Annotated in this window: 50 protein-coding genes (2 of these 50 only partly in view); 28 read left to right on the top strand and 22 right to left on the bottom strand. The window is 71.4% G+C overall.

The window, feature by feature from the left end; translation table 11 throughout:
* Both MWU75_RS01550 and MWU75_RS01555 read right to left on the bottom strand, forming a co-directional pair.
* Positions 1-26 carry the 5' end (the start) of a carbon starvation protein A gene (locus MWU75_RS01550; protein ID WP_247087767.1) on the bottom strand. The gene continues 1,693 nt to the left of window position 1, outside the view, so the window shows 26 of its 1,719 coding nt (coding positions 1-26); the start codon lies at positions 24-26; the stop codon falls past the left edge of the window.
* Between the two features lie 65 nt (positions 27-91).
* Positions 92-769 (bottom strand): uracil-DNA glycosylase, encoded by a 678-nt coding sequence (locus MWU75_RS01555; protein WP_247088114.1) that lies wholly within the window; start codon positions 767-769, stop codon positions 92-94.
* A 163-nt stretch (positions 770-932) separates the two neighbouring features.
* On the opposite strand from MWU75_RS01555, the gene MWU75_RS01560 reads away from it, so the two are divergent.
* Entirely contained in the window at positions 933-1,220 is a 288-nt protein-coding gene (locus MWU75_RS01560) for a DUF3263 domain-containing protein (RefSeq protein WP_247087769.1), read from the top strand.
* A gap of 380 nt (positions 1,221-1,600) precedes the next feature.
* Here the strand turns inward: MWU75_RS01560 and MWU75_RS19750 are convergent, their stop codons facing one another.
* The 3 genes from MWU75_RS19750 to MWU75_RS01570 are packed head-to-tail and all read right to left on the bottom strand — an operon-like array spanning position 1,601 to position 3,245.
* Positions 1,601-1,729, bottom strand: a complete 129-nt coding sequence (locus MWU75_RS19750; protein ID WP_281496638.1) for a hypothetical protein — start codon at positions 1,727-1,729, stop codon at positions 1,601-1,603.
* 27 nt (positions 1,730-1,756) lie between these two features.
* Positions 1,757-2,647, bottom strand: coding sequence for a DUF4097 family beta strand repeat-containing protein (locus MWU75_RS01565; RefSeq protein ID WP_247087771.1), 891 nt, complete (start codon positions 2,645-2,647; stop codon positions 1,757-1,759).
* Positions 2,648-2,699: 52 nt separating this feature from the next.
* On the bottom strand, positions 2,700-3,245 hold the full coding sequence (locus MWU75_RS01570) for a histidine kinase (protein WP_247087773.1): 546 nt from the start codon (positions 3,243-3,245) through the stop codon (positions 2,700-2,702).
* A 190-nt stretch (positions 3,246-3,435) separates the two neighbouring features.
* On the opposite strand from MWU75_RS01570, the gene MWU75_RS01575 reads away from it, so the two are divergent.
* The 5 genes from MWU75_RS01575 (at position 3,436) to MWU75_RS01595 (ending at position 10,403) form a co-directional block, all read left to right on the top strand.
* A complete protein-coding gene (locus MWU75_RS01575) occupies positions 3,436-4,302 on the top strand; it encodes an MBL fold metallo-hydrolase (protein WP_247087774.1) in 867 nt (288 codons plus the stop codon).
* Positions 4,303-4,306: 4 nt separating this feature from the next.
* Positions 4,307-6,241, top strand: coding sequence for a propionyl-CoA synthetase (locus MWU75_RS01580; RefSeq protein ID WP_247087776.1), 1,935 nt, complete (start codon positions 4,307-4,309; stop codon positions 6,239-6,241).
* 333 nt (positions 6,242-6,574) lie between these two features.
* Positions 6,575-8,200, top strand: coding sequence for a chaperonin GroEL (groL, locus tag MWU75_RS01585; RefSeq protein ID WP_247087778.1), 1,626 nt, complete (start codon positions 6,575-6,577; stop codon positions 8,198-8,200).
* Between the two features lie 131 nt (positions 8,201-8,331).
* Complete coding sequence (locus MWU75_RS01590; protein WP_247087780.1) at positions 8,332-8,985, top strand: winged helix-turn-helix domain-containing protein; 654 nt, start codon at positions 8,332-8,334, stop codon at positions 8,983-8,985.
* Positions 8,982-10,403 carry an MFS transporter gene (locus MWU75_RS01595; RefSeq protein ID WP_247087782.1) on the top strand — a complete coding sequence of 474 codons (1,422 nt, stop codon included), beginning with the start codon at positions 8,982-8,984 and terminating at the stop codon, positions 10,401-10,403. Before MWU75_RS01590 ends, MWU75_RS01595 begins: the two co-directional genes overlap by 4 nt.
* 95 nt (positions 10,404-10,498) lie before the next feature.
* Here the strand turns inward: MWU75_RS01595 and MWU75_RS01600 are convergent, their stop codons facing one another.
* The gene (locus tag MWU75_RS01600; protein ID WP_247087784.1) at positions 10,499-10,795 is read right to left on the bottom strand and encodes a WXG100 family type VII secretion target; all 297 of its coding nucleotides are present in this window, start codon (positions 10,793-10,795) and stop codon (positions 10,499-10,501) included.
* A 114-nt stretch (positions 10,796-10,909) separates the two neighbouring features.
* On the opposite strand from MWU75_RS01600, the gene MWU75_RS01605 reads away from it, so the two are divergent.
* On the top strand, positions 10,910-11,248 hold the full coding sequence (locus MWU75_RS01605; RefSeq protein WP_247087786.1) for a YnfA family protein: 339 nt from the start codon (positions 10,910-10,912) through the stop codon (positions 11,246-11,248).
* Positions 11,249-12,019: a DUF4031 domain-containing protein gene (locus MWU75_RS20165; RefSeq protein ID WP_247087788.1), complete on the top strand. Its 771-nt coding sequence runs from the start codon at positions 11,249-11,251 to the stop codon at positions 12,017-12,019. It begins immediately after the preceding gene.
* Here MWU75_RS20165 and MWU75_RS01615 read toward each other — a convergent pair.
* Positions 12,016-12,729, bottom strand: a complete 714-nt coding sequence (locus MWU75_RS01615; RefSeq protein WP_247087790.1) for a DUF4031 domain-containing protein — start codon at positions 12,727-12,729, stop codon at positions 12,016-12,018. The two genes, MWU75_RS20165 and MWU75_RS01615, sit on opposite strands and share 4 nt — an antisense overlap.
* A 238-nt stretch (positions 12,730-12,967) precedes the next feature.
* Here MWU75_RS01615 and MWU75_RS01620 point away from each other — a divergent pair, with 238 nt between their 5' ends.
* Entirely contained in the window at positions 12,968-18,661 is a 5,694-nt protein-coding gene (locus MWU75_RS01620) for a peroxidase family protein (RefSeq protein WP_247087792.1), read from the top strand.
* Between the two features lie 102 nt (positions 18,662-18,763).
* On the opposite strand, the gene MWU75_RS01625 is transcribed toward MWU75_RS01620, so the two are convergent.
* Together MWU75_RS01625 and MWU75_RS01630 are read right to left on the bottom strand one after the other, a co-directional pair.
* Positions 18,764-20,782 carry an AAA family ATPase gene (locus tag MWU75_RS01625; RefSeq protein WP_247088115.1) on the bottom strand — a complete coding sequence of 673 codons (2,019 nt, stop codon included), beginning with the start codon at positions 20,780-20,782 and terminating at the stop codon, positions 18,764-18,766.
* Positions 20,783-20,987: 205 nt separating this feature from the next.
* Positions 20,988-22,127: a trypsin-like peptidase domain-containing protein gene (locus MWU75_RS01630; protein WP_247087794.1), complete on the bottom strand. Its 1,140-nt coding sequence runs from the start codon at positions 22,125-22,127 to the stop codon at positions 20,988-20,990.
* Positions 22,128-22,374: 247 nt separating this feature from the next.
* Here MWU75_RS01630 and MWU75_RS01635 point away from each other — a divergent pair, with 247 nt between their 5' ends.
* Genes MWU75_RS01635 through MWU75_RS01650 form a run of 4 tightly spaced genes read left to right on the top strand, consistent with a single transcriptional unit; the run spans position 22,375 to position 24,737 of the window.
* Positions 22,375-22,758, top strand: a complete 384-nt coding sequence (locus MWU75_RS01635) for a YciI family protein (RefSeq protein WP_247087796.1) — start codon at positions 22,375-22,377, stop codon at positions 22,756-22,758.
* A complete protein-coding gene (locus MWU75_RS01640) occupies positions 22,755-23,111 on the top strand; it encodes a YciI family protein (RefSeq protein ID WP_247087798.1) in 357 nt (118 codons plus the stop codon). The genes MWU75_RS01635 and MWU75_RS01640 overlap by 4 nt, the downstream gene beginning before the upstream one ends.
* Positions 23,108-23,455, top strand: coding sequence for a YciI family protein (locus MWU75_RS01645; protein WP_247087800.1), 348 nt, complete (start codon positions 23,108-23,110; stop codon positions 23,453-23,455). Before MWU75_RS01640 ends, MWU75_RS01645 begins: the two co-directional genes overlap by 4 nt.
* 25 nt (positions 23,456-23,480) lie before the next feature.
* A complete protein-coding gene (locus tag MWU75_RS01650) occupies positions 23,481-24,737 on the top strand; it encodes a DUF6596 domain-containing protein (RefSeq protein WP_247087802.1) in 1,257 nt (418 codons plus the stop codon).
* A gap of 26 nt (positions 24,738-24,763) precedes the next feature.
* Here the strand turns inward: MWU75_RS01650 and MWU75_RS01655 are convergent, their stop codons facing one another.
* The 5 genes from MWU75_RS01655 to MWU75_RS01675 are packed head-to-tail and all read right to left on the bottom strand — an operon-like array spanning position 24,764 to position 30,279.
* Positions 24,764-26,275 carry a HAMP domain-containing sensor histidine kinase gene (locus tag MWU75_RS01655; RefSeq protein ID WP_247087804.1) on the bottom strand — a complete coding sequence of 504 codons (1,512 nt, stop codon included), beginning with the start codon at positions 26,273-26,275 and terminating at the stop codon, positions 24,764-24,766.
* A 5-nt stretch (positions 26,276-26,280) separates the two neighbouring features.
* A complete protein-coding gene (locus MWU75_RS01660) occupies positions 26,281-26,994 on the bottom strand; it encodes a response regulator transcription factor (RefSeq protein WP_247087806.1) in 714 nt (237 codons plus the stop codon).
* A gap of 50 nt (positions 26,995-27,044) precedes the next feature.
* The gene (gene glsA, locus MWU75_RS01665; protein ID WP_247087808.1) at positions 27,045-28,058 is read right to left on the bottom strand and encodes a glutaminase A; all 1,014 of its coding nucleotides are present in this window, start codon (positions 28,056-28,058) and stop codon (positions 27,045-27,047) included.
* 15 nt (positions 28,059-28,073) lie between these two features.
* Positions 28,074-28,673 carry a hypothetical protein gene (locus MWU75_RS01670; protein WP_281496639.1) on the bottom strand — a complete coding sequence of 200 codons (600 nt, stop codon included), beginning with the start codon at positions 28,671-28,673 and terminating at the stop codon, positions 28,074-28,076.
* A complete protein-coding gene (locus MWU75_RS01675; RefSeq protein WP_247087812.1) occupies positions 28,621-30,279 on the bottom strand; it encodes a DNA repair helicase XPB in 1,659 nt (552 codons plus the stop codon). Before MWU75_RS01675 ends, MWU75_RS01670 begins: the two co-directional genes overlap by 53 nt.
* An 81-nt stretch (positions 30,280-30,360) precedes the next feature.
* Between MWU75_RS01675 and MWU75_RS01680 the strand changes: the two genes are divergently transcribed.
* Positions 30,361-32,079 (top strand): hypothetical protein, encoded by a 1,719-nt coding sequence (locus tag MWU75_RS01680; RefSeq protein ID WP_247087814.1) that lies wholly within the window; start codon positions 30,361-30,363, stop codon positions 32,077-32,079.
* Here the strand turns inward: MWU75_RS01680 and MWU75_RS01685 are convergent.
* Entirely contained in the window at positions 32,076-34,208 is a 2,133-nt protein-coding gene (locus MWU75_RS01685; RefSeq protein WP_247087816.1) for an acyltransferase family protein, read from the bottom strand. The genes MWU75_RS01680 and MWU75_RS01685 overlap by 4 nt on opposite strands.
* Before the next feature lie 90 nt (positions 34,209-34,298).
* Here MWU75_RS01685 and MWU75_RS01690 point away from each other — a divergent pair, with 90 nt between their 5' ends.
* Both MWU75_RS01690 and MWU75_RS01695 read left to right on the top strand, forming a co-directional pair.
* Positions 34,299-34,916: a hypothetical protein gene (locus MWU75_RS01690; protein WP_247087818.1), complete on the top strand. Its 618-nt coding sequence runs from the start codon at positions 34,299-34,301 to the stop codon at positions 34,914-34,916.
* 12 nt (positions 34,917-34,928) lie between these two features.
* Positions 34,929-35,870 carry a hydroxymethylglutaryl-CoA lyase gene (locus MWU75_RS01695; RefSeq protein ID WP_247087820.1) on the top strand — a complete coding sequence of 314 codons (942 nt, stop codon included), beginning with the start codon at positions 34,929-34,931 and terminating at the stop codon, positions 35,868-35,870.
* Between the two features lie 33 nt (positions 35,871-35,903).
* On the opposite strand, the gene MWU75_RS01700 is transcribed toward MWU75_RS01695, so the two are convergent.
* Positions 35,904-36,218 (bottom strand): hypothetical protein, encoded by a 315-nt coding sequence (locus tag MWU75_RS01700; protein WP_247087822.1) that lies wholly within the window; start codon positions 36,216-36,218, stop codon positions 35,904-35,906.
* A gap of 202 nt (positions 36,219-36,420) precedes the next feature.
* Here MWU75_RS01700 and MWU75_RS01705 point away from each other — a divergent pair, with 202 nt between their 5' ends.
* Positions 36,421-38,397 (top strand): M13-type metalloendopeptidase, encoded by a 1,977-nt coding sequence (locus MWU75_RS01705; RefSeq protein WP_247087823.1) that lies wholly within the window; start codon positions 36,421-36,423, stop codon positions 38,395-38,397.
* A gap of 7 nt (positions 38,398-38,404) precedes the next feature.
* A complete protein-coding gene (gene menD, locus MWU75_RS01710; RefSeq protein WP_247087825.1) occupies positions 38,405-40,168 on the top strand; it encodes a 2-succinyl-5-enolpyruvyl-6-hydroxy-3-cyclohexene-1-carboxylic-acid synthase in 1,764 nt (587 codons plus the stop codon).
* 13 nt (positions 40,169-40,181) lie between these two features.
* Here the strand turns inward: menD and MWU75_RS01715 are convergent, their stop codons facing one another.
* The 4 genes from MWU75_RS01715 to MWU75_RS01730 all read right to left on the bottom strand — a co-directional run bounded on the left by MWU75_RS01715 (position 40,182) and on the right by MWU75_RS01730 (position 45,865).
* The gene (locus MWU75_RS01715; RefSeq protein ID WP_247087827.1) at positions 40,182-40,616 is read right to left on the bottom strand and encodes a hypothetical protein; all 435 of its coding nucleotides are present in this window, start codon (positions 40,614-40,616) and stop codon (positions 40,182-40,184) included.
* Between the two features lie 42 nt (positions 40,617-40,658).
* A complete protein-coding gene (locus MWU75_RS01720) occupies positions 40,659-42,881 on the bottom strand; it encodes a helicase-associated domain-containing protein (protein ID WP_247087829.1) in 2,223 nt (740 codons plus the stop codon).
* A 27-nt stretch (positions 42,882-42,908) separates the two neighbouring features.
* A complete protein-coding gene (locus MWU75_RS01725) occupies positions 42,909-44,375 on the bottom strand; it encodes a DUF5129 domain-containing protein (protein WP_247087831.1) in 1,467 nt (488 codons plus the stop codon).
* Between the two features lie 155 nt (positions 44,376-44,530).
* Complete coding sequence (locus tag MWU75_RS01730) at positions 44,531-45,865, bottom strand: GNAT family N-acetyltransferase (protein ID WP_247087833.1); 1,335 nt, start codon at positions 45,863-45,865, stop codon at positions 44,531-44,533.
* An 86-nt stretch (positions 45,866-45,951) separates the two neighbouring features.
* On the opposite strand from MWU75_RS01730, the gene MWU75_RS01735 reads away from it, so the two are divergent.
* Positions 45,952-47,238 (top strand): MFS transporter, encoded by a 1,287-nt coding sequence (locus MWU75_RS01735; RefSeq protein WP_247087835.1) that lies wholly within the window; start codon positions 45,952-45,954, stop codon positions 47,236-47,238.
* Positions 47,239-47,292: 54 nt separating this feature from the next.
* Here MWU75_RS01735 and MWU75_RS01740 read toward each other — a convergent pair whose 3' ends face one another.
* Entirely contained in the window at positions 47,293-47,838 is a 546-nt protein-coding gene (locus MWU75_RS01740) for a GNAT family N-acetyltransferase (protein WP_247087837.1), read from the bottom strand.
* 7 nt (positions 47,839-47,845) lie between these two features.
* On the bottom strand, positions 47,846-49,180 hold the full coding sequence (locus MWU75_RS01745; protein ID WP_247087839.1) for an isochorismate synthase: 1,335 nt from the start codon (positions 49,178-49,180) through the stop codon (positions 47,846-47,848).
* A 43-nt stretch (positions 49,181-49,223) separates the two neighbouring features.
* Between MWU75_RS01745 and MWU75_RS01750 the strand changes: the two genes are divergently transcribed.
* The 9 genes from MWU75_RS01750 to nuoE form a co-directional block, all read left to right on the top strand.
* On the top strand, positions 49,224-49,913 hold the full coding sequence (locus MWU75_RS01750) for a demethylmenaquinone methyltransferase (RefSeq protein WP_247087840.1): 690 nt from the start codon (positions 49,224-49,226) through the stop codon (positions 49,911-49,913).
* A gap of 13 nt (positions 49,914-49,926) precedes the next feature.
* Complete coding sequence (locus MWU75_RS01755; RefSeq protein ID WP_247087841.1) at positions 49,927-51,792, top strand: DUF294 nucleotidyltransferase-like domain-containing protein; 1,866 nt, start codon at positions 49,927-49,929, stop codon at positions 51,790-51,792.
* A gap of 5 nt (positions 51,793-51,797) precedes the next feature.
* The gene (locus tag MWU75_RS01760) at positions 51,798-52,421 is read left to right on the top strand and encodes an exonuclease domain-containing protein (protein WP_247087842.1); all 624 of its coding nucleotides are present in this window, start codon (positions 51,798-51,800) and stop codon (positions 52,419-52,421) included.
* Positions 52,422-52,590: 169 nt separating this feature from the next.
* Positions 52,591-53,718 carry a hypothetical protein gene (locus MWU75_RS01765; RefSeq protein ID WP_247087843.1) on the top strand — a complete coding sequence of 376 codons (1,128 nt, stop codon included), beginning with the start codon at positions 52,591-52,593 and terminating at the stop codon, positions 53,716-53,718.
* 316 nt (positions 53,719-54,034) lie between these two features.
* Positions 54,035-54,400: an NADH-quinone oxidoreductase subunit A gene (locus tag MWU75_RS01770; protein ID WP_247087844.1), complete on the top strand. Its 366-nt coding sequence runs from the start codon at positions 54,035-54,037 to the stop codon at positions 54,398-54,400.
* Between the two features lie 74 nt (positions 54,401-54,474).
* Entirely contained in the window at positions 54,475-55,029 is a 555-nt protein-coding gene (locus MWU75_RS01775) for an NADH-quinone oxidoreductase subunit B family protein (protein ID WP_348647718.1), read from the top strand.
* Positions 55,029-55,775 carry an NADH-quinone oxidoreductase subunit C gene (locus tag MWU75_RS01780; protein ID WP_247087845.1) on the top strand — a complete coding sequence of 249 codons (747 nt, stop codon included), beginning with the start codon at positions 55,029-55,031 and terminating at the stop codon, positions 55,773-55,775. Before MWU75_RS01775 ends, MWU75_RS01780 begins: the two co-directional genes overlap by 1 nt.
* Positions 55,775-57,109, top strand: coding sequence for an NADH-quinone oxidoreductase subunit D (locus MWU75_RS01785; protein ID WP_247087846.1), 1,335 nt, complete (start codon positions 55,775-55,777; stop codon positions 57,107-57,109). The genes MWU75_RS01780 and MWU75_RS01785 overlap by 1 nt, the downstream gene beginning before the upstream one ends.
* On the top strand, positions 57,106-57,671 hold the 5' portion of the coding sequence (nuoE, locus tag MWU75_RS01790; RefSeq protein ID WP_247087847.1) for an NADH-quinone oxidoreductase subunit NuoE. 259 nt of this gene lie beyond the right edge of the window; only the first 566 of its 825 coding nucleotides appear in the window; the start codon lies at positions 57,106-57,108; the stop codon falls past the right edge of the window. Before MWU75_RS01785 ends, nuoE begins: the two co-directional genes overlap by 4 nt.

Below are 57,671 nucleotides of genomic sequence, written 5' to 3' on the forward strand. Positions count from 1 at the left end.
ATGAGGGCAAGAGTCAAGGAGTTCATGGCGCCTCTGCTGGTTCGGGGGTCGGTATGTGCTCACCCTAGTCGCGGCTGTCGGCGCCACCGGATCAGGGCAGGGACCAGTCCACCAGCTGGCCTCCCTGGGCGACGAGCAGTTTGTTGGCCCGGCTGAACGGTCGCGAACCGAAGAATCCTCCGCGCGCGGACAGTGGCGAGGGGTGGGCGCTCTGGATCGTGGGCACGTCGCCCAGGGCCGGGGCCAGGAACCGTGCGTCACGCCCCCAGAGGATCGCCACGAGCGGCCCGCCACGTCCGGCGAGCGCCGCGATGGCCAGGTCGGTGAGCTGCTCCCAGCCCTTGCCCCGGTGACTCGCGGGTGCTCCGGGTCGCACGGTGAGCACCCTGTTGAGCAGGAGCACGCCGTGCTCGGCCCACGGCGACAGGTCGCCGGTGGAAGGGGTCGGCAGGCCGAGGTCGGTGCCCAGCTCGGTGTAGATGTTCTGCAGGCTCCGCGGGATCGGGCGCACGTCCGGTGCCACCGAGAAGGACAGCCCGACCGCGTGGCCCGGGGTGGGATAAGGGTCCTGGCCGACGATCAGCACGCGCACCTGGTCCAGCGGTTGCTGGAAGGCGCGCAGGATGTGCTCGCCCGCGGGGAGGTAGCCGCGCCCCGCCGCCACCTCCTCCCGCAGGAAACGGCCCAGGTCGCGCACCACTTCGGTGGCCGGGGCCAGGGCACGGGCCCACGAGGGGTGCACGAGGTCGACCAGGGATGCGGTGGGCAGGGTGCTCACGACGACAGAGTATGCCGTGAGCCGCCTGAGGTGGCCAGGTGACCGCCCGTGCGGCACGTCGGAATGACAAGCATGTCATTCGCGTCGTACAGTAGGCGCCAAGCCGTCGGGTGGGCTGCCCGACGGGATCTCGAGGGAACGTAGAGGATCGACCATGGGAGCCGCACCGAGGATCGGCGGGGAAGCGCCGGCCGGCCTGACCGAGCGCGACCGCCAGATCATCGACTTCGAGCGCCAGTGGTGGAAGTATCCCGGCGCCAAGGAACAGGCCATCAAGGACCTGTTCGACATGAGTGCGACCCGCTACTACCAGCTCCTCAACCAGCTCATCGACTCACAGGCAGCCCTGGAGCACGACCCGATGCTGGTCAAGCGACTGCGCCGGATGCGTGCGCAGCGCCAGAAGTCGCGCTCCGCACGTCGGCTCGGCGTCCAGCTCTGAGCCCGGAGCACCGCCTCAGGTGAGCCCGAAGCACCGCTCGCCTGAGCCCGAAGCACCGCTCGCCCGAGCGGACCCTGCGCCCACGTCGTGCCGGGCAGGCACTGTGGGATTCGGGCACCCTGATGGCCCAAACCACACAGCACCAGGGGCTTGACGGTCGGGAGATGCGCCCCGCCCGCACGCGCGCTGAGGAGGAGGGCGGCGACGGAGTTCAGGGCAGCGTGCGGGCCCGCGCCGACATCGTCCGGCAGCACGGTCTGCCGCCGCCTGGCTCAGCTGTGCGGACACCAGGGTCGCCACGAGGTCCGGCCCGGGAGTCGGGTGACTCCCGGGCCGGACGCTGGATGCGGCGGAGCCCCGAGGCTGCGCCGGACAACGGATCAGTAGTCGGCGGTCTTGCGGTCGCGGCTGGTCGCGGTGCGGAGGGCGAGGCGGTTCTCGACCTCCAGGTTGCGACTGCGCTCAGCGTGCATGTCGCGGGCCACATCGATGTCCATCGGGTAGCACATGGCGCGTCTCCTCTCAGGGTGCTTGTCTCAGGGTGCTTGGTGCGTGTGGGTGGTGGCGTGGGACTGGTCGGTGGGGGAGTTGCTCTCGGCCGGGAGGTGGCCGACCGTGATGTCGCCCGAGACCGAGCGCAACCTCAGCTCCACGAAGGGCGCGCCTTCCGCCGGCTGGCCCAGCGACATCAGGGTGGAGGTCACGTCGCCGCTCAGCGTGTGGATGTCGGTCCAGGCCGGCAGCCCCGCGCTCACCCCGACGGCGAGGTCGCCGCTGGCGGTGCGGGCCTCCAGGCTTCCTCCGGAGAGGCGGTCGACGGAGATGTCGCCGCTGGCGGTGGTGACCCGGGCGCCGTGGTCGCACTGCTCCAACCGGACGTTGCCCGAGCCGCTCTTGGCATTGGCCCGCCCGCCGAGCCGACCGACGACGATGTCGCCGCTGCCGGTGATCGCCTCGACGTCCCCCGAGACGGCCCCGATGCGGACGTCACCCGACCCGTTGCGAGTCGAGGCGTTGCCGGTCACGGCGCCCACCTGCAGGTCGCCGGAGCCGGAGGTGAGCTCCAGGTCACCGATGTCCTCGAGCTGGTTGTCGCCCGAGCCGGACCGGAGGGAGCAGGCGCCCAGCGTGCCGCTGGCGACCAGGTCGGCCGAGCCCAGCTTGGTGCTCAGCGCGCTGCCGCGGGGGGTGCTGATGCGGACGGTGAGCTGGTTGCTGCCGAAGGCGAAGCTGAAGCCGTGCCTGGAGCGGGGGCCGATGACGGCGATGGTGTTGCCCCGCTGCTCGATGGTCGTCTCGTCGGAGCCCTTGCCGGTGACGGTGACCAGGGTGCGGCCATTCGTCTCGCCGGCGAGGACCTCGACGCTGCCGCTGCCGATCTCGACGGACAGGTCGGGCGGGGTGGGGGTCTCGAAGGTGCGGTCCATGCTGATGTCCTCGGTCTCTCGTGTGTGTCGCTCGGTCGGGTGCATCTCGGGCTCAGGACCAGCCGGTCATCCGGCGGCCGGGTCCGCTCGGCGGGCGGGGCGCACCGGGCGGGGTGGGGTAGTCGAAGCGGACACCGTGGCTGCGCAGGTTGATGCGCAGGCCGGAGGTGGTCGCGTCGCGCACGGCGTCGACCAGCCAGCTGTTCAGGGACTGGCCCACCTCGGCCGCCAGCTCCTCGGCCCGGAGCTTGAGACCCTCGGGGAGGCGCAGCGTGATCCGGATCTGGTCGCCGCTCTCGTCGACCGGCTCCCGCTCGGAGTCCTGCGGATAGGCCTCCTCCGGCCCCTCCGGGCCGCCGACGCCGTCCAGGACGAACTCGACCGCGCGACCGCGCAGCCGGGTCTCGACGCTTCCGGACGGGAGCTCGGTCGTGATCTCCGCGGCGGCGTCGGTGAGTGCCTCCAGGAGGACCAGGCGGATGGCCGGGTCGACCGCGGACAGCACGCGCTGGGCGGCCGCGGTGATCTCTGTGCCTCCGAGCTCGGTGGCCGCAGCCACCTCGGCCCGGAGCCGCTCGACGTAGGTAGTAAGTTCCATGACGCCAACTATGACACCATTGTGACGTCATGTCAACGCCACAATGGTGTCGAAGTGCCGCGGATCTGGTGTCGGCGCGGCGTCACGCATCATCGATGCAGGTCATAGGCCCGTCGAGACCCGTCGCCGCGGTGTGCCGTGCCGCACAAGCGCTTGGGCGGCGCCGCCCGTCTCGCCTACGGTGGAGGACATGTCTGCGCCGCACTTCCGGGAGATCGCACCGGGAACCTCTGTGCGCAGGCACTCCGAGCTGGAGCTCAACATCGGCCTGGTCGTCGGGTCCGAGCGTGCCCTGGTCATCGACACCCGCAGCACGACGGCCCGGGGGGAGGACCTCGCGGCGGCGGTCCGTCAGGTCACCCCGCTGGAACAGGTCGTGGTCAACACCCACGCCCACTATGACCACTGCTTCGGCAACGCCGCCTTCCGCGACTCGCAGATCTACGCCCACGTCCTCGCGGCAGAGAGCCTGCAGCGCACCGCGGAACACCAGCGCAGCCAGGTGGTGGAGCACCTGCGGCGCACCGACCGGCCCGAGCTCGCCCAGACCTACCTGGACACCGAGGTGGTCCTGCCGTTCTACCTGGTCGAGGACACGGTGACCCCGATCGACCTGGGTGACCGCACGGCATACCTGCTGTTCGGTGGACGGGCGCACACCGACCACGACCTGGTCGTGGCGGTCCCCGATGTCGGCGTGGTGTTCTTCGGCGATCTCATCGAGCAGGGTGCCGACCCGGCCATGGACGACTCGTTCCCGCTCGAGTGGGGGGCGACCCTGACGACCCTGCTGGAGCACCCGCACGTCAGCGGCGCGACGTCCTTCGTCCCCGGCCACGGGGAGGTCGTCGACCTGGCCTTCGTGCAGGCTCAGCAGGGAGTGCTCTCGGCGCTGGCCGCCGAGCTCGAGGGGGCGCTCGCGGCCGGGGTGTCGGACGTCGACGGGCTGGTCGCCAAGACGCGCGGCCTGGGCCTGCAGGACGCCACGCTGCGGGATGCCGCGGTGCGCACCCTGGAGACCCGCGCTCGCGATGCCGGGGTCGACGCAGCACGATAGGGGCATGAGCGCAGACGCCCGAGCAGCCAGTGACACGTCGAGCCACACCGGCTACCGGGAGCTGGTAGCGGCCAGCCTGGACGATCCCACGACGTTCTGGGGTGCCGCCGCCGAGGACCTCACCTGGATCCGTCGCCCGCGCACGGTGCTCGACGACTCGCGGGCGCCGTTCTACGACTGGTTCCCCGACGGCGTGCTCAACGTCTGCTTCAACGCGCTCGACCGGCACGTGGTGGAGGGGCGCGCCGACCAGACGGCCCTGATCTACGACAGCCCGGTGACCGGCGGCGGGCGCTCCTACACCTACGCCCAGCTGCTCGACGAGGTCGCTCGGTTCGGGGGCGTGCTGCGCCACCTCGGGGTCGGCAAGGGGGACCGGGTCGTCATCTACCTGCCGATGATCCCCGAGGCGGTCATCGCGATGCTCGCCTGCGCGCGGATCGGCGCCGTCCACTCGGTGGTCTTCGGAGGGTTCGCCCCGGCCGAGCTGGCGGCCCGCATCGAGGACGCCGAGCCGACGGTGGTCGTCTCCGCCTCGTGCGGGGTCGAGCCGACCCGGGTCGTGGAGTACAAGCCGATGCTCGACGAGGCGATCCGCCGCTCCAGCCACAAGCCGGCCCACACGGTGATCGTGCAGCGAGAGCAGGCGCGGGCCGAGATGGGCGAGGGTGACCTGGACTGGAGCGTGCTGATGACCCCGGACGCCGTGCAGCCGGCCGAGTGCGTCGCGGTGGCCGCCACGGACCCGCTCTACGTGCTCTACACCTCCGGCACCACCGGCAAGCCCAAGGGGATCGTGCGAGACAGCGGTGGCTATGCCGTCGCCCTGCGCTGGTCGATGAGCAACCTGTATGGCGTGCAGCCGGGGGAGACCTGGTTCTGCGGCTCCGACGTCGGCTGGGTCGTCGGACACTCCTACATCGTCTACGGCCCACTGCTGACCGGCGCCACGACGATCCTCTACGAGGGCAAGCCCGTCGGCACCCCTGACGCCGGTGCCTACTGGCGGCTGGTCCAGGAGCACGGCGTGGTGTCCGCCTTCTCCGCGCCGACGGCGATCCGGGCGATCAAGAAGATGGACCCGGACGCGGCGCTCCTGGCGGACTACGACGTCTCCACCCTGCGATCGCTCTTCCTGGCGGGGGAGCGGCTGGACCCGGACACCTGGCAGTGGGCCACCGACGCCCTCGGCATCCCGGTGATCGACAACTGGTGGCAGACCGAGACCGGCTGGCCCATCACGATCAATCCCCTGGGCATCGGCCAGCTGCCGATCAGGGCGGGGTCCTCCGGCCCGGCCACCGTCGGCTACGACGTGCAGGTGCTCGACCCGGCCGGTGACCGCGTCGAACCAGGTGTGGAGGGGGCGATCTGCATCAGGCAGCCGCTCCCACCCGGCACGCTGCCCACCCTGTGGCACGACGACCAGCGCTACGTGGACTCCTACCTGTCGGCCTTCCCGGGCTACTACCTGACCGGCGACGGTGGATACGTCGACGAGGACGGCTACGTGTTCATCATGGGACGCACCGACGACGTGCTCAACGTCGCCGGCCACCGGCTGTCCACCGGCTCGATCGAGGAGGCCCTCTCTGGCCACCCGTCCGTGGCCGAGTGCGCCGTCATCGGGGTCCGGGACGCGCTGAAGGGGCAGGTCCCGCGGGCGCTGGTGGTGCTCAAGGCCGGTGCCGACGTGGAGGGTGAGGGCGCCGAGTCGCTCCGGGCCGAGCTGGTCCAGCGGGTGCGTGAGGAGGTCGGCGCGGTCGCGGCGCTGCACCGGGTGGACATCGTCGACGCCCTGCCCAAGACCCGCTCCGGCAAGATCCTGCGCAAGACGATGCGACAGATCGCCGACGGTGACGACGCGCTGGTCCCCTCCACGATCGAGGACGTGTCCGTGCTCGACGGGCTCCGCGAGGTCCTCGAGGCCGACGCCTGACCACCTGCGGTGCCGGCGACGCCTGACCACCTGGGCCCCCGGCGACGCCTGACCACCTGGGCCCCCGGCGACCCGGTGCTCACGCAGGGTGGTCGCGGAGGTGAGCGATCGGCATACTGGGGTGTCGATCTCGTGCTCAGCGAGGGCCGAATATTTGCACTCGGACCCTGAGAGTGCTAATCATGGACTTAGCACTCGACCCATGAGAGTGACAACTGACCGACCGAGCGAGGGTTGGCCGTGCCAGTGCGACGTGAGCCTGGTGCGGTCGGTCCGTCCGTCGCGGGCGTGAGGCCGGTCTCCACCGCGTAACGTGTGGGAGGAACCACCCGAATGGCCAAGACCATTGCTTTCGATGAGGAGGCCCGTCGCGGGCTCGAGAAGGGTATGAACACCCTTGCCGATGCCGTGAAGGTCACCCTCGGCCCCAAGGGCCGCAACGTCGTCCTGGAGAAGAAGTGGGGCGCGCCCACCATCACCAACGATGGTGTGAGCATCGCCAAGGAGATCGAGCTCGAGGACCCCTACGAGAAGATCGGCGCCGAGCTGGTCAAGGAGGTCGCCAAGAAGACCGACGACGTCGCCGGTGACGGCACGACGACGGCGACCGTCCTGGCCCAGGCCATGGTGCGTGAGGGCCTGCGCAACGTCGCCGCCGGCGCCAACCCGATGGCGCTCAAGCGCGGCATCGAGCAGGCCGTCGCCGCCGTCAGCGAGGAGCTGCTCGGCATGGCCAAGGACGTCGAGACCAAGGAGCAGATCGCGCAGTCCGCGTCGATCTCCGCGGCCGACAACGAGATCGGCGAGATGATCGCCGAGGCCATGGACAAGGTCGGCAACGAGGGCGTCATCACCGTCGAGGAGTCCAACACCTTCGGCCTGGAGCTTGAGCTCACCGAGGGGATGCGCTTCGACAAGGGCTACATCTCGCCCTACTTCGTCACCGACACCGAGCGCATGGAGGCGGTCCTGGAGGACCCCTACATCCTGGTGCTCAACTCCAAGATCAGCGCCATCAAGGACCTGCTGCCCGTCCTGGAGAAGGTCATGCAGTCCGGCAAGCCGCTGGCGATCATCGCCGAGGACGTCGAGGCCGAGGCCCTGGCGACCCTGGTGGTCAACAAGATCAAGGGCAACTTCAAGTCCGTGGCCGTCAAGGCCCCGGGCTTCGGTGACCGTCGCAAGGCCATGCTGGCCGACATCGCCATCCTGACCGGTGGCCAGGTCATCTCCGAGGAGGTCGGCCTGAAGCTGGAGACCGCCGAGCTCGACCTGCTCGGTCACGCCCGCAAGGTCGTCGTCACCAAGGACGAGACGACCATCGTCGAGGGTGCCGGAGACGCCGACGCCATCGCCGGCCGGGTCAACCAGATCCGTGCGGAGATCGAGAACTCTGACAGCGACTACGACCGCGAGAAGCTGCAGGAGCGCCTGGCCAAGCTGGCCGGCGGCGTGGCCGTCATCAAGGCCGGTGCCGCGACCGAGGTCGAGCTCAAGGAGCGCAAGCACCGCATCGAGGACGCCGTCCGCAACGCCAAGGCTGCGGTCGAGGAGGGCATCGTCGCCGGTGGTGGCGTCGCGCTCATCCAGGCGGCCACCGCCTTCGACAAGCTGGACCTGCAGGGCGATGAGGCCACGGGTGCCAACATCGTCAAGGTGGCCATCGAGGCCCCGCTCAAGCAGATCGCCATCAACGGCGGTCTCGAGGGTGGCGTCGTCGCGGAGAAGGTCCGCAACCTCACCCCGGGCCACGGCCTCAACGCCGCGACCGGTGAGTATGGCGACATGCTGGGCTTCGGCGTCGCCGACCCGGTGAAGGTCACCCGTTCCGCGCTGCAGAACGCCGGCTCCATCGCGGCGCTCTTCCTCACCACCGAGGCGGTCATCGCCGACAAGCCGGAGCCCGCTCCGGCGATGCCGGCCGGTGCCGACGGCGGCATGGGCGGCATGGACTTCTGATCCACGCCACATGAGTTCCCGCGTTTCTCGCGGACAACCCAGCAGCGGGGCGGTCTCCTCACGGAGGCCGCTCCGTTGTGCTGTCGCCGGGGGGCTTGACAGAACAGGCGGGATAAGCCGACCATACTGCTATGACCGACCAATCGGCAGAAGCCGACGACAGTGGTTCCGAGGCGTCGACGGGGCCCCAGCGCCCCGACTACGACCTGCCCGACGCGCTGGTGCTGGAGGACCCGGCACAGTACCGCGCGCTCTTCGAGGAGACCCGGCACAAGATCATCGCGCTGCTGAGCGAGCGTGCGGCCACCGTGAGCGAGCTGGCCCTGACCCTGGACAAGCCGAAGGGCACGATCGGACACCACGTCCAGGTGCTGGCGGATGCCGGACTGGTGCACGTGGTGCGCACCGAGAAGGTGCGTGCCCTGGAGGCGAAGTACTGGGGTCGCACCGCCCGGATCTTCTTCTACGAGCGGGTGGGCGCGGCCGTCGGTGACGGGCAGCGACTCCTGGACGGTGCGGCTGCGGAGGTGGGACGGCTCGAGGCGGCGGCCCGCGAGGCCGGGACCGACGTGGAAGGCGTCCTTGACGTCAACCGGCGCGACGTGCGGGTGCCCGTGGAGCGGGTGCGGGAGTTCCGCGAGCGTCTGGGGGACCTGCTCGTCGAGTTCGCCGAGGAGCCCCGGGGTGGCGACACGACGTATGCCCTGATCTTCGGGGTCTTCCCCAGCGAGCTGCCGCAGCTGCCGGCTCGTGACACCGACCCGGACACCGGAGCGGACGCATGAGCGCCCGCCAGCGGCCGACGCCTCTCGGGGCCAACTACTGGAAGTTGTTCACCGCTTCCACGATGACCAACCTGGGGGACGGACTCATGTCGGTGGCCGTGGTCTGGTTGGCCTCCGCGCTGACCCGCGACCCGACCATGATCGCCCTGGTGGGGCTGGCCTCCCGGGTGCCGTGGCTGGTGTTCTCCCTGCCCGCCGGGGTGATCACCGACCGTTTCGACCGACGGTTGCTGGTGGCCTGGATGGACGTCCTCCGCGTCGTCATCATCGCCGGCTTCGCCGTGGTCGTGCTGCTCCATCAGCAGTCCCTCCCGACCCCGGAGGAACTGGCCGCCGGTGCGCCGGCACCCGACCGGGCCGGCTTCCTGCTGGCGATGCTCGCCCTGGCCGCCCTGCTCCTCGGGTTCGCCGAGGTCGTGCGTGACAACTCCGCGCAGACCCTGATGGCCTCGGTCGTCGACAAGTCCCAGCTGGAGCGCGCCAACGGGCGGCTGTGGGGCGCGGAGACGGCGATGAACAACTTCGTCGGCCCGCCGCTGGGCGGCGTGATCATCGCCGTCGGCCTGGCCCTGCCCTTCTTCCTCAACGCCGGGCTGCTGGCGGTGGGCGTCGCGCTGATCTTCGGTCTCACCGGGTCGTTCGTGCCCAAGGGCACCCGCACGGCGGGCAGGATCCGCTGGCGGGAGGAGATGGGCGAGGGCTTCGGCTGGCTGTGGCGCCACCAGCTGCTGCGCACACTGGCCCTAATGCTGGGCGTGATGAACATGCTGTCGGCGCTGGCCTTCATCGTGATGGTGCTCTTCGTCCAGGAGGTCCTCGGCCTCTACGAGGGCTGGCAGTTCGGGGTGGTCATCACCGGTTCCGCGGTGGGCGCGGTCCTGGGGTCGATGGTGGTCGAGCGCATCACCGCGCGGCTGAGCTCGGGCACCAGCCTCATGGTGGCCATCGTCGGCATGGGAGTGACCAACATCGCCATCGGGCTCACCTCGTCGGCCGTCGTGGTCTGGGGCTCGCTGCTGGTCGGTGGGCTCTTCATCGTGCTGTGGAATGTCATCACCGTCTCGCTCCGGCAGCGCATCATCCCCGACCACCTGCTGGGGCGGGTGAACTCGGTCTACCGGTTCTTCGGCTGGGGCACCATCTCGCTGGGCACGCTCTTCGGCGGTCTGCTGGTCTCGGCCGTCGAGCCGTTCCTCGGGCGCGAGTGGGCGCTGCGCACACCGTTCCTGCTCGCGGGAGTGATCGGCGTCTTCCTGGTCCTCATCGCGCTGCCCCGGCTCAACACCGCCAGGATCGAGGCGGCCCAGGCGGCCGCGGAGGCGGAGCAGGCCGAGTCCGAGCGGACAGCGTCCGAGCTGGCTGCGTCCGAGCGGACCGCGTCCGAGCAGGCTGGCGCGGAGGCACCCGACCCGCGGTGATCGGGAACGGCGGGGCGGCCCTCCCGGACCGCCCCGCCGTTGTCCCCCCCGATGTCCCCCCGGGTCGGTGGAGCCGTGGGGTCGGCCACCGGGGCTCACGCAGCGGTGAACCGCTGCCGGTTGGCCTGCTCCACCAGGTCGTAGTCGTCGCCCGCGGTCTTGAGGGCCACCGAGATCTCCTGCAGGGACGCCCGCACCTGCTCCTGCGTGGCGCTCCACTGCTGGGTGATGTTCGCGAAGTTGCCGGCTGCCGCGCCGCGCCAGCAGTCCTGCAGGCCATTCAAGCGGGCCATCATGGCGCGGACGTCGCCCTCGATCTGCGCCGAGATGCGCTGGATGTCGCCGGACGCCGCGGCGATCCGGGCCGTGTCGACGGCAAAGGTTGTGCTCATGGTCCTCCCCTTTCTCGGGTGGCCCGACCCCTGCGGCCGAACCGGTGCCCGAGACGCTATGCCGACCGGGCACCGGCCCGCAGAAGTTGTCCACAAGCGGCTACGCTCGGCCCGATGACCGTCACGCGCTCCCTCCTCCTCTTCGGCCTGGCCGCCCTCCTCGAGATCGGGGGTGCCTGGCTCGTCTGGCAGGGCATCCGCGAGCACCGCGGCCTGCTGTGGATTGGCCTGGGAGTGGTCAGCCTGGGCCTCTACGGGGTGGTGGCCACGCTGCAACCGGACGCCAACTTCGGACGCATCCTCGCGGCATACGGCGGCGTGTTCGTCGCCGGCTCGCTGGCCTGGGGCATGGTGGTGGACGGGTTCCGTCCCGACCGGTTTGACGTCATCGGTGCCCTCATCTGCCTGCTCGGCGTCGCGGTCATCATGTACGCACCCCGCGCGGTGGCCTGAGTGGCCATCCTCATCGACCCACCCACCTGGCCCGCCCACGGCCACCTGTGGTCCCACGTGATCAGCGACACCTCGCTGGAGGAGCTGCACGCCTTCGCCCAAGCGACCGGCGTCCCCCCGCGTTCCTTCGAGGGGGATCACTACGACGTCCCTGGCGAGCGGCACGCGGAGCTGGTGGCCGCGGGGGCCGTCCCGGTGGGTAACCGGGAGCTGGCCAGGGTGCTCCGGGCCAGCGGGCTGCGCTTCCGCAAGCGCCGGGGGGAGCGCCCGCTGGGCAGGGTCGTCGACGGGCTGACCGCGGTGGGTGCGCCGCACGTCCTGGATATCGTCGCCTCACCGCACGAGCCGCTCGCGAGCGCGGGCGCCTCCGTGGTGCTGGTCACCGACCCGAGCGCGGCGATGGTGCTCGTGCAGAGCGTGGGCCGGTCCGGCTGGGCACCGCCGGGCGGCAAGCGGGACCCGGGCGAGACGCCCCGGTCCTCGGCGGTGCGTGAGGTGGCCGAGGAGACCGGCCTGCACCTGGACCCGGGGCTCCTGGTCCCGGTCGGCTATGAACGGATCACCCTTGCCGGCGGGCACGCCGTCGCGCCGTGGGTCGCGGGGGACAACCACATCGCGGTGTTCGGGACGCGGGTCGAGCGACGCCTGCCGGTCGGCCCGCGTGCGGCGGACGTCGTGGCCGCTGAGTGGGTCGGACGACCGGAGCTGCTGGCCCGGTGCGCCGCCGAGCCGTGGTGGCCGTTGGTCGAGCGCTATCTCTCGGGACCCTAGGCCTCCAGCCGCGCGAGTTCCGCGGTGACGTTGGCGCGGGCCCGCGGCTCCCAGTGCGTGCGGGCGTGCGCGGTGCGGTAGAGCTCCGGGCGCTGCGCGAAGCCGGACAGGACCGCGGCACGCCCCCTCACGAACAGGTCGTCGGGGACGTGGGCGTACTCGTCCCGGACCTGCCCGGCATACTCCCGGTAGCGGGGGTCCGGTGCCGAGAGGATCCACAGGTCGGCGTCGTGCAGCACGGCGGCAGTATGCCGGCGGCTGGCCATGGCGGGGTGCTCGCCATCCGGGTCGTGGTCGACGGTCATCAGGATCAGTGCCTCGACGACGTCCACGGTGCCCTGGGCCACGCCGAGCGCGTTCAGGTGGTCCCGGGCCAGCGTTGCGCTGCGGTGCTCGTTGCTGCCGGCAGCTGCCTGAGGGTCGTAGGCCAGGTCGTGGTACCACCCGGCGACACGCGCCAGGCGGGCACCGACCGCGTCCGTCTCCCCGGCAGCCGCCAGCTCTTCCACCGCCCCCAGCACCTCCCTCAGGTGCCGGGCGTCGTGGTAGCGCCGGTGTGGCTCGGACCACCCGGCCAGCAGGCGCTCCACCTCGGCCTCCCGCAGCGCGGGTGGCGCCTCGGGCGCGAGGAGCACGGTGTCGGTGTGCCAGGACTCGGTGAGTTGCCGGAACGCCTGGGCGGGCACTCGGCGAGGCGGGTCGGTGGGCACGCCCCCACTGTGCCAGACGCCCGTGGCGGATCAACGTGTGAACCTCACAAGGGGGTTGAATGAAGATTTCATGAACAAATCTTTAAGAAACCCTTGTGTTCCTGGTCACATCTGGACCAAACTCTGGTTCACCCCCTACTTGCCAGGGGGCCCACCTTGAGGGGAGAACACAGTGGTACCCATTCCGGCGATGGTCGGACTACTCGTTGTTGCGGGAGTCCTCGTCGCGATCTACAGCATGAGCTCAGTGCCCGTGCGCCGTCGTCGCACGGCACTGGGCGTCATCGTCGCGGGGGCCATGGTCGCCACCCCCGTGGCTGCGGCAGTGCCGCAATCGTCGGTGCCCGCGGGCACCGTGAACCAGGTGCCGACCGCGGACGGGCCGGACTTCGCGCCGCTCGTGACGGACGAGGACCCAGCCTTCGAGCTGATCGACAGCGACCTGGAGTTCATCCTGGACCAGATCGAGATCTCCGAGGCGCACGCCTACGCGCAGATCACGAATGACAACGGGTACTCCCTGCTCTGCCCGACCAACGACGACACGAGCGGCAAGTGCGTGCGGGACCCCATGCTTCCCCACGGACTCCGGACGGTCGACGGCTCCTTCAACAACCTCGAGTTCGACACCACGATCGGCAAGTCGAACGAGCTCATGCCCCGCCTCGTCCCGATCAACTGGCGGCAGGCCGGGGAGGCTCTGCCTCCCGCCACGCCCCCGGCGCAGGGTCCGCCACAGAACCCACCGGGTGCCACAGACATGTGCGAGGGCAGCAACACCTGTTACGAGCAGACCAACGGGTTCGTCTACGACGCCGAGGCCCGCGTGATCAGCAACCTCATCGTGGACAACTCGGACAACAACCCCACGGTCCTGGACGCTGCCGCGAACAACGACGGTGCGGTCATCGACCCGGACACCGGGGAGCTCTACCTGCCGAACACCACCGCGGACGAGGGACTGTCCGCGCCCGTGAACATGTGGTTCGTCTTCTTCGGCCAGTTCTTCGACCACGGCCTGGACCAGGTCAACAAAGGCGGCAACGGCACGATCATCGTGCCGCTGGCCGAGGATGACCCGCTCTACGCGACCACCCCGCCCGAGCTGCGCTTCATGGCGCTGACCCGCGCGACGAACGTAGCGGGCGATGACGGGGTCATCGGCACCGCGGACGACGTGCGTGAGCACGCGAACCGGACCACCCCGTGGGTCGACCAGAACCAGACCTACACCTCACACCCGGCGCACCAGGTGTTCATCCGGGAGTATGCCGGCGGCGAGAGTGGCAACCTGCACGCGACCGGCCGTCTCCTCAACGGCGCGGACCAGGACGGTGACGGCGAGCGCGACGGCCTGCCCACCTGGAACGACATCAAGGCACAGGCCCGCGACCAGCTCGGCATCGACCTGGTCGACCGGGACGTGCTCGCGGTGCCGCAGATGGTCGTCGACTACTACGGCAACTTCGTGCCGGGCCCGAACGGCTACCCGCAGATGATGACGAGTGCCGGCGTCGTCGAGGGCGACCCCGCCGCGCCGCGGTCGACCGCCAACGCCGTCCGCCTCGACCAGGCCTTCCTGGACGACATCGCCAACGGTGCGGTCCCGGATCCCAACGCGGACCCGAACGCGCCCCCCGGCTACGACAACGTCCTGCTCGGTGAGCACTTCGTCACCGGTGACGGCCGTGGTAACGAGAACATCGGCCTGACCGCCGTGCACCACGTCTTCCACGCCGAGCACAACCGGCTCCTGGGCGACATCATGGAGACCCTGGACGCCAACCCGGACCTCAAGGCTGCCTACGAGAGCAGCGGCGAGCTCGACGACTGGAGCTATGAAGAGCGCCTCTTCCAGGCCGCCCGGTTCGGCACCGAGATGCAGTACCAGCACCTGGTGTTCGAGGAGTTCGCGCGCACCGTGCAGCCTCAGATCGACGCCGTGGTGTTCAACGAGAACGCCTACGACAGCACGATCGACGCCTCGATCAAGGCCGAGTTCGCCCACGTGGTCTACCGGTTCGGTCACTCGATGCTGACCGAGGACATCCACCGCGAGGGCTTCGGCGCCGAGCCGGCAGCACTGCTCGACGGCTTCCTCAACCCGGTGGCCTTCCACTGCAGGGTCCAACCCGACATCAACAACGAGTGCCCCAACCCGGCGGTCAACCTGATGACCACCGAGGAAGCGGCTGGAGCCATCGTCAACGGCACCACCAACCAGGCTGCCAACCAGATCGATGAGCTCGTCACGAGCACGCTGCGCAACAGCCTCCTGGGCCTGCCCCTGGACCTGGCCACGATCAACATCATCCGTGGTCGGGACACCGGTATGCCCTCGCTGCAGCAGGCACGTCGCACGTTCTACGCCGAGACCGGCAACCCCAACCTGGAGCCCTACTCATCCTGGGAGGACTTCGGCCTGGCGCTGCGGAACGGCAACAACTTCGGTCGGGGCGAGAGCACCAGCTCGCTGGTCAACTTCGTCGCGGCCTACGGCACCCACCCGACGATCGAGGCACAGACCACGGTCGTCGGACGCCGGCAGGCGGCCGAGGTGCTGGTCAACGGTGTCGCGACCACGGACATCGTGGAGCGGATCGCCGGCGCCAACCGGTATGAGACCGCGGCGCAGATCAGTCGGAACAACTACCAGACGGCATCCGTCGTCTACGTCTCCAACTCCACCAGCCCGATCGACTCGCTGACCTCCGGTCCGGCCGCGGCGGCCCGTAACGCTCCGCTGCTGTTCGTGGGTCAGAACTCGATCCCGCAGGCCACGGCACTCGAGCTGTTCCGGCTCAAGCCTGAGCGGATCGTGGTGCTGGGCGGCACCGGGGTGATATCGACCCAGGTGGCGAACTCGCTGGAGACCTACACCACCACCAACACGGTGACGCGGCTCTCCGGTCCCAGCCGTTACGACACGGCTGCGGCGATCAGCCTGGACGCCTTCCCCACCGCGGACGCGGTCTACATCGCCAACGGGTTCTCGTTCGTCGACGCCCTGCCTGGCGGTGCGGCTGCTGCCGCCGAGGACGCGCCGATGCTGCTGGTGAACGGCAGCACCGTGCCCAACGCGACGCAGGCGGAGCTGGAGCGACTGACCCCGAGCAAGATCGTCCTGCTCGGTGGATCGTCGATCATCACCCCAGCGGTGGAGAGCATGTTGGCCACCTACCTTGCTGATGGTGGCCAGATCGTCCGGCTCTCCGGGGCCAACCGCTACGAGACGGCCGTGAGCATCAGCGACTCGTTCGCGACCGTCGGCGGTGGCACTGTCTACCTGGCCACCGGGCAGGACTTCCCGGACGCACTGGCCGCGGCTCCGGTCGCCGGTCTGCAGGGTGCACCGATCCTGCTGATGCCGCGCTCGGACGCTCTCCCGAACTCGACCCGCGACGAGCTCCTGCGGCTCGACCCGGGCCGAGTCGTCATCCTGGGTGGCGAGGGTGTGATCACCCTGGTCCAGGAGGCCTTGATCGAGGCGCTGTTCCCGGACCCAGAGGCCCCCGGAGACCGCCAGGCCTTCATGAGGAGCACGGGCACGTGGGCCAGTGAGGCCGGTATCACGACGACGGGTCTGGAGGAGGTCGACTTCTGGACCGGTGGTCTGGCCGAGGCGCTCGATCCCTTCGGCGGCATGCTCGGCAGCACGTTCAACCACGTGTTCGAGCAGCAGCTGGAGGACCTGCAGTTCGGTGACCGGTTCTACTACCTGTTCCGCAACCAGGGCGAGCAGTTGTTCGGCGCCCTGGAGGCCAACTCGTTCTCGTCGCTCATCCAGCGCAACACGGACGCGTCCCTGCTGCCTGGTGACATCTTCCTGACGCACGACCCGTACATCGATCTCGAGAACCTGCCGGACCCGTGGCCCGAGGGCCTCATCCAGCTGGCGAGCGGGCTGTGGCGCTGGGACGGCGACGAGCACATCGAGATTCACGGCTTCCGCACCGACCCTGACCTGATTCAGGGCGGCCAGGGCGACGACTCGATCTGGGGCTACGGTGGCAACGACCGGATCCACGGCGGGTCGGGCAACGACACGATCGTCGGCGGACCAGGCGACGACATCATCCAGGACTCCTTCGGTGACGACAACATCAAGGGAACCCAGGGTCACGACGCCATTGACGGCGGCACCGGAGCGGATCTGCTGCTCGGCGGCGCTGGCAACGACTACGTGTCCAAGAGCGGCGACAACGCCGCAGGTGCGACCGGCTTCCTCGGGACCGGCAGCGACATCTTCGTTGGTGGATCCGGGCGGGACAACCCGTTCGGGAACGAGGATGACGACTGGCTCGAGGGTGGCGCGCACGCCGACCTGCTGATGGGCGACAACGGTCAGCAGTTCCAGAACGACGTCGACGGCGGCAACGACATCCTCATCGGCGGCCCCGGGTCGGACGACATGGATGCCGAGGGCGGTGACGACATCATGGTCGGCGGCATCGGTGGCACCGATCGCTACCACGGCATGTTCGGGTTCGACTACGTCACCTACTACGGCGCCAACACCGGCGTCGACGCGGACCTGAACTTCAACCTCCTGCAGCCCCCGGACGTCACCGCGGTGCGCGACCGGTTCCTGCAGGTGGAGGCACTGTCCGGCGGTGACCACAACGACGTCATCCGAGGTCTGGGAGTCTCACCGGACGACCTGGCCGACGACGCCGTCAACAAGATGGACGACGAGGGTCTGGCGATGATCGACGGACTGGAGGAGATCCTGCGACCGCCCGCGGCCGTGCAGGACTACGCCCTGCGGTTCCACATCGACGACCCGTTGCTGCAGGACAACGACGGTGTCAGCACCCTGCTGTTCGGCGGTAGCGGCAACGACGTCCTGGAGGGTCGCTTCGGCGACGACTTCATCGACGGAGATGCCGCGATCCGGGTCCAGCTGGAGGCCAACGGCGTCCGCTACGACAACGCCGGCCAGCTCAAGACCCTGGTGTTCAACGGGACGGTCAACCCCGGCGACATCACCTTCCACCGCGAGATCGTGGTGGCCGACGATGCCGGTTCCGACACCGACACGGCGGTATACCAGGACCCGTTCCTCAACGAGGAGGGTGTGCCTAACTACACGATCAAGCACCTCCACGACACCTACTACGAGGTGGTTCACGTGGGCGGTCCGGAGTTCGAGGAGAGCGAGGGACAGGACATCCTGCGCAACATCGAGGTCATCCAGTTCGGCGACGGAGGATGCTTCCTCCTGAGCGAGGACACGGAGAACCTCGAGCCCTGCCCGTCGCTCGGGTTCGTCGAGTTCGAGGGTCAGACCAACCCGCCGACCGAGAACCAGGCCATCATCGCGACGGTGCACTTCGAGGACGAGGCGGGCGAACCCAGCGTCGCCAACCCCACGTCCATCCGGTTCAACTGGCAGGCCGGTGAGGTCGGCGAGGCGTGGGACCCGGCATCGTCGGGCGACTCCCTCCCGGACGCACCGAACGGCCGGGTGGACACGTTCACACCGGGCGACGGTGAGGCCGGCGCGATCCTGCGGGTCGTGGTCACCTTCCACGACGACAACGGCGTCCTGCGGCAGATCGCCTCGGAGGTTGTCGGCGGGCCGGCGAACCTGGCCGTGGTGAACGTCAACGACGAGCCGTACGGTCTGACGATCAACAACACGGCACCGGTGGTCGGTTCGGCGCTCGTGCCCAGCGGCTTCTACGACGACGACGGCCTCGAGGAGTCCGTCGAAGGCGGGATGACGTATGAGTGGCAGACCATGGAGAGTGGCGGCGCCTGGAACACCGTGGCAACACGGGTGACGCCTGACACCTTCCTGCTGGGCTACACCGTTCAGCCTGCCGATCTCGGCAAGCCGATCCGCGTGCAGGTCAGCTACACCGACGACCAGGGAACGGATGAGGTGATCATCTCCCCACCCACCGACCCGGTCGCTGCAGGGTTGTAGGTCCCACAACCCGCACAGAGGGGCCCGTCGCGCGTTGCGCGGCGGGCCCCTCGCCCTGTCCGGCTCACCATGGCCGACCCTGGCCGGGCCCGGCGCGTCCTCTCAGCGCATGGCCCCGGACCGCAGCTCCACGGGCAGCGGCTGGTCGTGCACCACGGTCAGCCCGGAGACGGCTCGGGTCAGCACGACATACAGCCGGCGCAGACCGGTGCGCTCGTCCGGCTCGGCGGCCACGATGGCGGCGGGCTCGACGACGACGACCTGGTCGAACTCCAGGCCCTTGGCCAGCGTCGCCGGGACGAGCTGCACGCGTGGCGGCGGCTGATCCTGCGCAGCCTGCTCCGGTGCCGGATCCTCGGTGGCACGCACGCCACCCAGCACGGTGTGTTCCAGCCCGCCGGAGTCCAGGGCTCGTGCGGTGGCGCGCACCTCGCCGTCGGCGACGATGATCCCGACGGTCCCCGGCGCACCGGCCAGCGCGCCACGGGCCGCCGCGACGACCGCGGAGAGCAGCTGGCCACCGGCCGGGACCAGCTCCAGGCGCCCCCGGTTGGACCGGACGGACTCCGGCAGGGCCAGGTCGGGCGCGATGCGCGGCAGGAGACGCGCCGCATACTCCAGGACCGCGGCGGGGACGCGGAAACCGCGGGTCAGCTCCTCCAGGTGCGCTCCACTCTTGCCCAGGTGCTCCAGCGACTCGGTCCAGGAACGGGTGGCCCACGGGGTCGTGCCCTGCGCGAGGTCCCCCAGCACGGTGAGCGACCCGGTCGAGGCGCGCCGGCCGACGGCGCGCAGCTGCATGGGGGAGAGGTCCTGCGCCTCGTCCAGGATGATGTGGCCCAGGCTCGGGGTGCGCTCCAGGAAGTTGGCGATCTCATCGAGCAGGACCGTGTCGGCCGGGCTCCAGCGGGCCGCTCCCTTGCTCCGGGGAGGCCTGTCCCACAGGAGAAGTCCCTGCTCGTCCGCGGACAGGATGTCCTCCGCGGCCGTGGCGAGGGCGTCGGCGTCCGAGAACAGGGTGTAGAGCACCGCGGCCGGGTCGAGCGCGGGCCAGATGCGGGCCGCGTAGTCCCGGACCGGCTTGCTGCGCGCCACGGTGTCCTGGACGCGGTCGTCGGGGGTGTCTCCCGCCCGCTCCATCCGGACCAGCACGGCGTGCGCGAGGCGCTGGGGGAGCATCGCCCGGGCGGACTGGTAGGGGACCCCGCGAGCGGTGAGCTCGTCCACGATCTCCTGCACGTCATACTCCGGCACCCGCCAGCGGCGGGCCCCCCGCGGCACGACCAGCGCCTCACCGGCCCTCCCCACCCCGGACCACACCGCCCTGCGCAGCACCTGGGCCAGGCGTGCGTCGCCCTTGAGCGTGGCGACCTCGGGGGAGTCGGTGCCGCGGCTGGTGCCGGTGAGTTCCTCGACGGTCGTGTGGCCCACCTCGATCTCGCCGAGGGTGGGCAGCACCGCGCCGACGTGCTCGAGGAAGGCCCGGTTCGGCCCCACGACCAGGACGCCGGAGCGGGACAGCCGGTCGCGGAAGGAGTAGAGCAGCCACGCCGCCCGGTGCAGTCCGACCGCGGTCTTGCCGGTGCCCGGGGCGCCCTGCACGCAGATGGTCGTGGTGACGTCGGCGCGCACGATCTCGTCCTGCTCGGGCTGGATGGTGGCGACGATGTCGCGCATCGGTCCGGAGCGTGGGCGCTCGATCTCGCGCGCCAGGATCGAGCTGTGGCCGGCGTCGGGCAGGTCGCCGTCCTGCGGGGCCGCGAGGTGCTCGTCCTCGTATGCCGTGAGCTGGCCGCGGTCCACGCCGAACCGGCGGCGCAGGGTCACCCCCATCGGTTCCCGGGGGGAGGCGCGGTAGAACGGGGTGGAGACCCCGGCCCGCCAGTCCACGACGACCGGCTCGCCGTCGGCGTCGGAGATGTGCCGGCGACCGATGTAGTGGCGCTCGACCGGTGATGACAGCCCGGCCCCGGTGTCGATCCGGCCGAAGAAGAGGGTGCTGGACGGGTCGTCGCGCAGGGACTGGGCCCGGCGCCAGAGGGTGTAGGCGAGGTACTCACCGGCCATCTTGTCGCCGGCCTGGGCCTGGAGGCCGAGGGTGTGCTCACGCATCCGGGCCATCTCGGCCCGGGCGCTGCGCAGGTAGTCCTGCTCCCGGGCGAGCTCCGGGTCCGGTGCCGGGTGTCTGGGTGGGTCGGGTGCCGGGTCTGTGGGGCCGACGGGATCAGGAGGGTGGGCGGGCGAGGACATGAGAGGGCCACCTCGGATCGGAGAGGGGACGGGGAGAAGGCGACCCTAGCCGATCCGAGGTGGCCAGAACAGGGGTTTAGGAGTCGGCGCGCACATCCAGGGTGACGGTGACGTGCTGCGTCTCGCCGTCGCGGATGTAGGTCAGCTCGACCTCCGAGCCCGCGGTGCGCTGCCGCACCTGGGCGACCAGCGCCAGGGAGCCGTTGACACGCTCGCCGTCGATGTGGGTGACCACGTCCCCCTCCTTCAGGCCCGCGCCGTCGGCCGGCGAGCCGGGCTCGACCATCGTGACGCCCGCGGCGTACAGCGTGGCGCCGTCCTGGTCCGCGGTGGCGTCGCTCAGCCCGATGCCGAGGAAGGCGTGCTCGGCGGTGCCGTCCTCGATCAGCTGCCCGGCGATGGAGGACACCTCGTTGACCGGGATCGCGAAGCCGATGCCGATGTTGCCCGCCTGGCCGCCCATGGCGCTGGACAGGCTGGCGATCGAGGAGTTGATGCCGATCAGGGCCCCGCTTCCGTCCACGAGCGCGCCACCGGAGTTGCCGGGGTTGATCGCGGCGCTGGTCTGGATGGCGTTGGTGACCACCGGCTCCGCCTGTGCCATGGCGCCGGGCTGCATACCCTCAGCGCCGGCCTGCTCGGTCGTCACCGGCCGGTCCAGGGCGCTGATGATGCCGGTGGTGACCGTGCCACTCAGGCCCAGCGGGTTGCCGATCGCCATGACGGGGTCGCCCACGGCGAGCGTCTCGTCGTCACCGACGGTGATGGGGTGCAGGTCCTCGGGCGGGGAGGTGAGCGTCAGCACCGCCAGGTCGGTCGACGGGTCGGCCCCGGCGATCTCGGCGCTGTAGGACCGGCCGTCTGCGAGGGTCACCTGCACCTGCTGCGCCCCGGCCACCACGTGGGCGTTGGTGACGATGTGCCCGTCCTGGTCCCACACGACACCCGAACCGGCGCCACCCCCGGCGTTCGACTCGACGCTGATGGCCACCACGCTCGGGGAGACGTTGGCGGCGACGCCGCCCCAGTCGGTGGAGGGGGAGTATGCCGCCGGGCTGGCGTTGGCGCTCGTGGTGGCCGCCGCGGCGTCCAGGACCACAGGCTGCTCGTCCTGACTCGCCTGCACCACGGCATACGTCCCGCCGGAGGCCAGGATCGCGGACAGGAGACCCACCGCGGTGACCTGTGTCCACATGGTCGGGTTCGTCCTGCTCATCGTTCGTCTCCTTCGTCCTCGGCTGGGCTCGCGGTCGGTTCGCTGCTGCGGCCCACGTGTCTAGAGAACACCGGCGACCTTCCAGAACCCTGGGTCACGTCTGGCTGTTTCCTGTGAATCACTCACCGCGCACCAGATCAGGGCGCCGGAGTGTCGATGTGCGGGGTGCCCGTCCGTCATGGGGGTGAGGTCGCGACCGCGGCCTGGCCGACGCGCGAGGTCGGCCGCGACCAGAGAGGATCGACACATGACGGAATACATGGTGGTGATCGTGGGCGACGCCGACCGGTGGTGGTCGACGATGAGCCGGCAGGAGCGGGCCGACGGCTATGCGGAGTACACCCGCTTCGGTGAGGAACTGACCGGGCGGGGCCACCGCATCACCGGCGGCGCCGAGCTGCACGCGACGACGGAGGCGCGCACCGTCCAGCCGGGTGGCCAGCAGGTCACCGACGGACCCTTCGCGGAGAGCGCGGAGCACGTGGGTGGCTTCTACCTGGTGGAGACCGAGGACGTCGACGACCTCACCGAGTGCTGCAGGATCATCGCGGCCCTGGGTGACGCCGTCGAGATCAGGCGCACGGTGTCGCCGGAGGACCGGGCGGACTCCACACGGGAGGAGGCGTCATGAAGTTTGTGGTCCTCCTGATGTCCGAGGGTGAGATGCCCGCGTGGGACCGGCAGACGCCGGAGCAGCAGGCTGCCGCGATGCAGCGCCACGACGACTTCGGCGCCGCGTGCCGGGACCGCGATGGCGTGAGCATCCTGGCTGGAGAGGCCCTGGACGGGCTCCCGACCGTGGTGCGCGTGCGTGGTGGTGAGCGGAGCGTGACCGAGGGTCCCTACGCGGAGGCGGTTGAACAGCTCGGCGGCTTCTACCTCATCGAGTCGCCCGACCTCCAGACCCTGCTGGAGCTCACCGAGGCCCTGCCACCGTACGACCTCCAGATCAGCCCCGTCGGTGAGGTCGACGCAGCGCCATGAAGCGCTATCTGATCCTGATCGCCTACGAGCCGTGGGACTGGGGCTCGGCGACGGAGGAGACGCGGGCGGCCTTCTTTGCGCAGCACAGTGCGTTCTCGGCCTTCGTCACCACCCACGGCAGGGAGGTGGCCAGTGCTGCCCTGGACGACACGGACACGGCCACCACCGTGCGGCACGTCGACGATGAAGTGGTGGTCTCGGACGGCCCCTTCGCCGAGACGGTGGAGATGATCGGCGGCTACTACGAGGTGGAGCTGCCCGACCTGGACACCGCGATCCAGGCGGTGTCGCTGCTGCCACCGTCCTACTCCCTGGAGATCCGCCCGATCGTCACGATCACGTGATCCCGCACCACGTGGGGCACGACACGTGAGTGGCGCGAGCAAGGACGCACTCGAGCAGGTGGTGCGCGAGGAGTGGGGACGCCTGACCGCCCTGCTCCTCGCGCGCTACCGGCGGCTCGACCTGGTCGAGGACGCGCTGGGCGACGCTGTCGAGGCCGCGGCGCGCACCTGGCCCGCGGACGGGGTGCCCGACAATCCCGCCGCCTGGCTCAACACCGCGGCGAGCCGTCGTGTCCTGGACAGGCTGCGGGCAGAGGCGATGCGGCAGCGGCGTGGCCCGCTGCTGCTGACGGAGGCCGAGCGAGGGCAGGAGCGGACCGTGGTGATGGCCGACACCGGTGACCTCGTGGAGGACGACGTCCTGCGGCTGGTGCTCATGTGCACCCACCCGGCACTGGCGCCGGAGGCGGCCAGTGCGCTCGCGCTGCGGCTGGTCCTGGGCGTCAGCACCCATGACGTGGCGCGGCTCTTCCTGGTCCCGGAACCGACGATGGCTGCGCGCATCACCCGGGCCAAGAAGAAGATCGTCGCAGCCGGCATCCCGTTCTCCGTGCCACGGGCCGATGTGCTCCCCGATCGGCTCGACACGGTCGCGCAGACCGCCTATCTCGCGTTCACGGCCGGCTATGCCCCAGGAAGCGGGGCGGATCTGCTCCGCGCCGACCTGGCGGGTGAGGCCGTGCGGCTGGTGCGTGTGGTGCTGAGCCTGCGACCCACCGAGCCGGTGCTGGTGGCGCTCCTGGCACTCATGCTGTTCCAGCACTCCCGCCGGGACGCGCGGGTCGGTGCCGACGGAGGTCTGGTGCTGCTCGCGGACCAGGACCGCTCCCGGTGGCACACCGAGGAGGTCGAGGAGGCCGTGAGGCTGCTGCGGACGCTCGGTCCGGCCCGGGTCGTGACGCAGCAGTGTGCTGCCTACGTCGTGCAGGCCCGGATCGCGGCCGAGCACGCGACCGCCGAGACCGCCGCCAACACCCGGTGGGACCGGATCGTCGGCCACTACGACGTCCTCCTGCAGATCATGCCGTCACCTGCGGCCCGGCTGGGCCGTGCCGTCGCCCTGGCCGAGGCCGAGGGGCCGCGGGCCGGCCTCACCGCCCTGGACGACGTCCACCTGCCCGGCAGCCACCGGCCGGCTGCCGTCCGCGCCGAGCTGCTCGTCAGGGCAGGCTCGGCCAGCGAGGCGCGCGAGGCCTTCCGCGAGGCGATCGCACTGTGTCGCAACGAGGCCGAGCTGCACTACCTACGCGAACGCCTGGCCGCGCTGGCCACCTCGGACTGATCCGGACCCAGCCCGTTGCCGTCGGGTCAGGCGTGCTGCGAGGCTGGACCGGATGCGGGTGCCGCGAGCTGGACCGTGCGCGGGAGCTCGACGCGGAAGGTCGCGCCGCCGCCGGGCGTCGGCCGGTGCCGGACGGTGCCGCCGTGCCGCCCGACGATCGAGGCGACGATGGACAGGCCGAGGCCGGTGCCGCCACCCCGGCCAGCGCCCCGGGAGCGCGAGGGGTCGGCGCGGTAGAACCGCTCGAAGACGCGACTGGCTGCCTCGGGCGGAATGCCCGGACCGTGGTCCTGCACCTCGATGACGGCGGCCGTGGGAGTCTGCCCGACCAGCACCTCGACCGACGTGTCGTCCGGAGTGTGCGACACCGCGTTGGCGACCAGGTTGGTCAGCACCTGGCGCAGCGCGAAGTCATCCCCGGGCACGACGACCGGTCCGTTGGCGGCACCGTAGCGGCGCAGCGAGATGACCCGGTCGGGAGCCCTCACCAGCGCGTCCTGCACCACATCGTTGGCCACGACCACCAGGTCCACGTCGCCGTGCGGCCGGTGGGGCGTGGTGTCCAGCCGGGTGAGCAGCAGCAGGTCCTCCACGAGCCTGGCCATCCGGGAGGACTCGTCCTCGATGCGGCGCATCGCACCGGCCACGTCCTCCGGGTCGGTGACGCCACCGACGCGGTACAGCTCGGCATACCCCTTGACGGTGGCCAGCGGGGTCCGCAGCTCGTGCGAGGCGTCGGCGACGAACTGACGCATCCGCGCCTCGGACGCCTCCCGGACGGCGAACGACTGCTCGATCTGGGCGAGCATGGCGTTGAGGGACTGCGAGAGGGAGGCCACCTCGTCGTTGGCGTTGCGCTCCGGGATGCGGCGGGTGAGGTCCCCGGCCGCGATCGCGGCGGCGGTGTCCTCGATGCGAGTCAGCGGGCGGAAGGCGCGGCGCACCGCGAACCAGCTGATCAGGGCGACGGCCAGGAGGGTCGCCAGGCCGACCACGGCGGTCAGGATCAACAACCGGCTCACCGTGTTGGTGACCGTCCAGAGCGGCAGGGCCACCGCGACGGTGCCCTGCTCGCCGGTGATGCTGTTCTGGTAGGTCTGCACCAGCACGCGCCACTGCGACGTCCCGTCCACGGAGTCCACCGTGAACGGCCCCGCGCCGACGCTCTGGTCACGGATCGAGGTCCAGCCGATGTCTGGCTCCTGGCCCTGCGTGCTGCTCACCGAGGTGCTCTCGATGAGCTGGCCCCGCATGGGGCCGCTGATCAGCAGGTAGTACGGGATGGGGTCGCGCGGCGTGCGCGGCTGCTGCCCGCTCACCCGGAGCCAGGCGTCCTGGGCCAGCGGCTGGCTGTAGGCCTCCAGGTCCCGGTCGGTCTTGTCGGCCAGGTAGTCACGCATCAGGGTGGCGGTCAGCACGGTGGTGATGACGTATGCCGTGAGCACCAGTGCCACGACGACCGTCACCAGACGCGCCGTCAGCGACAGGTCGTGCAGCCGCGAGACGGCGGACCGGCGCGAGTTGCCGAGCCAGCCCATGAACGTCAGTGTCCTTCGGTGTCGCGCGGTTCGCGCAGCACGTAGCCGACGCCTCGCTTGGTGTGGATCAGCGGCTCGCCCTCGGTGTCGATCTTGCGGCGGAGGTAGGAGATGTAGGACTCGACGATGCCCATCTCGCCACGGAAGTCGTAGTCCCAGACATGATCCAGGATCTGCGCCTTGGACAGCACCCGGTTGGCGTTGAGCATCAGGTAGCGCAGGAGCTTGAACTCGGTGGGGGAGACGTCGATGACGCGGCCCGCCCGGGTGACCTCGTGACGGTCCTCGTCGAGCTCGAGGTCGGCGACCCGTAGCACGGTCTCGTCGTCGTCGGGCACCATCGACTGGGTCCGGCGCAGCACGGCGCGGATCCGGGCCACGACCTCCTCGAGGCTGAACGGCTTGGTGACGTAGTCGTCCCCGCCCACGGTCAGGCCCTTGAGCTTGTCGTCCAGGCTGTCGCGCGCCGTGAGGAACAGCACGGGCAGGTCGCGGCCCTGGTCACGCAGCCGGCGGGTGACCGTGAAGCCGTCCATGTCGGGCAGCATCACGTCCATCACGGCCAGGTCGATCTCGTGCTCCTCGGCGAGCCGCATCGCGGTGTTGCCGTCCGGGGCCGCGTGCACGGCGAAACCGGCGAACTTCAGGCTCGTGGTGAGCAGCTCACGGATGTTCGTCTCGTCCTCAACGACGAGCAGGGTTGCCTCGGGTGCACTCATGACACCAGTGTGTGACCGTTCACTGAGAGCTTCCTGAGAATGTGCTGGGGCTAGGGGGATACCTGCGGCACGACCGGCTCCGACGCGAGGAGGTCCAGCCCGAGCTCATAGGACATCGCGCGGGCCGCCAACTGCCCACGCACGCTGTTGCCCTCGCGGTCCAGGGGCGGGGAGAACGAGCCGAGGGCGCCCTTGCCCGGGGAGACGGCCACGATCCCGCCACCGATGCCACTCTTGCCGGGGATCCCGACCCGCATCAGCCAGTCGCCGGAGGTCTCGTAGAGCCCGGCGACCGTCATCACGACCAACGTCGCCCGGGCCACCTCCGCGTCGACCACGCGGACACCGGTGAGCGGGTTGACCCCGCCGTCGGCCAGCGTCGCTCCCATCACGGCCAGGTCCACGGCCGTCACTTGCAGGCAGCTCTGGCGCGTGTAGAGCTCAACGGCTGTCAGCGGGTCCTCGTCGAGCGCGCTGAGCTCGCGCAGCAGCATCGCCAGCGCCCGGTTGCGGAAGTTGGTCTCCCGCGCGCAGGCCAGCACGTCCTGGTCGAGGTCCAGCTCGTGCCCGGCGAACCGGGAGAGACCCTCCGCCAGCCCCTCCCAGCGCTCGTCCAGGCTCGTGCCGGTGAACAGGCTCGTGGTGGCGATGGCCCCGGCGTTGACCATCGGGTTGGTGCGGCCGTCGACCGTCCGCTCCACGGCATACGCGGAGTTGAAGGGCAGGCCCGTGGCATCCACCCCCACCCGCTCGATCACGGTGTCGATGCCGACCGCCTGGGCGGCCAGGGCGAAGGCGAACGGCTTGGCGACACTCATGATCGTGAACTCGACGCGGGAGTCGCCCACCTCCTGGGTCGACCCGCTCACCCCGACCAGTCCGAGCCCGAAGTGCTCTGGGCGCGCCCGCTCCAGCGACGGGTACACCCGGGAGACCTGCCCGTCGACGACGTGGCGGTAGCGCTCGTGGGTGGCGCGCAGGATCTCCCCGCGCGCCCGGTGCCCCGGCAGGTCGCCGGTCGAGGTGTAGCGGTGCCCGACCGCGACCTCCTCCTGGTCGGCCACCCGACTGACCCGCGACTAATCCTGCGCGGACGGTGCGAAGCCCAGCGCGAGCTCGATCAGCAGGCGCGCACCGAAGGCTGTCGGCCCCTTGTTGAGCCAGCTCGCGGCGGCCGAGGACTGCGCGGTCCCGGCGATGTCGAGGTGTGCCCAGGGCACGCCGTCGACGAACTCCTCGAGGAAGAGGCCGGCATGGATCGAGCCGGCGTTGGCGCCGCCGATGTTCTTGATGTCCGCGATGTCGGAGTCCAGCTCCTTGCGGTAGCTGCGGATGAGCGGCAACCGCCACACCTGCTCGTCGGTGAGCTCGGCCGCGGCGCTGACCTGGGCGGCCAGGGCGTCGTTGTTGGCGTACAGGCCGGCGACCTCCTCGCCGAGGGTCCGCAGGCACTGCCCGGTCAGGGTGGCGATGTTGACGATCGCGTCGACGCCCTCCTCGACGGCCAGCACGAGCGCGTCGGCCATCACGAGCCGGCCCGTGGCGGTGGCGGGACCAGGGTGGAGAACGCTACCGGGTGCGCCGACTACCTGTCGACAACCCGACGGGGGTTGCGGCCGGGGAACCTCAGACCAGTTCGAGGGTGCCGAGGTCCTCGGCGTCGACGATGCGGTAGGCATAGCCCTGCTCGGTCAGGAACCGCTGCCGGTGGGCGGCGAACTCCGCGTCGACGGTGTCCCGGGCCACGATCGTGTAGAAGTGCGCGGTGCGCCCGTCGCCCTTGGGTCGCAGCACGCGCCCGAGGCGCTGGGCCTCCTCCTGGCGGGAGCCGAAGGTGCCGGAGACCTGGATGGCGACCGAGGCCTCGGGCAGGTCGATGGAGAAGTTGGCCACCTTGCTCACCACGAGCAGCTGGATCTCGCCCGTGCGGAAGGCGGCGAACAGCTTCTGCCGCTCGGCGACCGTGGTCTCGCCGGTGATCAGGGGTGCGTCCAACCGCTCCGCGAGCGTCCGCAGCTGGTCGAGGTACTGGCCGATCACCAGGGTCTGCTGGCCCCGGTGCCGCTCGACCAGCTGGTCGACGACCCTGTCCTTGGCCGGCGCGCACGAGGCGAACCGGTAGCGCTCGTCTGGCTCCGCCACGGCATACGCCATCCGCATCGAGTCCGACAGGGTGACCCGGACCTCCACGCAGTCGGCGGGCGCGATGTAGCCCTGCGCCTCGATGTCCTTCCACGGCGCGTCGTAGCGCTTGGGCCCGATGAGGGTGAACACCTCGGACTCGCGGCCGTCCTCGCGCACCAGCGTCGCCGTGAGCCCGAGGCGGCGCCGGGCCTGTAGGTCAGCCGTCATCCGGAAGATCGGCGCCGGGAGCAGGTGCACCTCGTCGTAGACGATGAGTCCCCAGTCGCGGGCGTCCAGCAGGTCGAGGTGCTTGTAGACGCCGCCCCGCCGCGTGGTCAGCACCTGGTAGGTGGCGATGGTGACCGGGCGGATTTCCTTGCGGGAGCCGCTGTACTCCCCGATCTCGTCCTCGGTCAGGCTGGTGCGGGCCAGCAGCTCATCGCGCCACTGCCGCGCGGACACCGTGTTGGTCACCAGGATCAGGGTGGTGGTGGCGGACCTGGCCATGGCGCCGGCGCCGACGAGCGTCTTGCCCGCCCCGCACGGGAGGACGACCACGCCGGACCCGCCGTCCCAGAAACCGTCGACGGCCTGCTGCTGGTAGGGCCGCAGCGACCAGTCGTCCTGCCGCAGGTCGATGGGGTGCTTCTCGCCGTCGACGTAGCCCGCGAGGTCCTCCGCGGGCCAGCCGACCTTGATCAGCTCCTGCTTGAGGTGACCCCGCTCGGAGGAGTGGACGACCACGGTGTCGGGGTCGAGGCGCTCACCGGTCAGCGGCTTGATCTTCTTGTGCCGCAGGATCTCCTCGAGCACCGCGCGGTCGGTGGTGCGCAGCAGCAGCCGTCCGGGCTCGGTGGAGTCGTCCTTCTCCAGCGTGAGACGACCGAACCGGTCCATCGTCTCGGCGACGTCCAGCAGCAGCGAGTTGGGCACCGGGTAGCGGCTGTGCCGCACCAGGGCGTCCACCACCTGCTCGGCGTCGTGACCGGCGGCCCGGGCGTTCCACAGACCGAGTGGGGTCACCCGGTAGGTATGGACGTGCTCGGGGGCCCGTTCGAGCTCGGCGAAGGGCGCGACGGCGCGGCGCGCCGCCTCGGCGTCGGGGTGGTCGACCTCGAGGAGCAGGGTCTTGTCGGACTGGACGATCAGTGGGCCATTCATCGTGGGGTCAACGGTATGCCGCCCCGCCGGCATTCCGGACACCTCCCCTCCACCGTGGTCGGGTCTGCGAAGATCCTGTCCATGGGTCTCGTCGCGCAACGGAGGCTCGTGGCGGTGGGGGCGCTGCTCCTGACGGTCTTCGCGATCTGGCGGGCCGGCATCGGGGCCGACTTCGGGGACGGCACCCACGTCGTGGCCCTGGCGATGCGGATGGCCCAGGGGGACATGCCGCTCGCCGACGAGATGAACCTGCAGGCGCTCGGCTCGCTGCCCGCGGTCCCGTTCACCTGGGTGTGGCTCTCGACGGTCGGGGTCGACGGCATCGTGCTGGCCTCCCGGCTCTGGTATGTCGCTCTCGCCCTGCTCGCCGGTGTCCTCGGCTACCGGGCGCTGCGCACCGGGTTCGGCCCGGTCGGCAGCTTCGTCGCGGTGACCCTGATGATGCTGCCCACCCCGTACAGCCTGCTGGTGACCAGTTACAACACCGTCCCGGTCCTCGGTCTGGCATTGGCCACCTGCACCGCCTTCGCGGCGTGGCGCGTGCGCAGCGGCCGGTGGGCCGCCCTGAGCGGGGTCGCCCTGGCGCTCACGGCGCTGGCGCACCCGGCGATGGTGCCGCCGGCGATGGTGCTGCTGGCGATGGTCGTCGTCGTGGGGCGCGGGCCCGTGGCCCGCGGCGTGCTCACCGGCGCGCTCGGCACGGCGCTGGTGATCGTCGTGGCGGTGGCGCTGGGCCCCGGCGTGGGGGCGCTGGGCGAGACCCTGCGCTACACCGCCGAGTACCAGTCGGCTCGACTCACGGCGTTTGAGCGCCTCACCCTCTCGGCGGAGATGCACAGGAACGGCCTGCTGGTCTGGCGGAACGTGCCGGCGTTGCTGCTCGCCGTTGCGGCCGGGCTCCCGTGGACCTCGCAGCGGTGGCGTGCGCTCCTGGCCACGGGCTCGGTCGTGGCCCTCTCCATCGCCGTCGTGGGCGCCTCGCTGCAGCAGCCGCCGACCGAGGAGCTGCTGCTGGGCTCGGTGGCCGCCGCCCTCGTCGTGCTGGCGGCGGTGCTCCTCCTGCCGTTCCTGGTCACGGCCCGCGACCTCGGCGAGGACCGGCTGCGCGTTCTCCTCGTGCTGACCGCTCCCACCGCGGTCGTCGGCTTCGTGGCCGTCTCGCTCGTCTCCTCGGCCAGCGCGAAGTGGGGGGTGGCTGCCGCGCCCGTGCAGCCCCTGTTCGGTGCCGCGGCACTGGTGGTCCTGCTGTTCGTGGCGCGGCACCACGTCCGGGCGGTGGCGCTGCTCGCCGCACTCGCGCTGCTCGGATCGTTGGTCGTCGTCCATCCGATGCGCTCCTTCCGCGACGTGCAGCCGCACCGGCTCGACGGGCGGGTGGAGGACGGGCCGCTGGCAGGTCTGCTGACCCATGAGGCCTATCTGCAGGAGGACTGCGAGCTGCGCGCAGCGGTGAGGGACTGGGTCGACCCCGACGACAGCGTCTTCTTCTGGGCCGCGCCGGCGGGCTATGTCTACGCGGACGCCCCGATGAGCACCCACAACATCTGGGTGGCCGACTTCGGCGCGGCCAGTGCCGCCGGTGTCGAGTGGATGACCCGCACCGACCGCTGGCCGGACGTCGCGTTCGTGCACGCGGGTGCCCTCGCCTCGGCGGGCGGCTGGGAGGCGCTCGCGGCGCGCGACCCGGTCATCGCGCGCCTCGACGCCCACTACGGCGAGCCCACGGAGGTCGACGGCTTCGTGGTGCTGCGCCGCGACGGTGGCGTCCGGGCCGACGGGCCCGCCCCGCAGGGGTGCTAGGAGACCCCCCGGCCCACGTCATACAGCCACGGCGCGCCGACGCGGAGCTGCTCGTCGAGGAAGGGAGCGAGCGACCGGGCAAAGGTCGCCGTGAGGTGGCTGTGGTCCCGGTAGACCAGGACGTTGCCGATGACGGCCGGGCACCACTGCTCCGTGCACAGGTAGTCGGTGAGGTCGACGGGCACGACGTTCTCCGGGCGAGCGGGGTCCTCGGCCACCGGGTAGCGCGGACCCAGCACCGCGTCCCGGGCCTGGCCGCAGGACGTCGCGTCGCCGCCGTCCTCCAGGCAGCGCGGCACGTTGCCCGCCATCCGAGCCGTGTCGCGGATCGCGATCACCGGGATGTCGTGCCCGGCGAGCTGGGCCCACACCTCCTGGAACCCGAGTGAGTAGCGCTCACGGTCTCCGGTCGTCGTGGTCCCGATGGTGACGACGCCATCCGGTGCCAGGTCCACGATGTCGGCGAGTGCGCTGACGTTCCAGGCCTGGCAGCTGGCCGACGTGGGCTGGTCGGTCTCCTCGGAGAACTGTCCGCTGTTGCTCGTCAGCTGGCACGCGGACTTGTCCATCACCAGGACCGACCACCCGTACTGCTCGGCCAGCACCTCGAAGGCCGGTTGCCACATGTGCGCGTGGCTGCCGCCGGTGATCAGCAGGGTCCGGGTGGGATCCGCCACGTCGTCGGTGCAGAGCAGCACCTCCGCCGTCTCGGGTGTGTCCTCGTGGGACTGGACGCAGTCCTGGTCGTAGGTGCTGGGCTTGTCCTCCCGTGCGACGGCGGGCGAGGGCACCGGATCGGTCGGGTCGACCTGGGCCGCGCCCGGAGCCATCACGGCCGCCCCGGGGTGCTCCGGCGACCGCACCGCGGCGGCCGCGAGCTCGGCGCGCTGGTCGTCCTCGAGCCGCTCCTGCCAGAAGGTCAGCGCCACCGCGCCCGAGGCGACCACCACACCGCTGACCACCAGGACGAGCATTCGTTCGCGGGCACCGCGCAGCTGGTGGCCGGTGATCGGACGCTCGACCAGCCGATTGGTCATCGAGGCCAGCACCAGTGAGGCCAGGACGACCATGACCGCGGTCGGCAGGTCGGCGCGCTCGGCGCCCTGTCGGTGCAGGGTGAAGACCAGAAGCGGCCAGTGCCAGAGATACAGGGGGTAGGCCACCGTGCCGAGCCAGGTCAGGGGTCGCGTCGTGAGGGCGCGGTCGGCGCCGAACCGGGAGTCGGTCCGCCCGGCCAGCAGGACCAGCAGCAGGGAGGCCACCGGCCAGAGGGCCCACGGTCCCGGGAAGAGCTGGGCGCCGTCGAAGAGGAAGCCGCAGGAGACCAGCATGGCCACGCCCACCCAGCCCAGGATGATCCGGACCGGCCGCGGCGCCAGGTGCCCACCGGCGGCGAAGCCGATCAGGAGGGCGAACAGGCCGGCGAGGCCCAGCTCCCAGAGCCGGGTGCCGGTGTGCAGGTAGGCCACCGCCTGGTTGCGCTCGTGCTCGTGGACGGCAAAGGCGAACGAGGCCGCGGTCAGCACGGCCACGACAACCCCCGTGACCGCCAGCGGCGACCGGTTGAGCCGACGGGCCAGCCACACCGCGCCCACGATGACGCCGAGCCACACCAGGTAGAACTGCCCCTGGACCGACAACGACCAGAAGTGCTGCAACGGGCTGGCGTCCGGGCCGGCCGCGCCATAGACGAGCTGGGAGTCGATGAGCTCCCAGTTCTCCCGGTAGAACAGGGTCGCGCGCAGTTCCCGCGCGAGCTGCGGGTGGTCGCTCCGGGGCAGCACCCAGTGTCCGACGACAGCGACCGCAGCGAGGGTCAGGACGGCTGGTGGCAGGAGGCGTCGGGCCAGCTGGGCGAAGTATCCGCGCAGGTCGAGCCGGCCGCTGCCCGCAGGACGACCGACCACGGCCCGACGGAACAGCGAGGCCGTGAAGAGGAAGCCCGAGATCGCCAGGAAGACGTCGATGCCACCTGACACTCGGCCGGCGCCGAAGACGTGGAAGAGCACGACGAGCAGGATGGCCAGCCCCCGCAACCCGTGCAGCTCAGGTCGATAGCGGCTCGCCGGCAGGGCGGGCTGTGTCCCGGAACTGACCTCGGCAGCATCCGAGGAGCGATGGTGGGACACGGCTGGGAACCTAGCACCGGACGGCCGCCCGACGGTGCTGTGACCGAAACGCGGTGGCCGCTGCGGCGTGCCGCGACACACAATGACCTGGTGCGTGATGACCTGGTGCGTGCAGAGCCGGCGCCCCCGCAGACCCTCGTCCTCCTCGAGGGTCCCAGCGACGTGGCCGCGGTGACCGCTCTCCTGCCCCGCGGCCCACGCGAGACGGACGACGGCCCCGTGCGCACGGCATACTCCCTGGTGGACCTGGGCGGGGTGACCAATGTCGGGGCACACCTACTCAGGGCCGCCGCTGCGCGGCCCGCCCCGCGCGTGGTGGGGCTCTGTGACGCCGGGGAGTCGCGGGTCGTGCTGCGGGCGCTGCAGCGTGTCGGCCGCGAGGTGACCGAGGTGGACGACCTGCCGGCCGAGGGGTTCTTCGTGTGTGAGCGGGACCTGGAGGAGGAGCTGATCCGGGCGCTCGGGACCACGCGGTGCCTCGAGGTGCTCGCTGACCAGGGCCTGGCGGCGCGCTTCGAGGCGTTCAGCAGGCAGCGCGCCTGGGCCGGGAGGCCGCTGACCGAGCGGCTCCACCGGTTCAGCGGGATCGCCTCCGGTCGCAAGATCCTGCTCGCGGGAGCGATGGCCCGGGCCCTCGCGCCGGACCGGGTGCCGGCGCCGCTGGCCGGGCTGCTGCGACGCCTTCAGGAGGCCGGGTCACGGGCCTGAGAGAATGGCGTCATGACCAGCAGGACACTGCCGATGACCGAGCCGGCCGCGGGATTCCCCGAGCAGGTCACCATCTACGAGGTCGGCCCGCGCGACGGCCTGCAGAACGAGCAGGCCGTGGTGCCCGTCGAGGTCAAGGCGGAGTTCGTGCGCCGCCTCGTCTCCGCCGGCCTGCAGACGGTCGAGCTGACCTCGTTCGTCCCGCAGAAGTGGGTGCCCCAGCTCGGCGACGCCGAGGAGCTCCTGGACCTGCTCGGACCCCTTGCCGCAGGGCAGCAGCGGCCCGTCCTGGTGCCCAACGAGCGGGGGCTGGACCGCGCGCTGGACAAGGGCGTCAGGGCGGTCGCCGTCTTCGGGAGCGCGACCGAGACCTTCGCCCGCAAGAACCTGAACCGCTCGGTGGCGGAGTCCCTGGAGATGTTCGCGCCCGTGGTGAAGCGCGCGCTGGATGCCGGGGCGTGGGTGCGCGGCTACGTGTCGATGTGCTTCGGCGACCCCTGGGAGGGTCCGGTCCCGGTCTCCCAGGTGGTGGAGGTCTGCTCCCGGCTGATGGACCTGGGCTGCGACCAGCTGTCCATCGGGGACACCATCGGCGTCGGCACCACCGGCCACGTCAGCCGGCTGCTCGAGGCGCTGGACGCCGCAGGGATCGGCGTCGACCAGATCGGGGTGCACTTCCACGACACCTACGGGCAGGCGCTGGCCAACACGGTGGCGGCGCTGTCCCACGGCGTCAGCGTGGTGGATGCGAGCACCGGCGGGCTGGGGGGCTGCCCCTACGCGAAGTCGGCCACGGGCAACCTGGCCACGGAGGACCTGATCTGGACCCTCGACGGGCTGGGCATCGAGCACGGCGCCGACCTGGACGCGCTGGTCGAGACGAGCGTGTGGATGGCGGGCCAGCTGGGCCGCCCGTCCCCGTCGAGGGTGGTCAAGGCGCTCGCCGGCGCCTGAGTATGCCGTGAGGAGCGTCGGCAGCGACGCGCCTCAGGACTCCGGGTCGAGCGGGATCTCCTCCGGAGCGTCCACGTCGTAGTCGAAGTCGCCGCCGGAGGGTCCGCCGGCCACCGACTCCACGTCCTCGTTGGCCGCCCAGGACACGTCGTCGCCCCCGGCGTCCTCGAACTCTCCTGCGGTCTCGATGAGCAGACCCTCCTCGGCGTTGTCGAAACCGGGGATCGAGGTGGTCAGGTCGGCCGCCGGCGCCTCGGTCGCGGTGGCGTCATCGTCGGCGGTCGACTTCGTGTCACCCACCTCGTCCTTCTTGTGGTTGGCGTTGAACAGGCCGCCTGCGATGCTCACGGTGCCTCGTCTCCTCGTCGGTCTGGGGCGTGCGGCTTCGACGGTAACCGGCTGCGGAGATCGAGGCCAGTGCTGAGCGGATCCGGACCGACGAAACCCCTGCAAAAAGGCGGGAACGGAGCGCAAAACCACTCTCAAAATTCGGGGTGGGGCCGGGAACGCTTACGGTGGTGCCAGTCCCCGATCCGAAGGAGCATCGCTGATGAAGTCCGGAGTCCGCCGCGAGTTCATGAACCCGCAGGTCCGCCCGCAGGACGACCTGTTCGAACACGTCAACGGCGGATGGCTCGCCAGCACCGAGATCCCGCAGGACAAGGGGCGCTACGGCGCGTTCGACATCCTGCGCGAGAACGCCGAGGCCGACGTCCGCGCCCTGATCGAGGAGAGCGCCGCCGCGGCCGACGAGGCGGAGCCGGGCAGCGCCGAGCGCCAGGTGGGGGACCTCTACGCCTCGTTCATAAACACCGAGCGGATCGCCGAGCTCGGCACCGGGCCACTGACCGAGGACCTGCGCTCCATCGCCGCGGTGAGCGACCCCTCCGGGGTGGTCCGCGAGTCGGCCCGGCTGCAGCGCGGCGGCGTCGACCCGCTCGTCCACCTCTTCGTCACCGCCGACGCCGGCAACCCGCAGGAGTACATCGGCTACCTCCACCAGGGCGGGCTGGGGCTGCCCGACGAGGCCTACTACACCGACGACGAGCACGCCGCGGCCCGGGAGGCCTACGTCACCTACCTGGGCCGCCTGCTCTACCTGGCCGCTCCCGCACTGGCCGAGGCCGGGCTCGACCTGGGTGAGGACCCCGCGCAGCGCGTGTTCGACCTGGAGACGCGGATCGCCGCGGGCCACTGGGACCGGGTGACCGCCCGCGACGCGGTCAAGTCCTACACCCGGTGGTCCCGCGCCGAGCTCACCGAGGGCACGCCGGGCTGGGACTGGACGGCGTATGCCGAGGGGCTGGCTCTGCCCGACGGAGCCCTCGACCACGTGGTCGCCCGGCAGCCGGACTTCCTGGCGGCCGTCGCGGAGGCGCTCCGCGACGTGCCGGTGGCCGACTGGCGCGCCTGGCTCACGGTGCGGCTGCTGGACAGCAGCGCGCCCTACCTGACCGAGGACTTCGTCGAGGCCGCCTTCGACTTCCACGGCCGCACCCTCACGGGCACCCCGGAGAACAAGGACCGCTGGCGCCGCGGGGTGGCCCTCGTGGAGGGCCTGATCGGCGAGGAGGTCGGCAAGCTCTACGTCGAGCGGCACTACCCGCCGGAGGCCGGGGAGCGGATGGCCGTGCTCATCGACAACCTGATGGCCGCCTTCCGGGCCCGCATCTCCGAGTTGGAGTGGATGGGGGAGGAGACCCGCGCCAAGGCCCTGGAGAAGCTGGCGGCCTTCCGGCCCAAGATCGGGCACCCGTCCCGCTGGCGGGACTACTCGGCATACTCCGTGGACGCTGGCGATCTCCTCGGCAACGTCCGTCGGGGCAGCGCCGTCGAGTTCGACTACCAGGTCGGACGGATCGGCGGCCCCATCGATCAGGAGGAGTGGATGATGACTCCTCAGACGGTCAACGCCTACTACCACCCGATGCTCAACGAGATCGTCTTCCCGGCCGCCATCCTGCAGCCGCCGTTCTTCGACGTGGAGGCCGACGACGCCGTCAACTACGGGGGGATCGGGGCGGTCATCGCCCACGAGGTCGGCCACGGCTTCGACGACCAGGGCTCCCGCTACGCCGGGGACGGCTCGCTCACCGACTGGTGGACCGAGCAGGACCGCGCCGCCTTCGACGAGCGCGCGCAGCAGCTCATCGCCCAGTTCGACGACCTGGAGTCGCGCAGCGCCCCGGGCACCAAGGTCAACGGCGGGCTCACCGTCGGGGAGAACATCGGCGACCTGTGCGGCCTGGCGGTCTCCCTGCACGCCTACCGGTTGGCCAGCGACGGGGCGGCCCCCGAGATCGACGGATGGACCGGTGACCAGCGGTTCTTCCTCGGCTATGCCCAGGTCTGGCAGGGCAAGGCCCGGCTGGAGGAGGCCAGGCGGCTGCTCGCGATCGACCCGCACGCCCCCTCCGACCTGCGGGCCAACCTGGCGCGCAACGCCGATGCCTTCCACGAGGCGTTCGGGGTGAACGAGGGGGACGGCATGTGGCTGGCCCCGCAGGACCGCGTCCGGATCTTCTGAGGGTCCGGTGAACGGCTCCACGACGCTGGCCACCGTCCTGGTCGACGAGCTGGTCCGGTGCGGCGTGCGCGAGGTGGTGCTGGCGCCGGGGTCGCGCTCCGCGCCGTTGGCGTATGCCGTGCAGCAGGCCGAGCGGGCCGGTCGCCTCCGGCTGCACGTGCGGGTGGACGAGCGGTCGGCGGGGTTCCTGGCGCTGGGGCTGGCCAAGGTGAGCCGGCGTCCTGCCGTGGTGATCACGACGTCCGGCACGGCCGTGGCCAACCTGCACCCCGCGGTCCTGGAGGCGCACCACGCGTCCGTGCCGCTGGTCGTGCTCAGCGCCGACCGCCCCGAGGAGCTGCGCGGCACCGGGGCCAACCAGACGACGGTGCAGCCCGGGATCTTCGGGCGCGCCGTGCGCTGGGAGCACGACCTCACCAGTTCTTGGGGAAGTTCTGTGCGCCTCTCACGCGATTTTGGGGAGATCCTGCACGCCCACCCCGGGTGGCGCACCACCGTGGACCGGGCGTGGGCGGCCGCGGTCGGTGCCCTGGGCGGCACCCCGGGGCCGGTGCATCTCAACGTCGCGTTCCGCGACCCCTTGGCGCCGGACCTCGACGCCAGCCCGGCCCTCCCGACCGAGCTGGCCGGACGTGCCGACGGCGCACCGTGGACCGCGGTGCCCACCACGTCGCCGCAGCCCCGCTCGGGCGGGCCGGGAGCTGGGGAGCGCCCGGACCCCGTGCCGACGCTCATGGTGCTCGGTGACCTGCCCGACCCGCGCCTGGCCGAGGAGGCCCTGACGGTCGCGGTGGCCCGGGGCTGGCCGGTGGTCGCCGAGCCGTTCGGCGCGGGTGACCGGGGCACCGTGCTGCCGCACGGCTCGCTGCTGCTCACCGCCGAGGACTGGCTGGACGACCACCTGCCCGAGCGGGTCCTGCTCGTGGGTCGCTGCACGCTGAACCGGGAGACCGGGGCGCTGCTGCGGCGACCGGCCGTGCGGGTCGAGGCGGTCACACCCACGGGCACCTGGCCGGACCCCTCGCACGCCGTGGCGCAGGTCCATCCGTGGGGTGCCCTCGCCGAGTGGGCGGCGGATGAGGCGGGCCCCCCGGAAGCGCAGGGCTCGTGGGCGACGCTGTGGCACCGAGCCGGCCAGGCGGTGGCCGAGGCGGTGCGGCCGTTGCTCGAGGACTCCTGGCCGTCCGGACCCTTCGTAGCGCGAACGGTGCTCGACGCGCTCGCCGACGAGGATCTGCTCGTGCTCGGGTCGTCCAACGCCGCCCGTGACGCAGACCGGGCCGGCCTCGCCGGACGGCGCCTGCTGGTCACCGGCAACCGTGGTCTGGCCGGCATCGACGGCACCAATGCCACGGCCGTAGGCATCGCGCTGGCCGCTCCCGACCGGCGGGTGGTGTCTCTCGTGGGGGACCTGACCTTCCTGCACGACGTGAACGGTCTCCTGCTCGGCCCGGACGAGCCGCGGCCCGACCTGACGGTCGTGGTCCTCAATGACGACGGCGGCGGCATCTTCGGGACGCTGGAGTATGGCGAGCCCGCCCGGGCCGGCGACTTCGAGCGGGTCTTCGGCACCCCCACCGGAGCGGACCTCTCAGCGGTTGCCACGGCATACTCCCTGGGGTTTGAGCGGGTGGGCAGCGCAGGTGAGCTGCGGGCCGCGCTGCACCGACCGGCTGAGGGGATCCGGGTGATCGAGGTCGTCGTGCCGCGGGACGGGCAGCGGGCCCTGCGTGAGCGGCTGACCCAGGCCGCCGCGGCTGCTCTCGGCTGACGACGCGTGTGGACTACTCGGTGATCGTGTAGATGATCGTGTAGATCGACGGTGCGGGACAGAGCTCCTGCAGCTCGATCACCGCGGCGCCGACGAGCTCGTGGCTCAGCGGGTCCCAGGGTGGCGTCATGACCGACTCCGGGGCGCGCTGCATCTCGGCCACGAAGGTCTCCAGGGAACGCGCCGGCACCGTCTCATAGCCCTCGTCCCCGGGCATGGGCTCGATCCCGACCTCGCCGTCCTCCTCGGTGACGGTGTAGCCCAGCTCGGCCATGCACTCGTGGCGCCGGTCCTGGGCGGCGAGGACCTGCTCGTACTCCGCCTGACGGTCCACACCGGTGCGCGAGGTAGTCTCGCCGGTCTCATCAGCCGTGTGGCTCGTCCCGGCACACCCACCCAGCAGGAGGGCAGCCAGGACGATGCCGATGGAGCCGGGGCGGGCAATCATGGCCAGCAGCCTAGGGTGGGATGACCTGAGTGAGCCGGTGGGTCAGTCGGCTGCGGCGACGCCGGAGATGCGGTGCAGCAGGAAGGTCCGCGGAGCGTCCTGGTCGGCGACGGTGCCACGGACCCGGCCCTGCTCGACGACCGTCGGCCGCAGCAGCAGCCGCTGGATGCCGCCGACCTCGTCGGCATAGCCGATCCACACCGGGAGCCGCTCGGCCGCGGCCTCGCGGAGCATCGCCGACGTCACCACGGGGTCGGTCGGTGCGGGGAGCCCGTTGCCGCCGCGCGGCCGGTTGGACTCCCCGCTCACCATCGTGCTGACGATGCGGGCCGCGGTCTCCTCGTCGACGGTGCTGACCCGGGTGGGTGGCGTCCGCCGGCGAGTGGCCCGGTGGTCCTGGAGCGAGACCAGGGTGAGTGCACCGTCCTCACCCTCGGGGACGGGACCGTACTGTCCCTCGCGCAGCACGTCGAGCACCGTACCGGCCGGGACCGGGCTGACCAGCACGGTCGGTGCGATGCGGCGCAGCTGGAGCAGGGCCAACGCACGGTCGGCGAGCACCCGGTCGAGCAGCGCGGGGTCGTCGGAGCGCACGTAGGAGCCGACCGACCCGACCCGGGCGACGCCGTGCCGCCTGGCGACGTCGCGGACGAGGTACTCCAGCGGCTGGGGGACTCCCGTCCGGCTGATCGCGGAGACCTCGGACAGCACGCGGTCGGCGGACCAGCCGAGGTCGAGCGCTCGCCGGATCCCTGCCTCGGTGATGCGGTGCACCGTGGCTCCACCGCGCGACTCCACCTCGCCCAGGAGCCGCATCACCGACCTGGCCGGCCCGTCCAGCCGCCCGGGTGCCACGGCTGTCAGGTCGGCCTGGACCAGCACGTGCTCCACGGCCTCGGGGATGTGGCCCTCCATGGCCCGTGCCGCAGCGGCCAGGTCACCGGTGAGTATGCCGTGGGCTGCGGTCGCCAGGGCGCCTCGCCCGGTGACCCCGGCCCACTCGGCCTCGCGCAGCACTGTGGTCACCCCGGGGTCGGTGGAGCGGCTCAACCGGATCGGGTGGCACCAGCGGAGCAGGTCGGCGAGCCGGTCAGCCCCTGGCGCAGCCCCGGACGGCAGCGTGGCCAGGGCGGCGAGGGTGTCCTGACGGCGCTGCCTCCCGTGGGGCCACGAGGTCTGCAGGCTCAGCGCGTTGACCTTGGTGTTGCAGTCGGCCGAGCCCACGAGGGACGCCCCGGCCGCCATGGTGCGCCAGGCCGAGGCCAGGACGGCCCAGCGCTCCCCGGCGGGCAGCTCGGCCCAGTCGTCGGACTCGCCCGTGGGCATCCAGGACGGCTCCGTGGACTCGTCCGCCGCGATGAGACCGGCGGCGTGCAGAACCTCGACGAGCCAGGCCGCCTCCTCGGTGGTTGCCTCCAGCAGCGTCGCCGTCCGGTTGAGGTCACGCACGGCGAGCCCGCCCGTGCGCAGCACCCGGGGAGGACGGCTGCCCCAGGCGTCGAGCAGCTCGGCGGTCTGCTCGAGCAGCTGCGCCGCGCGGCCGCCGGCCGTGGCGTCGACCACCGCGACGTCGAGCGTGGCGTCCTCCTGCGTGGGGGGTGTGAGCTCGGGGTGGCGGTGCACGCGACCACCGCGCAGCACCAGGGCCACCTGTCGGGGGAGCAGCACGTGGCTCTCGTCGGTGCGCCGCAGCAGCCGGAGCCCGAGGAGTTGCTCGCCGGCCTGCCGCATCGCGGTGTCACCCGCTCCGCCGCTGGGCAGCACCCCGGTGGGCGGTCCCCAGGTCAGGGCGTCCAGGATCGCCCGGGCCCTGGCGCCCAGCGAGCCCAGCGCCTCGGTGAGCTCCTCGCCGGTGGGTGCGTCCTCGGTGTCGGGGCCGAGTCCGGCGGGGGAGCCGATGATCTCGTGGACGGTCCGCGCCGCGCGGTAGCCCTCCGGCCCGTGCCAGCACAGGGCCCGGGCACACAGCTCGTCGACGAGCTCGCCCACCCGCGGGGACCGCTTCGGCTCGCCGAGGGCGGTTGCGATGTCCCCGATCCGGGCCGGGCCGATCACGCACACGACCTCGAGGGTTTGCAGCTGGGCGAGGTCCAGCCCGTCGAGCGCGCGCTGCACGCTGGCCCTGGTCGTGGCACGGGCGGCGAGGGTCGTCAGGTCCGCGGGGGTCGGCCGTGCCAGGTCGGGTCGCTGCACGAGCAACGCGACCAGGTCGTCGGGGGAGCGTCCACGCAGGTCATCGGCGAGGCTCCGGGCACGGGTCGGCACCCGACTACGGTAACCGTGGGCCGCGCCTCAGAAGCGGGAGGAGCTGCCCGCCCCGCTGAAGCTGCCGCCGCTGCTGTAGCCGGAGGTGGACCCGGAGGACGTCGACCGCGAGGCCTGCACCGCCTGGGTGCCGGTGGAGTAGCCGCTGGTGAAGGAGTTGATGCTGATCCAGGTCCACGTGGGGTTGGCCGTGCTGAGAATGGTCGGCTCGTGGCCTGCCCGCTCGTCGCCCAAGGCGTCCTTCAGCGTCTCCTGCTCCGACTCGTCCTCGCTGTAGGCACGCGCCACGGCACCGGCGAGGGTGTCCAGGTGGCCGCTCAGCTCGTCGCGGGTGGTGCGCAGCCGGTCCAGTGCGTCGTCGGGTGTGACGGTGCGGTCCTCCAGACCACCGTAGAGCTGGTCCAGGTCGACCAGGGCCTGCGACGCGAACTCACGCAGTGGCTGTGCCTCATCCAGGCCCCGCACCTCCTCGTCCAGGGTCGAGGTCAGAAGCTCCTCCACGCCGTCCAGGTCCTCCCGCAGCGGCGCGACCTGGCGCTCCCAGGACTTGGGCCAGGTGTGGTCCAGGTTGAGCAGCGCGGCGGTGTCGGCGATGACGTCATCGAGGGTGTCCAGCGCCTCGCCAGCCTCTTGGTACTCCGTCAGCGTGCTCAGGCTCGCCTTGCTGTCGAAGCTGCTCTCCGGGATGCCCTTGGCCCTGTTGCCGAGCTCGGTCAGCTCGCGGAACGAGGCGGTGTAGTCCTCGTAGCGCCGCAGCATCGCCCCGCCGTAGCGCGACTCCTCGGGGATCAGGTTGGCGTGCACCTGGGTCTCGTCGTAGTCGCGGACGACGTTCGCCATGGCGCGGTCGCCGGCGGCGCGGGCCGTGCGGCTGCGACCGGCCCGACGCGTCCCCACCAGGAGGTACGCCCCAGATCCGGCGACCGTGGCCAGGGACAGTCCGGCCGCGGCCACGGTCCCGGCCGTCGAGCGGATGACCGGTTGGTTCATCTCGTCCGCGGCCGCCCGGATGCCGGCGATCGACCCGTCGGTCCAGCGGCCGTTGCGGAAGTCGTCCTTGGTGGCCTCCTGGATGTCATCCTGCGCGCTCTGCGGGACCGCGCGGTTCTCGCCGAAGTAGGTGCCGACGAGGCGACCCTCGGGGTCCACGCCCAGGATGAACAGGTCGTCGGCCCAGTGCTGCTCGTCGTCGCTGAGCCAGTCGGTCCGGGTCTCCCGGGCGAAGGCCAGGGTCGCGTCGTTGAGGGCGTAGTCGTCGGTCAGTGCCTCGGACCCGCCGCGGTGGGTGAACACCGCGACCGTCGTGGGCTCGTGGAACCGCAGATCCTCCACGGCGGCCTCCAGGTCGGGGGCATAGAGGATCTCGGCCGTGTCCTCGATCTGGAGCTCGGTCGCGACCTGGCCCGGTGCCGCGCCGAGGAAGAGCCACACGCTGGTCCCGACGACCCCGACGCTCGCGGCACCCCCGATCAGTGCTCGCTGACGGATCGACATACTCACCACTCCTCACTGGCCCGACCCCATCGTGTGGCCGTCCTCCCCTGACTGTTCCGACGGACAGCCTGCCAGAGTCCCTGCGGTTCTCCGTGTCCTCCCACGGTGCGCTCGGTCGTCTCCTGCGCCACCAGGCGGCGCGCTCGGCGGGCGGGTCAGAAGCCGATGGCGGCGACCGGCTCGACGTCCCCGCGCATCGCCCGGGACAGCTCCGCCGCGGCGCCGGGGCGCAGCTCGGTCACCGTGCCAACCACGGTCTGACCGGCGATCGGACGCGAGCCCAGGTAGGCCGCTCCCAGGGCGGTGACCGGCATCCGCAGATCCGGTGCGTCGTCGGTGGGCAGGCACCGACCGACACCGTCGGAACCGACCGTGAGGCGCCAGCGACGCTGGTTCCACGGGCACACCGGGTCCAGCACGTCGAGCACCACGTCCGCGGGCGCGGCATAGCCCCGGGCGGTCAGCGCCTTGTCGACGTCGACCAGCCGGACCCAGAGCGAGTCGCCGGCGCGCAGCGAGGTCGGACGTGGTCCGCCGGCCCACCACAGGATCGGGTCGTCGAGCCCCCGACCGTGGAGCGTGACCTTGCCGGTGAGGTCGAAGTCGACGACCCGGCGGGCCAGCGCCAGCAGAGCCGCCGGGTCGGTGGCACCGATCTCGCGCACCGTCACCTCGCCGCCGGGCACGTTGTGCTCCCACTTGGAGGACCGGCGGACGAGGGCGTAGCCGCAGACGTCGTCGTCCCGGGTGGCGAAGAGCACCTGCAGGGGCTCCTTGCTGCCCCGCGCCACGGGGAAGTCGCGGAACCACACCCCGGCCATCTCCTCGGTGCGGGTCACGGCGCCGAGCGTGTGCTCCGCGGCCCGCAGGTGGGCCCGCTGGATCACTGCCATCGCCTCCGGGGTCCCGGCCGGGACCATGTGGGTCGAGACCTGCTCTGCGGCGGCATCGAGCGCCTCACCCGCGGCGAGCTCCGTGCCCCGACCCAGGGTCAGGGTCACGTCCAGCGACGCCGCGCCGTAGCCGAACCGCCCGTAGATGCCCGGCTCGGCCGCCTGCAGCCCGGCGACGGCCTCGCCGTGGTCGTGCGCCGTCGTGAGGTGCTCGGTCATCATCTGCCGCAGGATGCCCCGGCGACGCAGGTCGGGGTGGACCCCGACCCAGGTCAGCCCGTTCATGGGCAGGCTCACCAGCGACCCGAGCGGACCCGGGGCAGTGACCGCCATCGCCCAGGAGGCGTACATCCCGGCCAGCGGCTCCGCCCCCGGCGCCGCCCCCGGGCGAGGACCGGACGAGACCAACTCGGCCCCGCGCGTGCGCTCGAAGTCGAGCTCGGCCAGACTGTCCTCGGCACTCACGCCGGGCGCGACCTCGAACCAGACCAGGTGCTCCAGGGCCATGATCCGTTCGGCGTCCTCGGGTCCGAGAGCGACCGAGGTCGTGGCCGGAGCCCGGGGTGCGGAGGTCAGGGCAGAATCGGACGTCGTCACCGGCACAGTGTGGCGCTCGCGGGTGGCCGAGGGCCAACCATTATCGCAACGTTCACCGCACTGCGGGTGACGGACAGGAGGTCGGAGTGGCTGCAGCCGGGTGGCTCCGCACGAGCCACGGCACACGTCTGGGGTCCCCTGCGGCCGTCGCGGTGGTCTTCGCCGCCTCCGGCTTCGTCATGGCCCAGACCCTGGCCCGGCTCCCGGCGCTGCGCGACAGCGTGGGCGCCTCCCAGGCCGAGCTCGGGCTCGCGCTCGTCGGTGGCGGGCTCGGGTCCCTGCTGGCGATGCCGCACACCGCCCGCCTGATCGATCGCTTCGGCAACCGCACGGTCACCACCGTGGCCCTCATCCTGGGCAGCCTCGGCTGGGGCAGCGTCGCCTTCGCCCCCAACGTCTGGGTCCTGGGCGGACTGCTCGTCCTGGCCGGCGCCCCGGTCGGTGTGTGGGACGTGTCGATGAACATCCAGGGCAGCCGGGTCGAGCAGCTCCGGTCACGGACGCTGATGCCCTATCTGCACGCCGCCTTCTCGGCCGGTGCCGTGCTGGGTGCCAGCCTGGGTGCGCTGGCCGCCTGGCAGGGCGTGGGCCTGGTGCAGGTGGCGGTCGGTGCGGTGGTCGGCCTGCTCGTCGGCGTGGTGGCGGCCCGTCGCTTCGTGCCCGCTGACGCGGCCGGGGACACAGAGGGGACGGTGCCGGACGGCGGCGGGCATGGCACCCCCGAGCCTGCCACTCCCGAGCCCGCCCATCCTGAGCCAGCCACCCCCGAGTATGTCGACACTCACCTCGGCAGCGCCGCCCCGGTCAGTGGTCCGGTCCCGCGCTCCATCACCCGCACGGAACTGCTCATCGGCCTGGTCTGTCTGGCCGCCGCGCTCGCCGAGGGCGCGGCCAACGACTGGCTGGCGCTGCTGCTGGTGGACGTCCACGAGGCTCCGGCCGGGTTCGGGGCACTGGCGTTCACCGCCTTCAACGTCACCATGATGGTCGGTCGGCTCCTGGGCGGCCCGGCCACCACCCGGTGGGGGCGGGCCAACCTGGCCCGGGGCGGTGGGGTGCTCGCCGGAACGGGCATCCTGCTGATCACCCTGGTGCCGTCCCTGGAGGTCGCCCTCGTCGCCGCCCTGCTCTGGGGCCTGGGCGTCTCGACCGTCTTCCCGGCAGCGATCTCGGCGGCTGGCGAGATCCCCGGCCGTGGCAACCGTGCCATCGGCGTCGTAAGCACGATCGCCTATGGCGCGTTCCTCTTCGGCGCCCCGACGATCGGGCTGCTGGCCGAGGTCTTCGGCCTGGAACGCGCCCTGTGGCTGGTGGTCGCCTTCCTGGCGCTCATGGTGGCGCTGGCCGGGGTGCTGCAGCCCCGCCGCAGCTAGACCAGCCCGCCCCGGGACCTGGACGACGGGACGTGGCGGCGGCCAGGGTGCGCGTCAGGACAGGTCGATCCAGTAGCGGCGGGTGGACGCGCCGTCGTCGCGGGGCCGGGTGTCCTCGAGCACGCCGCCGCAGCGCTCGATCGTGGCGATGGACGCGGGGTTGTCGTCGTCGCAGGTGACCAGCGCGCGGTCAACGCCCAGGCCTCGGACAACCTGCAGTCCCTGCCGGAGCATCGCCGTCGCATAGCCGCGTCGCCGATAGTCCGGGCGCACCCCGTAGCCGATGTGACCGCCCTCCTCCAGCAGGGCAGGGGTCAACTCGTGGCGGATGTGGGCCCGCCCAACGATCTCCTCGCCCACCACGCCGAACAGCATCGTCGCGGGCACCCGGCCCGGCGCCAGATCGACCCCGGCCCGGTCCCGGGCCACCTTGTCCAGCCACTGCGCCCAGGTCCGGTCGCCCAGGAGCAGGAAGTCGAAGCCGTCGGCTGCCAGCTCGTCCTGGGCCTGCAGAGCCGCCTCCTCGTCCCCGGGCTCCGGGGCGCGCAGGGACAGCGGAGGCGGACAAATCCTCCCTTTTTCTGCGCGGGAGGCGGGCAAATCCTCCCTATTTCTTGGTGGGGGCATGCCCGGACTCCAGGCCGAGGGCGTGCCGCATCGCCGCCAGTTTGACCTCGGTCTCGGCCAGCTCGGCCTCCGGGTCGGAGGCGGCCACGATCCCGCCGCCGGCGAACAGTCGCATCGACCGGGCGTCGGGGGCCAGCTGACCGCAGCGCAGCGCGATGCCCCAGTCCCCGTCGCCGTCGGCGTCCACCCAGCCGACGGGCCCGGCATACCGCCCGCGGTCCATCCCCTCGAGCTCGGCGATGAGGCGGGCCGCGTCCTCCGAGGGTGTCCCGCACACGGCGGCGGAGGGGTGGAGCGCGGCGGCCAGGTCCAGCGATGTGGCGTCGTCGGCGGCCTCACCGCTGAGGTCGGTCGCCAGGTGGTAGACGTCCGGCAGCTCCAGCACGAACGGCTGCTCGGGCACCTGCAGGCTCGCGCAGTGCGGCGTCAGCGCATCGGCGACCGACCGCACCGCGAAGGCGTGCTCCTCCAGCTCCTTGGCGTCGGAGACCAGGTGCAGCCGCGGGTCGGGGCGGTGCGACTCCTCCAGCTCGGGGTGCGTCTCGGTCACCGACGGGGCGGGCGAGCGATCCCGGCGCACCGTCCCCGCGAGGACCCGGGAGCGCACCCGGCCGTCCTGCAGGCGCACGAGCATCTCCGGGGTGGCGCCGATCAGCCCGTCGACGGCGAAGGTCCAGGTGGCGGCGTAGCGCGAGGCCAGCCGCCGCAGCAGGGCCACCGTGTCGATCGGCCGGTCCGCCTCCGCGACGACGTCGCGGGCGAGCACGACCTTGGCCACCTCCCCGGCCTCGATGCGGGCGACCGCTCCGGCGATCACCGCGGGCCAGTCCTCGGCGGCCACCGCACCGGACCGCAGCCGTATGCCGTCCGTCGCGTCCGCGGACACCGAGCTGTTCCCCGTGGGCGCAGGAGCAGCGTCGCCGTCCTCGATGCTGGTCACCCACGCCCGCCCCGCGTGCTGGCCGGCGATGACGCGCGGGACGATCAGTCCGCCGCCGTCCGGCGAGTCGGGAGAGAAGGCGAAGGAGCCGAACGCGAGCAGCCCGGTGCCGGGCAACCCGACCTCGTCGACCACCTCGGCCCCGGCGACCACGTCCCGCCACCACGCGGCGGCGAGGGCGAAGCGGTCGGGACCACCCCGCATACTCACCGGGCTGGCGGCCGCCCGGCCCCAGCCCACCAGCCCGCTGCCCTCGCGCACCCAACTGACGACCGTCGCCGGATCCACCTCCGGCGGGACGAGGTCGAACAGGTCGGGCTGCGGGGGCGCCTCGAGGGTGCGCGCGCGCAGACGGGGAAGGACGGGGACGGTCACGGCAGGTCAGCCTATGCCGTGACGGTCTGGGAAGATGAGCCGCATGAGTCGCGCGAGCCTGGACAAGGCGCCATCCGAGGTCGCTGAGATGTTCGACGGGGTGGCCGGTCGCTACGACCTGACCAACGACGTCCTGTCCCTGGGGCAGGACCGTCTGTGGCGACGGGCCGTGGTCAAGGCGGTCGATGCCCGGCCGGGGGAGCGGATCCTGGACATCGCCGCCGGCACCGGCACCAGCAGCGAGCCGTTCGCCGACGCGGACATCGACGTCGTGCCGGCCGACTTCTCTCTCGGGATGCTGCGCCAGGGCAACCGGCGGCGCCCCGACCTGGCGTTCACGGCCGCAGACGCGCTGGCGCTGCCGTTCGCGGACGGGTCCTTCGACGTGGTGACCATGTCGTTCGGCCTGCGCAACGTGGCGGACACCGGCGCGGCCCTGGAGGAGTTCCACCGGGTCACCAAGCCCGGGGGCCGCCTGGTGATCTGCGAGTTCAGCACCCCGACCTTCGGACCGTTCCGCACCGTCTACCAGGAGTACCTCATGCGGGCGCTGCCGGCCGTCGCGAAGCGGGTGAGCAGCAGCCCCGACTCCTACGTCTACCTCGCCGAGTCCATCCAGGCCTGGCCCGACCAGACCGGGCTGGCCCGGCAGATCCGGGCCGCCGGGTGGAGCGGGGTGCGCTGGCGCAACCTCTCCGGCGGGATCGTGGCCCTGCACCACGCGGTGCGCTAGGCCCGTCGGCACGATGGACGGGGAGCTCACCGAGGTCGCGGAGTTCCTTGCTGGGCACGCGCCGTTCCGGGAGCTGTCCCGACCGCTGCTCTCGGCCCTGATCCGCCGGAGCAGCGTGCGCTACGTCCGGCGGGGCACCCGGATCCTCTCGGTGGGCGAGTCGCACGAGGTCATGTATGTCCTGCGCTCCGGGGCGGTCGACATCACCGACCGGGAGGGTGGCCTCGTCGAGCGCAGCGACCCCGGCACCTCGTTCGGCATGTCGCCCCTGGTCGAGCGGGCCCCCTCGCGCTATGACTTCACCGCCCTCGAGGACAGCCTGCTGCTCGTCGTGCCGGAGGACGCCTTCCGGGACCTCTGCGCCCAGGACCCCACCTTCGAGTCGTTCTACACCTCGGCCCACGCGGCCCGGTTGCGGCGGGCGGTCGGGGTCCTGCACGTGGCAGAGCGTGGCAGCGCCGTGCTCCGGACGACGCTTGACGACTTGGTCCGCCGACCGCCCGTGGCCGTGTCGCCCACGACGTCCGTCCGGGCGGCTGCGCAGCTCATGGTCCGGGAGCGCGTCTCCTCGGTGCTGGTCCTCGACGGGGAACGGCTGACCGGCATCGTGACCGACCGGGACCTGCGCGGTCGGGTCGTGGCGGTCGGCCGGGACACCGAGGAACCCGTGGCCCGGATCATGACCCCGCACCCGGCAACGGCCCGCGGGGACGAGCTCGCCTTCGAGGCGCTCATGGAGATGGTCGACCGGAGCATCCACCACCTGCCGGTCCTGGACGCCACGGGGCAGGTCATCGGGCTGGTCAGCAGCACCGACCTCATGCGGCTCGAGCACAACAACCCGGTCTATCTCGTGGCCGACCTCACTGCCGCCCAGGACGTCGAGACCCTCGCGGAGCTGGCCACGCGGATCCCGGTGATCCTGGAGCAGCTCGTCGCCGAGGACGCCTCGGCCCGTGACATCGGGCGCGTGGTCACCTCCCTGGGTGACGCCCTGGAGCGCCGGCTGCTCACGATGGCCGAGGAGGAGCTCGGCCCGCCCCCGGTGCCGTACTGCTGGGTCGTGCTCGGCTCGCAGGCACGCCACGAGCAGGGCCTGGCCAGCGATCAGGACAACGCCCTGGTGCTGTCCGACGAGGCCCGGCCGGAGCACGATGCCTACTTCGCCGCGCTCGCCGCCCGGGTGTCGGGAGGGCTCGAGGCCTGCGGCTACCCGCGGTGCCCGGGAGAGGTCATGGCGACGAATCCGCGGTGGCGCGCCTCCCGGTCGACGTGGCGGGAGCACTTCGCCCGGTGGGTCGAGACCCCGGAGCCGAAGGCCGTGCTCAACGGGTCGATCTTCTTCGACATGCGACCGCTGCACGGCGACGTCCGGCTGGTCGAGGAGCTCCGCGACGAGGTCCTGTCCCGCACCCGCGGTGCCGACCTGTTCCTCGCCTACCTGGCCCAGCACGCAGTGGCACGCCGTCCACCCATCGGCTTCTTCCGCGGGCTGGTGCTGGAGAAGGAGGGCCGGCACCGGGACACCCTGGACCTGAAGACGGGTGGCACGGCAGCGGTCGTCGAGCTGGCCCGGGTGCACGCGCTGCTCAGCGGGCTCCCCGAGGTGAACTCCCAGGCCCGGCTCGACGCCGCGGTCCGGGCGGGCTCGTTGTCGACCGAGCTGGGCGCGGAGCTGCAGGACGCGTTGGAGTTCGTGGCCTACCTGCGCCTGCGGCACCAGGGCCGTGCGGTCCGCGCGGGCCGTGCGCCGGACAACTTCGTGGACCCGGCAGACCTGACCGACTTCGAGCTGCGGCACCTGCGGGACGCCTTCCGGATCGTGCGCGGCGCGCAGCAGGCGCTCGGACAGCGGTTGCCGCTGGGCAGTCTGTCCTGAGCGGCATGACACCTCTGTCCTGGCGTCGTCGCGCACCCGACGTGCCGGTCCGCGACCTTGAGCTCGTGGCCGTCGACCTGGAGACCACCGGGCTTGACCCCTCCTCGCACGAGATCCTCAGCATCGGGGTGGTCCCGGTTCGGCGCGGGGTCATCGAGCTCGGCGGCGCGCGGCAGTATGCCGTGCGGCCATCCGGCCCGACCGGGGTCGGGTCGAGCGCGACGGTCCACGGCATCACCGACGACGAGGCGGCCGCCGCCGCACCCCTCGCCGAGATCCTGCCGCAGCTGCTGACCGACCTGGAGGGCCGGGTTCTGCTGGCGCACCACGCCACGATCGAGACCGGGTTCCTCGCCGCGGCCTGCCGCGCCACCTCCCATGAGGTCCCGGCTCTGACGGTCGTCGACACCGTCCGGCTGCAGCGCCGGGTGCTGCAGCGCGGGCGCACCCGCGGCCACGTCGCCGACGAGGAGCTGTCGCTGGCTGCGGCCCGCCGGCACTTCGGGCTGCCCCGCTACCGCTCGCACGACGCGCTGACCGACGCCCTCGCCTGCGCCGAGCTCTATCTGGCACAGGTGGCGGTGCTCGCCGGTGACCACGACCTCACCCTCCGCGCACTCATCCGGTGACCTATCCCGCCTCGGCCGAGTCTGTGGTGCCGCGCTCGGTGCCAGGTGGGAGCGCGACACGGCGTGCCTGCTGGCGGCGGCGGGGTGGTGCCCGTCAGTAGGGTGGCTCCACGACCGGTGCCGCGGGGGCCGTGTCGGGGGAACGCCGGACCGCACGGAGGAGCACGTCATGCGCACGAAGATCATGGTGGGGATGGCCGTCACCGCACTGGTGGCGACCGCCTGCAGCGGGGGAGCCGAGGACGGCCTGGGCACGGGGGAGGCCTACACGGTGCTCGGTGCGCTCGCCGAGCTCCCCGGTCCGCCCAGCCCGGGCCTCATGATCCAGACCGCCGACCTCACGGGCGCGACCGAGGCCGCCGGCCTGGAGCGACCGGACACGCCGGAGGGGATCGCCCTGGTGGAGTGGATCAGCCCGCTGCTCGGCCAGCCGATCGGCGAGAGCGGTGAGCCGGCGCCCGTCTTCGTGCCGGTGGCCGAGGTCTTCAACCTCCAGCAGCTGCACCAGCACCAGGAGTTCCAGGAGTCCCTGGGCTGGTCCCTGGTCGACGTGGACTCCTTCGCCGAGCTGGTCCTGCCGCCGGAGCGCTTCGCCGTCGTCGCCGGGGACTTCGACGAGTCGACCCTGGCGGCCGACCTGCCCGAGGTCGCGGAGGGCGTGGTGACCTTCGGTGAGGGCGAGGACCTCTCGACCGACCTGGAGAACGCCTCGGTCGTCAGCAGGCTCGGGCAGCCGATCCGCCTCGCGCAGCAGGATGGTCGGGTCGTGGCCGCGTCCGGCACCGCGGCGGTCGAGGACTGGCTGGCCGGGTTGGACGAGACGCTGGCCGACGACGAGTCGCTGGCCGCGGTCGCGGCGGCACTCGACGAGCAGGACGCCGTCTCGGCCGTCCTCCTGTCCGGGGGGAGCTTCCAGGGCGCGCAGACGCTGGCCGGGAGCGGTGCGCCGGAGTCGACCGTGGCGCAGCTCCAGGATGAGCTGGCGGGCCTGCCGTCCGCGGCCTTCGGGACGGTGGGGATCGGCTGGACGGTGCAGGACGGTGAGCCGGTCATCGCGGTGGCCTACCACCTGGGCTCCGAGGACGCCGTCGAGAGGGCCGCGCCAGAGTTCGAGGCGATGTATCAGGACGGCGTGGAGCTGACCTCTGGCCGACCGGTCAGCGCCTCGGTGGAGCTGCTGTCCGTCGAGTCGTCGGGGCAGGTTCTCGTCGTGCGGGCAGCGAGCGCAGAGCCCGCCCGGGTGAGGTGGCTGCTCAACCAGCTCTCCGCCCGGGACGTGCCGTTCGCGCACCAGTGAGTCCGGGCGCCGAGGTCCGGTGACGCAGGGGGAAATAGGCCAGGGACTCAGCACGAAATTGGGTGAGGATGACCTAACGCCTCGGCCCTCGGAGGGCGTCCTAGACTGGCGCGGAAGTTCGTGAATCCCTTCACAAGCGAGGCAGCCCAGGTGTCCCAGCCCACCCCGTGTGATCCCCCCGTCGCGACCGACGCAGCGGCCGATCTCCACGACCGGCTCATCGCGGCTCTCGCGAAGACCGCTCCTGCGGCATGATGACAACGAAGACCCCTAGGATTGGCGTGCGGACCAGCCAGCGCCGAAAGGAGCGTGGGTGATGGACTACCACCCTTACCTACCGCTGTTGTTCTTCTTCTCGCTCGGGCTGTTGTTCGCCGGCGGGTCGATGGGTGCCGGGGCCGTCATCGGACGCAAGACCTACAACCGCGCCAAGGCCGAGGCCTACGAGTGCGGCATCCAGCCCACGCCCCACGCACCGCAGGGTGAGCGCGTGCCGATCAAGTTCTACCTGACGGCGATGCTGTTCATCATCTTCGACGTCGAGGTGCTCTTCCTCTATCCCTTCGCGGTCGCCTTCGACCAGGTCGGGCTGTTCTCCCTGCTCGCGATGCTGCTCTTCCTGGTCGTGGCCTCCGTGCCGTTCGTCTACGAGTGGAGCCGGGGTGGCCTGGAGTGGGACTGAGGACAAGCTTCTGCAGTATGCCGTGCGCCGGGTTGCGCACGAACGATGCACGTTGTGAAGGGACGGTGTGAGACGTGGGACTTGAGGACAAGCTTCCGTCTGGATTCCTGCTGACCACGGTCGAGGGCATGGTCGGGCAGATGCAGGCCCGGTCGATCTGGCCGGCCACGTTCGGTCTGGCCTGTTGCGCCATCGAGATGATGGCCGTCGGCACGCCCGACTACGACATCGCCCGGTTCGGCATGGAGCGCTTCGCCGCGACGCCGCGCCAGGCGGACCTGATGATCGTCGCCGGCCGGGTGAGTCAGAAGATGGCGCCGGTCGTCCGGCAGGTCTACGACCAGATGCCCAACCCGAAGTGGGTCCTGTCGATGGGGGTCTGCGCCAGCTCGGGCGGCATGTTCAACAACTACGCCATCGTGCAGGGCGTGGACCACATCGTCCCGGTCGACATCTACCTGCCCGGGTGCCCGCCGCGGCCCCAGATGCTGCTCAACGCCCTGCTGTCGCTGCACGACTCGATCCGCCAGACCAAGTTCGGCGTCGACCGCGTCGAGGCGGCCCGCAAGGCCGAGGCGGCGGCACTGGCGGCGACGCCGACGCACGAGATGAAGGGGTTGTTGGCCTGATGGCAGCGAACGAGGACACCTCCAACATCCCGCAGAGCCCGACCGACGACCTGCCGGCGGCCCAGACCGCGGACGTGGCGCAGGCCGCGGGGGAGCCCGTGGTCGTGGCGCGTAAGCAGGGCATGTTCGGCCCGGCCGACAGCGGTGACACCTCCGGCTACGGCGGTCTGCAGCGCGAGGTCCTCTTCCCCGGGGCCGCCGCGCGGCCCTACGGCGGCTGGTTCGACGAGGTCGCCGACGTGCTGGAGGAGGCGACGGGCTCGGCATACTCCGAGGGGGTCACGGTCGTCATCGACCGCGGCGAGATGACGCTCCAGGTGGCGCGCGAGCACCTGCTGACCATCGCGCAGGCGCTGCGCGACGAGCCCGCCCTGCGCTTCGAGCTGTGCCTGGGCGTCAACGGCACGCACTACCCGCAGATGACCGGTGCCGAGCTGCACGCGGTCAACAACTTCCTGTCGATCACCCACGGCGGCCGCCGGATCCGGGTCGAGACCTCCTGCCCCGAGGACGACCCCCGCGTCCCCTCGCTCGTCGGGATCTACCCGGCCAACGACTGGCACGAGCGCGAGACCTGGGACATGTTCGGCATCATCTTCGACGGTCACCCGGCACTGACCCGGATCCTGATGCCGGACGACTGGCCGGGACACCCGCAGCGCAAGGACTATCCGCTGGGCGGCATCCCGGTGGAGTACAAGGGCGCCACGATCCCGGCGCCGGACACGCGCAGGAGCTACAACTGATGGCCACCCAGACCCAGGACCTCTACGGCGACGACCTCGGCGCCCCCGTCTTCACCGCGACCGGGGGTGACTGGGACCAGATCGCGGCCGACGCGGCGACGCTCGGCGAGGAGCGGATCGTGGTCAACATGGGGCCGCAGCACCCCTCGACCCACGGGGTGCTCCGCCTCATCCTCGAGCTCGACGGTGAGACGGTGCGCGAGACCCGGGCGGGCATCGGCTACCTGCACACCGGCATCGAGAAGAACATGGAGTTCCGCACCTGGACGCAGGGCACCACGTTCTGCACCCGGATGGACTACCTCACCCCCATCTTCAACGAGGCCGCCTACTGCCTCGCGGTCGAGAAGCTGCTCGGCATCACCGACCAGATCCCGCAGCGCGCCAGCGACATCCGCGTGCTGATGATGGAGCTCAACCGGATCGGATCGCACCTGATCTGCATGGGCACCGGTGGCATGGAGCTGGGCGCCACCACGGTCATGACGATCGGCTTCCGCGAGCGGGAGCGGATCCTGCGCTTCTTCGAGGCCGTGACCGGCCTGCGGATGAACCATGCCTACATCCGTCCCGGCGGTGTCGCCCAGGATGTCCCGACCGAGGCGATTGACGCCTTCGAGGCAGAGCTGCCCGACCTGCGCCGCGGCATACGAGACCTGGAGAACCTGCTCCTGGAGAACCCCATCTTCAAGGGTCGCACCGTCGACGTGGGGCACCTCGACCTGACCGGCTGCATGGCCCTGGGCGTCACCGGCCCGGTCCTGCGCTCCACGGGCCTGCCGCACGACCTGCGCAAGCTGACCCCCTACTGCGGCTACGAGACCTACGACTTCAACGTGGTCACCCGGGACAGCGCCGACGCCTACGGCCGGGCCTGCATCCGCATCGAGGAGATGTGGGAGTCGCTGAAGATCGCCGAGCAGGCGATGTCCCGCCTGCGGGCGAGCGAGGGCGAGCCGGTGATGGTGGCGGACAAGAAGATCGCCTGGCCCGCGCAGCTGTCCGTCGGTGCCGACGGCCAGGGCAACAGCCTGGACCACATCCGCAACATCATGGGCGAGTCGATGGAGGCGCTGATCCACCACTTCAAGCTCGTGACCGAGGGCTTCCGGGTGCCTCCGGGCCAGGCCTACGTCGGCATCGAGTCACCCAAGGGCGAGCTCGGCGTGCATGTCGTCTCCGACGGTGGCACCCGGCCCTACCGGGCGCACTTCCGGGACCCTTCCTTCCACAACCTGCAGGCGGCGTCCGTGATGGCGGAGGGCGGCCTCGTGGCCGACGTCATCGTCGCGGTCGCCTCGATCGACCCCGTGATGGGAGGCGTGGACCGATGAGCGCGGAGACGCACGACCCGCTGCACCGCTACACCCCGCTGCAGGCCAGCGACGAGCCCTACACCGAGGAGCAGCTCGCCAGCCTGCGCGCCGACGCGGAGCAGATCATGGCCAAGTACCCGCAGAAGCGCTCCGCGCTCCTGCCGCTGCTGCACCTGATCCAGTCCGTCGACGGCTACGTCACCGGGCGCGGGGTCGACCTGTGCGCCGAGCTGCTGGACCTGACCCGGGCCGAGGTGTCCGGCGTGGCGACGTTCTACACGCAGTACAAGCGCCACCCCAACGGCGAGTACACCGTCGGCGTCTGCACCAACACGCTGTGCGCCATCATGGGCGGCGACCAGATCTTCGACGAGGTCAGCGAGCACCTGGGCATCGGGCACGACGAGACGACGGCCGACGGCAAGATCACCCTCGAGCGGGTCGAGTGCAACGCGGCCTGCGACTTCGCCCCCGTGGTCATGGCCAACTGGGAGTTCTTCGACAACCAGACCCCGGAGAGCACCAAGCAGCTCGTCGACGACCTGCGGTCCGGCACCCCGGTGGCCCCGACCCGTGGCGC

This window comes from Ornithinimicrobium sp. F0845 (assembly GCF_023015765.1).
GTDB lineage: Bacteria > Actinomycetota > Actinomycetes > Actinomycetales > Dermatophilaceae > Ornithinicoccus.

Coding starts and splice junctions, on each gene's coding strand:
- MWU75_RS01635 (WP_247087796.1), top strand. CDS start 22,375: ATGACGGAATACATGGTGGTGATCGTGGGCGACGCCGACCGGTGGTGG.
- MWU75_RS01625 (WP_247088115.1), bottom strand. CDS start 20,782: ATGGCCCGGATGCGTGAGCACACCCTCGGCCTCCAGGCCCAGGCCGGC.
- MWU75_RS01680 (WP_247087814.1), top strand. CDS start 30,361: ATGGGTCTCGTCGCGCAACGGAGGCTCGTGGCGGTGGGGGCGCTGCTC.
- MWU75_RS01655 (WP_247087804.1), bottom strand. CDS start 26,275: ATGGGCTGGCTCGGCAACTCGCGCCGGTCCGCCGTCTCGCGGCTGCAC.
- MWU75_RS01705 (WP_247087823.1), top strand. CDS start 36,421: ATGAAGTCCGGAGTCCGCCGCGAGTTCATGAACCCGCAGGTCCGCCCG.
- MWU75_RS01780 (WP_247087845.1), top strand. CDS start 55,029: ATGGCAGCGAACGAGGACACCTCCAACATCCCGCAGAGCCCGACCGAC.
- MWU75_RS01695 (WP_247087820.1), top strand. CDS start 34,929: ATGACCAGCAGGACACTGCCGATGACCGAGCCGGCCGCGGGATTCCCC.
- MWU75_RS01575 (WP_247087774.1), top strand. CDS start 3,436: ATGTCTGCGCCGCACTTCCGGGAGATCGCACCGGGAACCTCTGTGCGC.
- MWU75_RS01670 (WP_281496639.1), bottom strand. CDS start 28,673: ATGCCTACCGCATCGTCGACGCCGAGGACCTCGGCACCCTCGAACTGG.
- MWU75_RS01770 (WP_247087844.1), top strand. CDS start 54,035: ATGGACTACCACCCTTACCTACCGCTGTTGTTCTTCTTCTCGCTCGGG.
- MWU75_RS01765 (WP_247087843.1), top strand. CDS start 52,591: ATGCGCACGAAGATCATGGTGGGGATGGCCGTCACCGCACTGGTGGCG.
- MWU75_RS01580 (WP_247087776.1), top strand. CDS start 4,307: ATGAGCGCAGACGCCCGAGCAGCCAGTGACACGTCGAGCCACACCGGC.
- MWU75_RS01645 (WP_247087800.1), top strand. CDS start 23,108: ATGAAGCGCTATCTGATCCTGATCGCCTACGAGCCGTGGGACTGGGGC.
- MWU75_RS19750 (WP_281496638.1), bottom strand. CDS start 1,729: ATGTGCTACCCGATGGACATCGATGTGGCCCGCGACATGCACGCTGAG.
- MWU75_RS01595 (WP_247087782.1), top strand. CDS start 8,982: ATGAGCGCCCGCCAGCGGCCGACGCCTCTCGGGGCCAACTACTGGAAG.
- MWU75_RS01755 (WP_247087841.1), top strand. CDS start 49,927: ATGGACGGGGAGCTCACCGAGGTCGCGGAGTTCCTTGCTGGGCACGCG.
- groL (WP_247087778.1), top strand. CDS start 6,575: ATGGCCAAGACCATTGCTTTCGATGAGGAGGCCCGTCGCGGGCTCGAG.
- MWU75_RS01675 (WP_247087812.1), bottom strand. CDS start 30,279: ATGAATGGCCCACTGATCGTCCAGTCCGACAAGACCCTGCTCCTCGAG.
- MWU75_RS01570 (WP_247087773.1), bottom strand. CDS start 3,245: ATGGAACTTACTACCTACGTCGAGCGGCTCCGGGCCGAGGTGGCTGCG.
- MWU75_RS01605 (WP_247087786.1), top strand. CDS start 10,910: ATGACCGTCACGCGCTCCCTCCTCCTCTTCGGCCTGGCCGCCCTCCTC.
- MWU75_RS01590 (WP_247087780.1), top strand. CDS start 8,332: ATGACCGACCAATCGGCAGAAGCCGACGACAGTGGTTCCGAGGCGTCG.
- MWU75_RS01560 (WP_247087769.1), top strand. CDS start 933: ATGGGAGCCGCACCGAGGATCGGCGGGGAAGCGCCGGCCGGCCTGACC.
- MWU75_RS01660 (WP_247087806.1), bottom strand. CDS start 26,994: ATGAGTGCACCCGAGGCAACCCTGCTCGTCGTTGAGGACGAGACGAAC.
- MWU75_RS01785 (WP_247087846.1), top strand. CDS start 55,775: ATGGCCACCCAGACCCAGGACCTCTACGGCGACGACCTCGGCGCCCCC.
- MWU75_RS01640 (WP_247087798.1), top strand. CDS start 22,755: ATGAAGTTTGTGGTCCTCCTGATGTCCGAGGGTGAGATGCCCGCGTGG.
- MWU75_RS01630 (WP_247087794.1), bottom strand. CDS start 22,127: ATGAGCAGGACGAACCCGACCATGTGGACACAGGTCACCGCGGTGGGT.
- MWU75_RS01715 (WP_247087827.1), bottom strand. CDS start 40,616: ATGATTGCCCGCCCCGGCTCCATCGGCATCGTCCTGGCTGCCCTCCTG.
- MWU75_RS01750 (WP_247087840.1), top strand. CDS start 49,224: ATGAGTCGCGCGAGCCTGGACAAGGCGCCATCCGAGGTCGCTGAGATG.
- MWU75_RS01600 (WP_247087784.1), bottom strand. CDS start 10,795: ATGAGCACAACCTTTGCCGTCGACACGGCCCGGATCGCCGCGGCGTCC.
- MWU75_RS01725 (WP_247087831.1), bottom strand. CDS start 44,375: ATGTCGATCCGTCAGCGAGCACTGATCGGGGGTGCCGCGAGCGTCGGG.
- MWU75_RS01565 (WP_247087771.1), bottom strand. CDS start 2,647: ATGGACCGCACCTTCGAGACCCCCACCCCGCCCGACCTGTCCGTCGAG.
- MWU75_RS01620 (WP_247087792.1), top strand. CDS start 12,968: ATGAGCTCAGTGCCCGTGCGCCGTCGTCGCACGGCACTGGGCGTCATC.
- MWU75_RS01760 (WP_247087842.1), top strand. CDS start 51,798: ATGACACCTCTGTCCTGGCGTCGTCGCGCACCCGACGTGCCGGTCCGC.